Source organism: Streptomyces sp. NPDC005752, from assembly GCF_040630715.1.
Classification (GTDB): domain Bacteria; phylum Actinomycetota; class Actinomycetes; order Streptomycetales; family Streptomycetaceae; genus Streptomyces.
In genome coordinates this window covers 114,588-170,646 of the sequence record NZ_JBEXYB010000011.1, presented here as the reverse complement: position 1 = coordinate 170,646, position 56,059 = coordinate 114,588, and the positions used below count along the sequence as shown (strand labels likewise).

General features: G+C 66.9%; 53 protein-coding genes and 4 pseudogenes (2 of these 57 only partly in view). 41 read left to right on the top strand and 16 right to left on the bottom strand.

Going from position 1 to position 56,059, the window contains the following annotated elements; translation table 11 throughout:
- Positions 1-1,191: the 3' portion of an NtaA/DmoA family FMN-dependent monooxygenase gene (locus ABZ441_RS12265; protein ID WP_358971542.1), read on the top strand. 150 nt of this gene lie to the left of the window's left edge; 1,191 of the gene's 1,341 nt are visible here — the last part of the coding sequence; its start codon lies beyond the left edge, outside the window; its stop codon occupies positions 1,189-1,191.
- A gap of 470 nt (positions 1,192-1,661) precedes the next feature.
- On the opposite strand, the gene ABZ441_RS12260 is transcribed toward ABZ441_RS12265, so the two are convergent.
- The 3 genes from ABZ441_RS12260 to ABZ441_RS12250 all read right to left on the bottom strand — a co-directional run bounded on the left by ABZ441_RS12260 (position 1,662) and on the right by ABZ441_RS12250 (position 3,928).
- Entirely contained in the window at positions 1,662-2,618 is a 957-nt protein-coding gene (locus ABZ441_RS12260) for a zinc-binding dehydrogenase (RefSeq protein ID WP_358971539.1), read from the bottom strand.
- Between the two features lie 205 nt (positions 2,619-2,823).
- Positions 2,824-3,579 (bottom strand): NAD(P)-binding domain-containing protein, encoded by a 756-nt coding sequence (locus ABZ441_RS12255; RefSeq protein ID WP_358971536.1) that lies wholly within the window; start codon positions 3,577-3,579, stop codon positions 2,824-2,826.
- 142 nt (positions 3,580-3,721) lie between these two features.
- Positions 3,722-3,928, bottom strand: a complete 207-nt coding sequence (locus ABZ441_RS12250; protein WP_358971533.1) for a hypothetical protein — start codon at positions 3,926-3,928, stop codon at positions 3,722-3,724.
- Positions 3,929-4,118: 190 nt separating this feature from the next.
- On the opposite strand from ABZ441_RS12250, the gene ABZ441_RS12245 reads away from it, so the two are divergent.
- The 4 genes from ABZ441_RS12245 (at position 4,119) to ABZ441_RS12230 (ending at position 8,200) form a co-directional block, all read left to right on the top strand.
- Entirely contained in the window at positions 4,119-5,336 is a 1,218-nt protein-coding gene (locus tag ABZ441_RS12245; RefSeq protein WP_358971530.1) for a hypothetical protein, read from the top strand.
- A complete protein-coding gene (locus ABZ441_RS12240; protein WP_358971527.1) occupies positions 5,333-6,487 on the top strand; it encodes a hypothetical protein in 1,155 nt (384 codons plus the stop codon). The genes ABZ441_RS12245 and ABZ441_RS12240 overlap by 4 nt, the downstream gene beginning before the upstream one ends.
- A 341-nt stretch (positions 6,488-6,828) precedes the next feature.
- Positions 6,829-7,815 (top strand): hypothetical protein, encoded by a 987-nt coding sequence (locus ABZ441_RS12235; protein ID WP_358971524.1) that lies wholly within the window; start codon positions 6,829-6,831, stop codon positions 7,813-7,815.
- Positions 7,802-8,200, top strand: coding sequence for a hypothetical protein (locus ABZ441_RS12230; protein ID WP_358971521.1), 399 nt, complete (start codon positions 7,802-7,804; stop codon positions 8,198-8,200). The genes ABZ441_RS12235 and ABZ441_RS12230 overlap by 14 nt, the downstream gene beginning before the upstream one ends.
- A 647-nt stretch (positions 8,201-8,847) precedes the next feature.
- Here ABZ441_RS12230 and ABZ441_RS12225 read toward each other — a convergent pair.
- Positions 8,848-9,285: a PPOX class F420-dependent oxidoreductase gene (locus ABZ441_RS12225; RefSeq protein ID WP_358971519.1), complete on the bottom strand. Its 438-nt coding sequence runs from the start codon at positions 9,283-9,285 to the stop codon at positions 8,848-8,850.
- A 603-nt stretch (positions 9,286-9,888) separates the two neighbouring features.
- Between ABZ441_RS12225 and ABZ441_RS12220 the strand changes: the two genes are divergently transcribed.
- The 3 genes from ABZ441_RS12220 to ABZ441_RS12210 are packed head-to-tail and all read left to right on the top strand — an operon-like array spanning position 9,889 to position 12,872.
- Complete coding sequence (locus ABZ441_RS12220; protein WP_358971516.1) at positions 9,889-10,542, top strand: hypothetical protein; 654 nt, start codon at positions 9,889-9,891, stop codon at positions 10,540-10,542.
- Between the two features lie 3 nt (positions 10,543-10,545).
- A complete protein-coding gene (locus ABZ441_RS12215) occupies positions 10,546-11,661 on the top strand; it encodes an MAB_1171c family putative transporter (RefSeq protein ID WP_358971514.1) in 1,116 nt (371 codons plus the stop codon).
- Between the two features lie 23 nt (positions 11,662-11,684).
- A complete protein-coding gene (locus ABZ441_RS12210) occupies positions 11,685-12,872 on the top strand; it encodes an amidohydrolase family protein (RefSeq protein ID WP_358971512.1) in 1,188 nt (395 codons plus the stop codon).
- 58 nt (positions 12,873-12,930) lie between these two features.
- Here the strand turns inward: ABZ441_RS12210 and ABZ441_RS12205 are convergent, their stop codons facing one another.
- The 5 genes and pseudogenes from ABZ441_RS12205 to ABZ441_RS12185 form a co-directional block, all read right to left on the bottom strand.
- Positions 12,931-16,572 (bottom strand): DEAD/DEAH box helicase family protein, encoded by a 3,642-nt coding sequence (locus ABZ441_RS12205; RefSeq protein ID WP_358971509.1) that lies wholly within the window; start codon positions 16,570-16,572, stop codon positions 12,931-12,933.
- A 150-nt stretch (positions 16,573-16,722) separates the two neighbouring features.
- Positions 16,723-17,913 (bottom strand): restriction endonuclease subunit S, encoded by a 1,191-nt coding sequence (locus tag ABZ441_RS12200; RefSeq protein ID WP_358971506.1) that lies wholly within the window; start codon positions 17,911-17,913, stop codon positions 16,723-16,725.
- Positions 17,910-19,436 carry a class I SAM-dependent DNA methyltransferase gene (locus tag ABZ441_RS12195; RefSeq protein ID WP_358971613.1) on the bottom strand — a complete coding sequence of 509 codons (1,527 nt, stop codon included), beginning with the start codon at positions 19,434-19,436 and terminating at the stop codon, positions 17,910-17,912. The genes ABZ441_RS12200 and ABZ441_RS12195 overlap by 4 nt, the downstream gene beginning before the upstream one ends.
- A gap of 108 nt (positions 19,437-19,544) precedes the next feature.
- Positions 19,545-19,832 (bottom strand): annotated as a pseudogene (locus ABZ441_RS12190) (IS630 family transposase); the annotation flags it as partial.
- A gap of 104 nt (positions 19,833-19,936) precedes the next feature.
- Positions 19,937-20,773 carry a helix-turn-helix transcriptional regulator gene (locus tag ABZ441_RS12185; RefSeq protein WP_358971503.1) on the bottom strand — a complete coding sequence of 279 codons (837 nt, stop codon included), beginning with the start codon at positions 20,771-20,773 and terminating at the stop codon, positions 19,937-19,939.
- 375 nt (positions 20,774-21,148) lie between these two features.
- Between ABZ441_RS12185 and ABZ441_RS12180 the strand changes: the two genes are divergently transcribed.
- The 21 genes from ABZ441_RS12180 to ABZ441_RS12080 all read left to right on the top strand — a co-directional run bounded on the left by ABZ441_RS12180 (position 21,149) and on the right by ABZ441_RS12080 (position 37,939).
- The gene (locus ABZ441_RS12180; RefSeq protein WP_358971500.1) at positions 21,149-21,463 is read left to right on the top strand and encodes a transcriptional regulator; all 315 of its coding nucleotides are present in this window, start codon (positions 21,149-21,151) and stop codon (positions 21,461-21,463) included.
- Positions 21,463-21,837 (top strand): hypothetical protein, encoded by a 375-nt coding sequence (locus ABZ441_RS12175; protein WP_358971497.1) that lies wholly within the window; start codon positions 21,463-21,465, stop codon positions 21,835-21,837. The genes ABZ441_RS12180 and ABZ441_RS12175 overlap by 1 nt, the downstream gene beginning before the upstream one ends.
- Positions 21,838-21,894: 57 nt before the next feature.
- Positions 21,895-22,476, top strand: coding sequence for a WhiB family transcriptional regulator (locus tag ABZ441_RS12170; protein WP_358971493.1), 582 nt, complete (start codon positions 21,895-21,897; stop codon positions 22,474-22,476).
- A 62-nt stretch (positions 22,477-22,538) separates the two neighbouring features.
- Positions 22,539-22,898 carry a hypothetical protein gene (locus ABZ441_RS12165; RefSeq protein ID WP_358971490.1) on the top strand — a complete coding sequence of 120 codons (360 nt, stop codon included), beginning with the start codon at positions 22,539-22,541 and terminating at the stop codon, positions 22,896-22,898.
- Positions 22,898-23,764: a hypothetical protein gene (locus tag ABZ441_RS12160; RefSeq protein ID WP_358971487.1), complete on the top strand. Its 867-nt coding sequence runs from the start codon at positions 22,898-22,900 to the stop codon at positions 23,762-23,764. Before ABZ441_RS12165 ends, ABZ441_RS12160 begins: the two co-directional genes overlap by 1 nt.
- Positions 23,765-23,847: 83 nt before the next feature.
- On the top strand, positions 23,848-24,495 hold the full coding sequence (locus tag ABZ441_RS12155) for an ATP-binding protein (RefSeq protein WP_358971484.1): 648 nt from the start codon (positions 23,848-23,850) through the stop codon (positions 24,493-24,495).
- A complete protein-coding gene (locus tag ABZ441_RS12150) occupies positions 24,495-24,845 on the top strand; it encodes a DUF4326 domain-containing protein (RefSeq protein WP_358971481.1) in 351 nt (116 codons plus the stop codon). The genes ABZ441_RS12155 and ABZ441_RS12150 overlap by 1 nt, the downstream gene beginning before the upstream one ends.
- Positions 24,842-25,261, top strand: a complete 420-nt coding sequence (locus ABZ441_RS12145) for a DUF6195 family protein (RefSeq protein WP_358971478.1) — start codon at positions 24,842-24,844, stop codon at positions 25,259-25,261. The genes ABZ441_RS12150 and ABZ441_RS12145 overlap by 4 nt, the downstream gene beginning before the upstream one ends.
- Positions 25,262-25,281: 20 nt before the next feature.
- Positions 25,282-26,379 (top strand): DUF2637 domain-containing protein, encoded by a 1,098-nt coding sequence (locus ABZ441_RS12140; RefSeq protein WP_358971475.1) that lies wholly within the window; start codon positions 25,282-25,284, stop codon positions 26,377-26,379.
- Positions 26,380-26,462: 83 nt separating this feature from the next.
- Positions 26,463-27,014, top strand: coding sequence for a hypothetical protein (locus ABZ441_RS12135; RefSeq protein ID WP_358971467.1), 552 nt, complete (start codon positions 26,463-26,465; stop codon positions 27,012-27,014).
- Between the two features lie 431 nt (positions 27,015-27,445).
- Positions 27,446-28,054 carry a hypothetical protein gene (locus ABZ441_RS12130; RefSeq protein WP_358971465.1) on the top strand — a complete coding sequence of 203 codons (609 nt, stop codon included), beginning with the start codon at positions 27,446-27,448 and terminating at the stop codon, positions 28,052-28,054.
- Positions 28,055-28,064: 10 nt separating this feature from the next.
- A complete protein-coding gene (locus tag ABZ441_RS12125) occupies positions 28,065-29,042 on the top strand; it encodes a bifunctional lytic transglycosylase/C40 family peptidase (protein WP_358971463.1) in 978 nt (325 codons plus the stop codon).
- Between the two features lie 50 nt (positions 29,043-29,092).
- A complete protein-coding gene (locus ABZ441_RS12120) occupies positions 29,093-29,431 on the top strand; it encodes a hypothetical protein (protein ID WP_007447287.1) in 339 nt (112 codons plus the stop codon).
- Between the two features lie 3 nt (positions 29,432-29,434).
- Positions 29,435-30,745 (top strand): hypothetical protein, encoded by a 1,311-nt coding sequence (locus ABZ441_RS12115; protein WP_358971460.1) that lies wholly within the window; start codon positions 29,435-29,437, stop codon positions 30,743-30,745.
- Complete coding sequence (locus tag ABZ441_RS12110) at positions 30,726-32,357, top strand: hypothetical protein (protein WP_358971457.1); 1,632 nt, start codon at positions 30,726-30,728, stop codon at positions 32,355-32,357. Before ABZ441_RS12115 ends, ABZ441_RS12110 begins: the two co-directional genes overlap by 20 nt.
- A gap of 6 nt (positions 32,358-32,363) precedes the next feature.
- On the top strand, positions 32,364-33,890 hold the full coding sequence (locus ABZ441_RS12105) for an SCO6880 family protein (RefSeq protein WP_358971454.1): 1,527 nt from the start codon (positions 32,364-32,366) through the stop codon (positions 33,888-33,890).
- The gene (locus ABZ441_RS12100) at positions 33,887-35,323 is read left to right on the top strand and encodes an ATP/GTP-binding protein (protein ID WP_358971451.1); all 1,437 of its coding nucleotides are present in this window, start codon (positions 33,887-33,889) and stop codon (positions 35,321-35,323) included. Before ABZ441_RS12105 ends, ABZ441_RS12100 begins: the two co-directional genes overlap by 4 nt.
- Positions 35,320-35,706, top strand: a complete 387-nt coding sequence (locus ABZ441_RS12095) for a DUF6238 family protein (RefSeq protein WP_358971448.1) — start codon at positions 35,320-35,322, stop codon at positions 35,704-35,706. The genes ABZ441_RS12100 and ABZ441_RS12095 overlap by 4 nt, the downstream gene beginning before the upstream one ends.
- Complete coding sequence (locus ABZ441_RS12090; RefSeq protein WP_358971445.1) at positions 35,706-35,969, top strand: hypothetical protein; 264 nt, start codon at positions 35,706-35,708, stop codon at positions 35,967-35,969. Before ABZ441_RS12095 ends, ABZ441_RS12090 begins: the two co-directional genes overlap by 1 nt.
- Before the next feature lie 39 nt (positions 35,970-36,008).
- Positions 36,009-37,457: a TraM recognition domain-containing protein gene (locus ABZ441_RS12085; RefSeq protein WP_358971443.1), complete on the top strand. Its 1,449-nt coding sequence runs from the start codon at positions 36,009-36,011 to the stop codon at positions 37,455-37,457.
- The gene (locus ABZ441_RS12080; protein ID WP_358971440.1) at positions 37,454-37,939 is read left to right on the top strand and encodes a hypothetical protein; all 486 of its coding nucleotides are present in this window, start codon (positions 37,454-37,456) and stop codon (positions 37,937-37,939) included. The genes ABZ441_RS12085 and ABZ441_RS12080 overlap by 4 nt, the downstream gene beginning before the upstream one ends.
- A gap of 106 nt (positions 37,940-38,045) precedes the next feature.
- Here ABZ441_RS12080 and ABZ441_RS12075 read toward each other — a convergent pair.
- The 7 genes and pseudogenes from ABZ441_RS12075 to ABZ441_RS12045 form a co-directional block, all read right to left on the bottom strand.
- A pseudogene (locus ABZ441_RS12075) lies at positions 38,046-39,438 on the bottom strand (IS1380 family transposase).
- A gap of 270 nt (positions 39,439-39,708) precedes the next feature.
- Positions 39,709-40,710 (bottom strand): response regulator, encoded by a 1,002-nt coding sequence (locus tag ABZ441_RS12070; protein WP_358971438.1) that lies wholly within the window; start codon positions 40,708-40,710, stop codon positions 39,709-39,711.
- Positions 40,685-41,695 (bottom strand): HAMP domain-containing sensor histidine kinase, encoded by a 1,011-nt coding sequence (locus ABZ441_RS12065; RefSeq protein ID WP_358971435.1) that lies wholly within the window; start codon positions 41,693-41,695, stop codon positions 40,685-40,687. The genes ABZ441_RS12070 and ABZ441_RS12065 overlap by 26 nt, the downstream gene beginning before the upstream one ends.
- A 192-nt stretch (positions 41,696-41,887) precedes the next feature.
- Positions 41,888-43,265: pseudogene (locus ABZ441_RS12060) on the bottom strand (IS1380 family transposase).
- 325 nt (positions 43,266-43,590) lie between these two features.
- Entirely contained in the window at positions 43,591-44,064 is a 474-nt protein-coding gene (locus tag ABZ441_RS12055; RefSeq protein ID WP_358971432.1) for a TrmO family methyltransferase, read from the bottom strand.
- A gap of 40 nt (positions 44,065-44,104) precedes the next feature.
- On the bottom strand, positions 44,105-45,496 hold the full coding sequence (locus ABZ441_RS12050) for a Tat pathway signal protein (RefSeq protein ID WP_358971429.1): 1,392 nt from the start codon (positions 45,494-45,496) through the stop codon (positions 44,105-44,107).
- Between the two features lie 187 nt (positions 45,497-45,683).
- Positions 45,684-47,039: pseudogene (locus ABZ441_RS12045) on the bottom strand (hypothetical protein).
- 491 nt (positions 47,040-47,530) lie between these two features.
- On the opposite strand from ABZ441_RS12045, the gene ABZ441_RS12040 reads away from it, so the two are divergent.
- The 12 genes from ABZ441_RS12040 to ABZ441_RS11985 all read left to right on the top strand — a co-directional run.
- On the top strand, positions 47,531-48,130 hold the full coding sequence (locus ABZ441_RS12040) for a hypothetical protein (RefSeq protein WP_358971426.1): 600 nt from the start codon (positions 47,531-47,533) through the stop codon (positions 48,128-48,130).
- Positions 48,130-48,567 carry an ATP-binding protein gene (locus tag ABZ441_RS12035; protein WP_358971423.1) on the top strand — a complete coding sequence of 146 codons (438 nt, stop codon included), beginning with the start codon at positions 48,130-48,132 and terminating at the stop codon, positions 48,565-48,567. The genes ABZ441_RS12040 and ABZ441_RS12035 overlap by 1 nt, the downstream gene beginning before the upstream one ends.
- Positions 48,567-48,986, top strand: coding sequence for a hypothetical protein (locus ABZ441_RS12030; RefSeq protein WP_358971420.1), 420 nt, complete (start codon positions 48,567-48,569; stop codon positions 48,984-48,986). Before ABZ441_RS12035 ends, ABZ441_RS12030 begins: the two co-directional genes overlap by 1 nt.
- 271 nt (positions 48,987-49,257) lie before the next feature.
- Positions 49,258-49,683 (top strand): DUF6415 family natural product biosynthesis protein, encoded by a 426-nt coding sequence (locus ABZ441_RS12025; protein WP_358971417.1) that lies wholly within the window; start codon positions 49,258-49,260, stop codon positions 49,681-49,683.
- Positions 49,684-49,900: 217 nt separating this feature from the next.
- On the top strand, positions 49,901-50,920 hold the full coding sequence (locus tag ABZ441_RS12020) for a thymidylate synthase (protein WP_358971414.1): 1,020 nt from the start codon (positions 49,901-49,903) through the stop codon (positions 50,918-50,920).
- Positions 50,917-51,954 (top strand): nucleoside-diphosphate kinase, encoded by a 1,038-nt coding sequence (locus tag ABZ441_RS12015; RefSeq protein WP_358971411.1) that lies wholly within the window; start codon positions 50,917-50,919, stop codon positions 51,952-51,954. The genes ABZ441_RS12020 and ABZ441_RS12015 overlap by 4 nt, the downstream gene beginning before the upstream one ends.
- Before the next feature lie 17 nt (positions 51,955-51,971).
- The gene (locus ABZ441_RS12010; RefSeq protein WP_358971409.1) at positions 51,972-53,150 is read left to right on the top strand and encodes a radical SAM protein; all 1,179 of its coding nucleotides are present in this window, start codon (positions 51,972-51,974) and stop codon (positions 53,148-53,150) included.
- On the top strand, positions 53,147-53,749 hold the full coding sequence (locus tag ABZ441_RS12005) for a 3'-5' exonuclease (RefSeq protein ID WP_358971407.1): 603 nt from the start codon (positions 53,147-53,149) through the stop codon (positions 53,747-53,749). The genes ABZ441_RS12010 and ABZ441_RS12005 overlap by 4 nt, the downstream gene beginning before the upstream one ends.
- Positions 53,746-54,354 (top strand): AAA family ATPase, encoded by a 609-nt coding sequence (locus ABZ441_RS12000; protein WP_358971404.1) that lies wholly within the window; start codon positions 53,746-53,748, stop codon positions 54,352-54,354. Before ABZ441_RS12005 ends, ABZ441_RS12000 begins: the two co-directional genes overlap by 4 nt.
- Positions 54,351-55,127: an aldo/keto reductase gene (locus ABZ441_RS11995; RefSeq protein WP_358971402.1), complete on the top strand. Its 777-nt coding sequence runs from the start codon at positions 54,351-54,353 to the stop codon at positions 55,125-55,127. The genes ABZ441_RS12000 and ABZ441_RS11995 overlap by 4 nt, the downstream gene beginning before the upstream one ends.
- On the top strand, positions 55,127-55,699 hold the full coding sequence (locus tag ABZ441_RS11990; RefSeq protein WP_358971399.1) for a hypothetical protein: 573 nt from the start codon (positions 55,127-55,129) through the stop codon (positions 55,697-55,699). Before ABZ441_RS11995 ends, ABZ441_RS11990 begins: the two co-directional genes overlap by 1 nt.
- A 146-nt stretch (positions 55,700-55,845) precedes the next feature.
- Positions 55,846-56,059 carry the beginning of an ATP-binding cassette domain-containing protein gene (locus ABZ441_RS11985; RefSeq protein WP_358971397.1) on the top strand. 1,676 nt of this gene lie beyond the right edge of the window, so the window shows 214 of its 1,890 coding nt (coding positions 1-214); its start codon is at positions 55,846-55,848; its stop codon lies beyond the right edge, outside the window.

The window sequence follows — 56,059 nt, the reverse complement described above, 5'->3', positions numbered from 1 at the left end:
TTCACGTTCCTGTTCACCCCGGACTTCCCCGCCGTGCGCGGGGACGTCGAGCGCTCGACGCTCAGCAACATCATGGATCCGATGATGCAGTTGGCCGCCATCTCGCAGGCCACCTCCCGGATCGGCTTCGTCGCGACAGGTTCCACCACCTTCCAGGAGCCGTTCAACACCGCACGCCAGTTCAAGGCTCTCGACGTGATGAGCCACGGCCGCGCCGGATGGAACGCCGTCACGACGAGCGATCCGGCCGTGTCAGCGAACTACGGCAGACCCGCCGTGGAGCGCGCCGTGCGGTACCAGCGGGCGCATGAGTCGATCCAGGTCGTCGAGGCGCTCTGGGGCAGCTGGCAGGAGGACGCCTGGATCAAGGACCAGACCTCCGGCCGCTTCATCGACGCCTCGAAGCTCCGGCCCATCAACCTGGAAGGCGAGTACGTCGCCTCGCGCGGGCCCCTCGCGATCCCGCCATCCGAGCAGGGCCAGCCGGTGATCTTCACCTCCGGGGGGCCCAGCCCCCACCTGCTCCAGCTCGCCGGCCGTTACGCGAGCGGCTTCATCGCCGAGGTGTGGACGATCGAGGAGGCCCGCGCACAGCGGGAGATGGTGCGCAACGCCGCGCGGGAGGCCGGACGCGACCCCGACGACATCAAGTACTTCGCGGGGCTGATGACGACGGTCGCCCCGACGGTGCGCGAGGGCCTCGACCACCGCCTCGCCCTGGCCGGCGACGTCATCGAGGCGCGCCTGCCGCACCTCGGCGCGCTGCTGGGACTGCACATCGAGCCGAGCCGGTACGACGAGCCCCTCACACCCGAGCAGCTGGCCGCCGCCCACGCCTCTCCGATGGATCCACGTTCCGGGATCGCCTTGGACGTCGCGCGCCGGGGCTGGTCGCCGCGCGACATCCTCGCCCACGGCGTGATCGACTACCACCCCACGACCGTCGGCCCCGCCAAGGTGCACGCCGACCACCTGCAGGAGTGGTTCGAGGCGGGTGCCGCCGACGGGTTCTGGATCTCCCCCGACATCTACGAGGACGGCGTCGACGCATTCGTCGACGAGGTCGTGCCCCTTCTACGTGCACGCGGTGTCTACCCGGAGCACTACGTCGGCGCAACGCTGCGTGAGAACCTCGGCGTGCCCAGGCAGTACGGTCCCGACCCCCGCGTCACGAAGGGTCGGGTGGGGTGACGACTGGCCCCTTGTCGGGCCCGTGCCGGAGCGGCCGTCTCGGAACGCCGCTACGGCCCCTTCACCTCATCCGCAGGACAGCGTAGGGCGGCGGCCTTGATCGACTGGGCGAGCGATCGCCCCTGAGCCGCCGACCTCCATGATCGCGTCGGCTCCCTGCCCGCCGGTGAGTCGGCGGACTTCGTCGCTCACTCCGGGGTGTTGCTGCGGAAGGTGACGACATCGCCGGCACCGATTTAGCGCAACCGCACCGTCTCCCTCTCGCTGGAGGTGGAGGCGACGACCCGTGCGCCGGCGGTGAGGGCGAGCTGGGGCCCGCACAGGAAGACGCCGCCCCCGCCTTTGGACCGGGGGCCGTGTCCCTCGGGCCGACTCCTTTCAGCGCCGACTACGGGTCGGTGGTCGGCGCCGGATCGGCCAGTTCGCTGTGGCCGCTGCCAAGGAGCACGCGGCGGGCCCGGCCGGGGTTTTCAGTGATCGTAGACGGCGATGAGGCGGCCGACGACTCCGCCCTTGCGCAGGCGCTCCAGTCCCTCGGGGATCTCGTTCGGTGTGATCCGGTTGAGCGGGGGGTCGAGTTCCCCGCTGCGCATGAGTTCGTAGAGCTCGCTGAGGTCCTGCTGGGTGCCGGACAGAGAGCCGAGGATGCGCAGCTGCTTGAAGATGAGGGCCTGGGTGTTCACCGTGGCCTGCGAGCGGCCGAGGCCGACCTGCACCAGGGTTCCGCCCTTGGCGAGGGTCTCGACCGCCTGGGCGGTGGTGGTTCCGAATCCCGCGTAGTCCACGATCAGCGGCAGGTCCTTGTCGGCGAACTCGGTGATCGACTCGGCGACGCCCGCCAGACCGAGCTCAGCGGCCTGTTCCCGCGTGGAGGGGTCGATGTCGGCGGCGTAGACCTCTGCTCCCTTGAGGACGGCGACGCGTGCACCGATGTAGCCGAGGCCGCCGAGGCCGATCACTCCGACCCGCATGCCCTTCTTCAGGCCGCCGGCGGTGACCATGGCGTGGTAAGAGGTAATGCCCGCGTCGGTCGCCATCGCGCCCAGTTCGAAGGGGAGCTCGTCGGGCAGGCGGACGAGGTTGACGCTGGTGGCCCGGACCTTGGGGCCGTAGCCTCCGTCCCAGGCGCCGTAGCCGATGGCGTCGCCGTCGGGCATCAAGGGCGCGAGCCCGACGCGATCGCCGACCTTCCAGTGCTCCATCCCGGGGCCGACCTCGCTGATCACACCGGCGTTCTCGTGCCCGAGCGTCATGGGGATGCGCGGGAACGACGCCATCCACTGCGGGTCCTCAAGCGTGCTGACGTCGGAGTGGCACAGGCCGGCGGCCTTGATGTCGACAACTACCTCGCCCGGCCCGGCATGCGGGGCTTCCACCTCGTCCAGGGTGAGCGGCCGGCCGGTTCCGTGGAATCGCCACGACTTCATGGGTCTCACGTGTCCTTTTCTGCAGCGGACGCGCATGGCCGGCGGATCGCCCGCCACTCGTGCCGTATCGGATATGTCTTGCGGTGTTCGAATGCGGTTGCGGGGCGGCCGGGGCCGTACGCCCCGGCCGCCCGGGGGCCGGGCCGCCACCCCTGCTGCCGGGCGCGCGTGTTCCGCGCCGGCGAGCGGGGGGGTGGTGCCGGTGTCAGCGGTGGGCGGCGCGGTTCATCTCGACGACGTCCTCGCGGGTGAAGGTGTCGCCCAGGGCGGCGAAGCGCTCCATCACGGTGTCGCGGACGTGGGCGTCCTTTTCGCGGTCGGCGGCGGCCAGGGCCGCGGGCAGCTCGTCGAGGGTCAGTTCGGTGCAGTAGGCGGGGCCATTGGGCTGCTGGCGCCAGGAGTCGGCGAGCACACCCGCGTCGTAGGGGTCGAAGCCGGTGTCTTCCACGAGCTGCATGGCGATCTGCCGCGCCTTGTCGGAGTCGCCCGCGACAGGGATGGCGATGCGGCCCGGCGTCCCGGCCGGCACGCCCATGGTGCGCTGGGTCTCGGCCAGGGCGGCGTTCCACGCCTTGACCACCGGGCGGCCCAGCAGTTCTGCGTTGCGCACGCTCTCCACCCGGCCGTTCTCAACGTCCTCGATGCGGCCGTTGAGGAACGGGTAGTAGTTGGAGGTGTCGATGACGACCGTCTCCTCGGATGCGTGGGCGAGTACGCCGGCCAGTTCCGGGACGCGGTCGAAGGGGATGGACATGATGATCACGTCCCTGCCCTGCACGGCGTCGTCCAGGTCCACGGCGCGGGCGCCGGTTTCCAGTACCTCGGCCGGAACGGCCTCGGGTCCCCGGGCGTCGGCGACCTGTACGTCGTGGCCCGCCGCACTGAGCTTGCGGGCCAGGTTGCCACCAATGGCACCTGCGCCAATAACGGTGATGCTCATGAAGACCACGAGGTGGGTCACTTTTGATCCGCCGTCAGAGGGTCACGATTCACCCGTCGCCGACAGCTGGCGATCAACCCGGCCAGCAAGGTTTCGTCGTTCACCCGGGCACCCTAGGCCTGATCCGCACGCGGCACTGCACCGGCAGTCCCGGGCATCGCAGTCAGCGACGATCCCCGGCCCCTTTGACGATCAACCGTACGAATCCCGCCAGGCAGGTCAGGACAGCAGCGCCTGCGGCAAGTGGTTCGGCCAGCCTCGGATAGGCAAACGTGAGGCAGACGATGGCGCCGGCGGTGAGCAGTCCCACCGCCATGGCCAGCAGTAGCAGGCACGTGCGCAGCTCGCGGTAATCAGCGTTCCTGGCCATGAGTGAATCCCTCTCCTTCGTTTCGAGCGCTCGCCCCCGGGCGGGGGCGGGCCAGCCGGTCGGCCACGGTCTGCCGCGCGGGGCCGGTTCTTCGCCCATTGCAGCGGACTGCTAGCACAGGGAGCGGACGAAGGTGGGGGGTCTCTAAAACAGGCCTGGCGGTGTGGGTGGTCGCCAGTACGGTCACAGGGTGGACAGCGCAAAGGTGCCCAGCCGGGCAGACCAGCAACTCATCGATCACGCCCGCGAGCATGGATTCGCGGTGACGAGCAAGCAGTTGTCTGGGTGGAGGCGTCACGGGCTACTCCCGGCAAACGCGCACGGTGGAGGGCTCGGTCGCGGGCAGGGCAGTACCTCGCAGCCAGTGGCCGCCAGCTTCGCCCTGGTGCTCGGTCTCGCCCGGTTGTCCGGGCGAGGAAAACGGCCGTCGGACGTGGCGCTGCTCTTGTTCGGCGAGGGCCTGCCGGTGCCGGAACCGGCGGCCCGGGCAGCCTTCCAGGCCGCCGCCGACAGCGTCTGCCTTCCGGGCGGTGCCGAGCCCGGTGGTCATGTCGACGAGCATCTGGACGCCGTCGACTCCTACATCGACCGCGGCGGTCAGGTTGTGGTCATGGTGCCCGCGCGAGCGCGCCGGGTGGACGAGCAGATCGTCGCGTTCTTCGAATCAGCCGGTGTCCCCTGGCCGCCGACGGAACTTGCCCAATTGGACGAGAATCTGAGCGCTGAGCGCATGTCGCCGCAGGGCGCCACACTGTTCGCCGTTGATGCCCTGCTAACGGGGAGCGCCCCTCTGCCCCGTATCGGCGCGCTGCTGCGAGGGATGTCGCCCGGCCTGGAGGTGAACCCGATCGCGTCTCTCGTGGAGACCACAGTGCGCGACGTGCCGCACTCCCCCGTCCTGGGCCCCGACGGCAGCCTGACGATGCTAACCGGCGACGTTCGCCGCGCCCTCCACGAACTAGCGGCAACAGCCTCAACAGAGGACCTCCGCGCCGCCTGGCACGCTGCCCGGGATGTGCGCGCATGGGCGCTGGATTTGTGCGCGCGGGTGGAAGCAGAACTTGCCGCCCGGGTGCCCGGCGACGCCACCATGGAGTGGTGGATCAGCAGGCAGCTGCCGGCCGGGCTCTCTCTCCTGGACGAACTGCGCACCCAGAGAGAAAGAGCCGCCGCTACCGCCCTGTCAGCTCTTGGCCTGCTTCTCCAGCGCGAACAGTTCGCCGAGCTCGACCGGGTACAGCCGGGCTGCCAATGGGACCTCGCCCAGGCACCGGGCTTTCTGCCACCGCCCGCCCGCGTCTTCCTCGCTCTGCCCTCTGCCGCACCAGCCTGCCTCGGACAAGCCGCACACCAGATAGAGGGAACGGTCTGCACCTTCCCGGCCCAGACTTTCGAACGGCGAGCATGAACCTGAACAATCCCGCCCCTGTCCGCACCACGGCAGAAAAATTCCCTGATGCCGCCCACGTACCCTCCTCCTCCGATCTGTGGATCACACCCCACGTGCTGGCACACGCCCTCTTCGTCTCGGGCAGAGCGCCGGGGCACCGACACCGGCACGGGAGGTCCTCGACCTATGAGTTCATCCATCGAATCGCGGCCATGCCCGCCTACCTCCGTTGGACCCGCAAGGGCATCAAGCGCACCGACCTCGCACTCGAACTGGACCCCACTGAAAAGGGCATGCTGTCCTACACCCTGGGACAGGCCATGTGCCAGGTCTTCGCGGAACATCTCCTGTCCCTCCGATTCTTCATGCACGTCTCCCGCTATGCCGACACTTACGGACTAACTTTCCCCCCAGGGCAGAGCCGGGCAGACTTCTTCGGCCCGCGGTACTCCGGAACCTGGGTCGTCGCCGAAGCCAAGGGCCGCTCAGGCCGCCTCGACAAGGAGACCCGTCAGGCGATGGAGGCGCAGAAAAGAACAGTCAAGACCGTGTCCGGCCAGGTGCCGGAAATCTCCTACGCGTCCGCGGTCGACTTTCCCTCCAAGGGCGGCGCCATGCGCCTCACGGCAATCGACCCGGAAGAAGCCGAGCCCGGCGCCGTCGACCTGCCTGTCAACCTCGATCAGTTCGCGCTGGCCTACTACACCCCGTTCCTGGACGCCTTCGCCCACCAGCAGCCCCAACTCCTTGGCGACTATGTCGTGGTGGGCTTCGAATCCGTCAGGGTCACACTGGGATTGTTGGCCCCAGTCCTGCAACGGATCGAGCGGGCCGTGCACCTCGAAGACACAAGCGGACTGTACGGCGACGTCACCCGCCTACTCGACCGCTACACCACCCGCTTCACACGCGAAACCACCACGCTCTATGCCGACGGCACCCTTTTCGCTGCCGACTGGAACCACCGCCCCGACCTGCTGCGCCGCGAAAGCCCCCAGCCAGATGCCGAGCAAATGCAGAGACTGCATGAGTTCTACCGGATGGTGGATGTGCAGGACGACCCAAGCCGTGATGAATGGATGCGCGAGGAGGACTGGAACTGGCGGAGCCTGTCGCTGGCTACGGGTGCTCTGCCGGGAATCTTCCCGCCCGTGGACGTTACCGAGTAACGAGGCAATCCCGGCCGCGTGCTGCGTGGTCGCACCGGAGCGCGCCACCTTCTGACTTACTCGGAAGCACGGCCGCCCCTACTTTCCTCTCGATCTGCTCCAATCTCCAGCTAGCGCTGGGAACATGACAGGCACTGCCTCCAAAATCATAGGATTCTCGACGCCCCGCAATCGCCTGCCGACGCCTCATGCCGACCGCGCCCGCTCTTGGCCAACTCCGCCGGAAGCCCTCGGCCGGAGGAGATCCCAGGCGTCCTGGGACAGCTCCGCTCGCATGTGCGAGGATTCTGCAGTTGGCGTCACCCGATCGAAGAATCAGAGGCTGCAGGATGCAGTTACCCGTGATCCCGGTAGTGGTTGGCATCGGCACGACGGTCGTCAATTTGGTCGGCAACAAGATCATCGAGCGCCACGCCAAGAACCGGATTGCTGACCAGCAGGCGCACCACGACAACGAGTACGAGAAGCATTTCCAGGTCGCGAACTTCACAATTGCAGAGTTGCAGAGTCTCGGATACAAGCAGCAGGCAGCGCTCGACGACGTGTTGCCTCGAATGAAGGCCTTCGCAGAACGCAACAAGCGACAGTTGCGGATAGTTGCGCGCGAGGTCGTCGAAGCCGGCGAAGCGCCCACGAATCGTGAGATCGACGCATCCCCAGACGTCTCAGGCCCCAGCGCCGCCCCGAGCGCATCGGCTGGTTTCGGCGCGGCCGTTGCTGGCACTGCACTGAGCGGCGCGACCTACGCGGTCGTGTCCAAGTTCGCCACCGCCTCCACAGGTACCGCGAACAGCACCCTGAGCGGAGCGGCTTTAAGAAGTGCCACCCTCGCGGCAATCGGAGGCGGGGCCAAGGCAGCTGGCGGCGGTGGCATTGCCGCCGGGGTGCTCAGGCTCAACGTCATCACTGCAATCCCAGCGGCTGCGCTGACCGTCGGGTTGATGATCAAGTCAAAGTCCGATGCCGACAAGCTCTTTGCGAAGTACGAGGCGGACGTCAAGAAAGCTATCGCCACCTACAATCACCGCAACACGCTTCTTCGCGGCGTGGACAGACGAGTGGGTGAGCTGCGAGACGTGCTCGCCGGACTTTCTTCTCAGGCGAGCGAGGCCCTTCGCCACCTGGAGGCGACAGAGCGCGAGCCTGGCGGGTTTGACCTCGACAACGACGACCATGCCCACCGGCTCCAAACGGCACTCCTGGTTACGAAGGGCGTGGGCGATATTGCCACCGCGACTGTGGTGAGTCCGGATCTGACGTTTAACTCGAACGGTGAGTATCTGGTGGTCAAATACCGCAACTACAACCTGGAGCATGCAAATGGTTGACGTTCGTAAGGCCACAGGCTCCCTCGACACCGCCACACAAGCGAACGCTGTTCAATTCCTGTTCGCAATTGTCGACGTCGCTAAAGGTGTCGACGCCAACATCACCGAGCGCGCTCGAATCGCCGCAGATCGCGACAGAGAGGTCGCCAGAATTCGCGCCGCGAGCAAGGGGTTGCGGGACTATCTAGACCGCGTTTTCGAGGAGCGTCGAGAACTCCACCGAAAGTTCTTCACCAGGCTGGACAAGGCCATCGAGGATAGCGACCCCGTAACCATTCAGGCTTGCGTCACCGGGATCGTAGAAGTCGCCAAGCACTCGCCGCTCAATGACATCATGGAACTTCGCTCTGTCTGGGCAGACCCAAACGCGGCGATCGAGATTTAAAGGGCGAAACTCGTGCACGATGCATCACCAGGGCCTCGGCGAAGTGGTGGGTTGCCTGGTTCGCCGAGGCCCTGCACCGACCCCGTACGGCCTGACCAAGGGCCTTACGGATCGGCTGTCAGCAACTTGGCTCCCGCTTCATCGCCCACCTCGAATCCTGGATCGCCACGACGGACTTGACTTCTGCTGGAGCCGAAGTTCCTGAGTCACGCGCTTCATCGGAGTCTCTGCCAGGCTCGGCAGCATCGACCACACTCGACAGCTGAGGTACTGGGTCTCCTCATAGACGGAAAGGCTCGTTGTGCTGCGGCATCGCCCCGCGCAACGAGTCGGACAGCCAGTTCGATCCGACCCTTTCGAAGATGCCGAGGGCCAGCGTTGACGGCGAAACTGGCCCTCCGCCCTGCTCCTTCAGGTGGGCGGCCAGGCGCGCGACGATGCTATGGATAGTGCCGTCGGGCAGAGCCGCGCTCAACGCGGGGTGCGGCTTCGCGGGCGGTAAGGGTGCCGCACCGGGGTCCGCCTGTTCGTGACTTGTTGTCATGACCGGCAAACGTAGAGCCACTTCGGGCACCCACCCCTGAGGAAAACTCAGGGCTGAGTAACGCTCAGGGTCTGCATATGCCTATGTCTCGGGTCGCTTGACGCTACGCAGCGGCCTTGCCCGCCTGAGGGCGGGCGCCCAAGGTCTGACCCAGTGCCCGTTCGACAGAAATCAGGATGACCACCCGCTCGGGGTCCGGGGCCGGCGTGCGACCGTATCGCTTTCCGTAACGGGCCACCGCGTCTTCGACCACAGCCTCGTCGGTGCACACCTCCGCGACCCCTTCGAGCGTGGCCCACCGGCCGCCGTCGACCTGGCACACGGCTACGCGGGCTTCGCCCCCACTCGCGAGAATGTTGACGACTTTACGACTCGATTTGCGCGTGATAACTCGGGCCACGCCAGCGGCGGCGTCCACCGTCACACCGACCGGCACAACATGCGGTCGCCCGTTAGGCCGCAGCGTGGTCAGCATGCACAGGTGGTACTCGCTCCAGAACTCCAGGTAGTTGTCCGGCTGGGTGGATATCGCGTTCGACATGGCTGAAAGCGTAAACGCCACAGTTGCCCGAACTGCCCTAGAGTGACCGTCGCCACACCCCTTCCGATTTGCCATTTTGTCCACTTCGCGGGTGTTTGCGTGAGCGCCAGGCTCACCGAAAGTCTCAGGTTGATAACGGAGTCATCAATCAACTCGCGTAAGTTGATCCGTTCACGCCAGACCTTAAAACAGCAGTTCAAAGCCCCGTACGGGATTCAACAAGGTTATTTTAGGTCGCTTTGACTGGTCGAAGTTACCTGCCACCTACACGAATCGATCATGACTTTTAGGCCATGTCTTGTCGGATGCTTCACGTACTGTCCAACGAGGTTCCCGAGAGCTCCGCGGGGCAGCCCCGCTCGGGGCGTCAGGGCGCGTTCGCGTACGTGACGTCCGAGCAGACGGCGAGCCCTGGATGTCTGACATCCCTCCCCCTGCGAGGGGGGTCAGTGGGGGCGCAGGTGCAGCCGACTGCGGTCGTTTCCGGCGCCGGGAACCGGACGTCATCGACCTGGGCGCGGTGTCGCCTGGCTCGGTGGAGCCATCACAGCCGGTTGAAGGGATTACTCAGTGTGGTCGGGTAAGAGCGGTCGGGACGCGGCGGTGCCCAAGGTCCCCGCTCCAGACGGAGTCGGCCGCCGACGCCTCGGGCGCTGGCGTACAGCCGCGGCCCGGACGGTGGAGAAGGATCTGCACCGGCTGATTCGACGTGAGCTGCAAGATCTCGGGGTCACTGCCCCGCTCGACGTTCACGACCTCTGCGAGAAGCTGAGTCGACGGCGTGGGCGCCCTCTGTTTCTGCGCGCAGCTCCACTGCCCAAGCCCGGCCCCTCGGGCATGTGGGCGGAGTACGACACCTACGACGTGATCCTGTACCAGCAGGAGACGACCGACCTGCACCAGGACGGGATCATCCTGCACGAGGTCGGGCACATCCTCGTAGCAGAGAACGAGAAGGCAGCCGAGAACGCCGCCCGCGAGGTGGCCACGGAGACGCCGGATGCCGCTACCGACGATGACGCGGCGGCCGTAGACGTGGAGGGGTGGGCCGCCATGCTGCCAGTCTTCGGGACTGAGGCGGTCAAGCGTGTCGCTCAGCGTTGCTCGTACGACGACGGCGAGGAGTGCTCCGTCGAACTCGTGGCCACGATCATCCTGGAGTGGTCGGCGTTGCTCGCAAGCTCTACTCCTCCGGCCGATGACCCCGCTCTGCGACGGGTCGAGGCGGCTCTTGGCGACCGGCGAGGATGGCTGTAACTCGTGGAACTCCTGCTCCTGGGGCTCCTGGCCGCGCTGGTCTGGAAGCTCTACCAGTGGAAGCGAAGCCCGCATGACGCACCTCTTCGCTCAGTCACCCTCTGCCTGCTCTGCGCTGCGCTCTCGTACCCCGTAGCGATGCCCGGCGGCGCGTCCGGCGTCGACACTGTCGCCGGCCATGGGACGGCGAAGCTGATCCAGAACGTGCTGTTGCTCCTGACGGTCTACTTCCTCATGTGCTTCTACCTCTACTCGGCCGCTGACGAAGAAGCGGGGCGTCGCCGGGCACGCAGGGAAGCCGTGCTCGTCGGGATTGTCGCAGTCGCGATCACCGTGGCTGCGGTGTCGGTGCCACACGAGGTCTTCGCCGGCAGCTTCAGCACAGCCGACATGACGATTCCCCAGATCGCCTTCTTCTACGGCGGCGCTGGCCTCTACCTCATGTATGCCCTCGGCATGGCGTTCCGGTGGACTCGCCGATACGCCCGCATGTCCCGACGCCCGCACTCCACGGGGCTCTGGATGACCGCCGTCGGTCTGGGAGCGATGGCCGTAGCGTGCGCGATTCGAGCCGTCATCGTCGCCGTTCGCTCAGCAGACGTGGACGTGCCACATCCCCTGATGGCGGCCGTGGCCTTCCTCTTGGTCGCATCAATCCTGCTGTTCGCCGCGGGTGTCACCTACTCCGGAGCCCGAGCGCGAATTTCCTCCCTACGACTCTGGCTTCAGCACCGGCGTGATCACCGTCGCTTGGCACCCCTGTGGGAATTGCTGGCGGAGGCGTATCCGGACAACGTGCTGAGTCCGGCATCCTCTGCTCCACTGGACCGATGGCGGGCCCGTGGCGTGCACCGGCGCTACCACCGCCGCATCGTGGAGTGCCGCGATGGCTTGGTGGACATCAGCCCGTACCTGCTGGACGAGGGTGACGACAGCACAGTCCTCAACATCGACTCCGCCGAGCTCGCCGCCCGGCTCCGCCGGGCCTCCGCTCGAATCGAGAAGGGGGTACCCGCGCCTCGCCGCGCGGTCCCGCTCGCGATGGCGCTGGGGAGCGACCGCGAGTCGGATGTGAAACAACTGATTGCGGTATCCGACGAACTGCGCGCAGCCGCATGACCTCGCGAGATCAAGGAGTCACGATGCTGATTACCGGTGGACGAGTGCTCGTCGACTCGGGGACCTACCTGGAAGACGGCGCCGTTCTCATCGACGGCGAGTCGATCTCTGCCGTGGGACCGCGCAAGGAGATCGAGGAGCGGGCCGGGACCGGCGTGCCTCGATTCGAGTTCGGCGGAACCGTGCTGCCGGGGCTCATCGACGCGCACGTTCACCTGGCCTTCGATGGCGGGCCTGATCCGGTATCCACCCTCCAGGGCTCGACGGATGAAGCCCTGTTCGAGGACATGCGGCGCCGTAGCGAACAGCTCCTGCGCAGTGGCGTCACCACCGCCCGCGATCTCGGCGACCGCAGCGGACTGGCGCTTCGTCTGGCTGCGGAAATCAGCGATCGGCGTACACCAGGACCGAGGATCATCTCCGCGGGCACCCCGGCGACCACCGTGGGCGGACACTGCCACTTCCTCGGCGGCGAAGTCTCCTGCGAGACCGAGATCCGCGAGCTCGTACGGCGCAACCTCGCGGCCGGGGCCGGCGTCATCAAGGCGATGGTCACCGGTGGCGGCCTCACGAAGGACGGCCCCCGGAGCCACCAATCGCAGTTCACGCCGGAGGAACTGGCCGCCCTTGTGGAGGAAGCTCACAACGCGGGCGTGCCTGTCGCGGCCCATGCGCACGGTGCCGACGGCATCGCCTCAGCCGTAGAGGCTGGCGTCGACACCATCGAGCACTGCACTTGGATGTCGAGCGATGGCCTGGACTTCCGGCCCGACGTGGTTCAGCAGATCATCGCGAAGGACATCACCGTCTGCCCGGCCGTAAGCCCGCACTGGCAGATGCTCCCGCGCTTCTTCGGCGAGGAGCGCGCCAACGCGATGTTCGACCTGGTGCGGCAGATGGCCGACGCCGGAGTCCGCCTGATCGCGGGGACAGATGCAGGCGTGCAGCGTGCCGGCTTCGATGGGCTTGCTCAGGCCCTGTCGTTCTACTCGCACCTGGGGCTGTCGAACGCCTCGATCATCGACATGGCGACGTCGCAAGCGGCTGCTGCCCTGGGCCTGGGCGAGATCACAGGGAAGGTCGCTCCCGGCTACCGAGCGGATCTCCTCCTGGTGGACGATGACCCGCTCGCGGATCTCTCCGCACTGAGCGGAGTCCGGGCCGTGTTCACCTCCGGTCTGCACCACGAGCCGAACGGCACGGGGCAGTAGGCACTGAATCGCCTTGGGTTTGGCTTGTCAGCGGAGGCATCTGGCAATCCGTACTCACCTACGCGGCGAGCGCGGTCGGCTGCGTGGTGCGCTGGAGCTCCATGAAGACGATGTTCAGGTCGTCGATCTGCTCCGGGGAGAAGAGGTCGTCCGGGCCGCCTGGTGCACGGTCCAGGAAGGCGCTGCCCGGCTCATACAGATCGCCCAACGCCAGCACGCCCTGGCTGGAAACCACGTCGATGATCAGTGACACGAAGTCCAGCTGGGTCGCACCGAAGTTCTTGCCGATGACGAAGCTTTCGAACGCCCGCTGGGCGGCCTGGCTGTCCAGCCCGTGCAGCTTGCGGACGAACAAGCCCAGGCCGCCCTGGGAGCGCACCTCTTCGAGGTCCTCGGGCGAGGCGACCGCCTCGGCGAGGAAGACCTCCTCCAGGGCCGCCAGGTCGTCCGTGGTGATCTGCTCGTTGTGGCGGAGCTTGCGGACGGCCGGCTGGTCCTCGTGGCGCAGCAGGTACGCGCGGGCCTTCTGACGGAACCGTTCCTCGTCGGTACCGGTCGGGAAGCCCTTGAGCTCGGCTTCGGCGACCACGGCTTCGTCATCGGTGAAGTCGGTGAAGACGATGTTGCGTTTGACCTTGTCGTCGACGAGCCGGGCGAGGCCCCGCAGCCTGCGGCGCATCTCCTCCAGCATCGGCAGGGTGGCGTCGTTCCACCAGTCGTCACCGGCGAGGGCTTCGAGGAGTTCCACCTGTTCCGCGACGGCCGGGATATTGGTCTTGGTGAGCAGGTCCTCGACGATGCCCTGGACCTTTCCCCGCAGCGCCGCGTACTCCTTGGTGCCTTCGATCGCCGCGAGCTGGAGGCTGTAGGCGGTCAGGTCGAAACGCTTGGCCTCCTCGCCATTCTCGGTCTCCTCCGGCCGGTGCTCGGTGGGGAGCGAGAGCAGGCGTTCGCGGAGTACGGCCTCGGCGTCGTCGTCGATCCGGTGCCAGTTCTTGAAATCGCTGTAGGTCTCGATGTCGCGGCGGTGGGGGCGGACCAGGAAGTTGTCCAGGTTCATGCCGGTGACGGTCTCGTGGAGGCGGTGGGCGAAGGCCCAGCGGATTTCGGCCTCGGTGGCGATGGCGTCCGGGCCCCCGTCCCGACTCGTGTCCGGCTGCTGGCGGCGGTCGAGGGAACGGACCAGGTCGAGCTGGCGTTGCAGCAGCTTCTCGGCGAGCGAGGTGCCCTTACGGCCCTCGGTGCCGGCGAGCTCACTGTTGAAGAAGTCGATGTTCCCGCAGAAGTCGAAGACGTAGAAATTCTGCTTGTTGTGGTCCCGGTTGGTCTCATCGGGGCCGTAGAGCTTCTCCCGCAGACGGGTGCCGCGGCCGATCATCTGCCAGAACTTGGTCCGGGAGTAGACCGGCTTGGCGAACACGAGGTTCACCACCTCGGGCACGTCGATGCCGGTGTCGAGCATGTCGACGGAGATGGCGATGTCGGGCTGCCGGTCAGAGTTGGAGAAGTCGTCGATGAGGGACTGGGCGTACGTCTCCTTGTACGTGATCACGCGCGCCGTGTGTCCGGCCCCCTGTGGGTAGTTGAGGTCGAAGCGGTCCGCGATGAAGCGGGCGTGGTCGTTGTTCTTCGCGAAGACGATCGTCTTGCCGAGCCGGTCGCCGCCCGCCACCCGGTGGCCCCGGGTCATCAGGACTTCGAGCATCTTGTCGACGGTGTTCTCGTTGAAGACGAATTTGTTCATTTCGTCACGGCTCACCGCGTCCGGGACCTGGCCGTCCTCGGTCCACTCCTTGGAGTCCCACTCGGCCTTCTCCTCCTCGGAGAGGTCCGCATAGCGGATGCCGCGCTCCATGAACTTCAGCGTCACCTTGACCGCCTTCGGCGGCACCAGGTGGCCCTCCCCCACGGCTTCGTCCAGGCCGTAGGAGTCGGTGGGGACGCCATCCTCCAGTTGGAAGAGCTTGTACGTGTTGCGGTCGATGTCGTCCTTGGGGGTGGCCGTCAGGCCGAGCAGCAGCGAGTCGAAGTAGCGGAAGATCTCGCCGTACTTGTCGTAGACCGAGCGGTGGGCCTCGTCGATGACGATCAGGTCGAAGTAGCCGGGGCCGAAGCGGCGGCGGCCCGCCGCGTCGGTGGTGTCGATCTGCTTCATCATCGTCTGGTAGGTGGAGACGAAGACGTGCGCCGAGGCGGCCTTGTCGTCGAGGAGGCTGGCGACCGGGGTGTTCGGCAGATGCTCGGTGAACGCCTTCTTGGCCTGGGTGACCAGGGCCTGGCGGTCGGCGAGGAACAGTACGCGCTGAGCCCAGCCAGCCTTCTTCAGCTGGTCGACGAGGGCCACGGTGGTGCGGGTCTTGCCGGTGCCGGTCGCCATGACGAGGAGCGCCTGGCGCTGGCGGTCCCGTTCGTACGCTTCGCCGACGCGCTTGATGGCGCGGAGCTGATAGGGGCGTCCGGCTATGTTCGTGTTGACCGGGGTGGTGTTCAGGGAAAGGCGGCCGGCGCGCTGGCGGAGGTGCCAGTGGAGCTGGTCGTGGGTGAGGAAGCCCTGGATCTTGCGGGGCGGGTAGCCGAGGCCGTCGTCCCAGAGGTAGGTCTCGTAGCCGTTGGTGTAGAAGATCACCGGGCGGCGGTTGAACTCGGCCTGGAGGGCGTCGGCGTACAGCTTGGCCTGCTGCTGGCCGTCGCGGGGGTCGCGGCGGGTGCGCTTGGCCTCGACGACGGCGAGGGGCTTGCCGTCCTCGCCCCACAGGACGTAGTCGACGAAGCCCTTGCCGGAGTCGGTCTGCATGCCGGTGACCGGGCGTTCGACGGTGAGCTTGCCCGCCGGGTCGGCCGCTCCGGCCGGTGCCGGGTCCCAGCCGGCCTCCTTCAGGAGGAGGTCGATGAAGGTGTCGCGGGTCGCCTTCTCGTCGTAGTCGTGGGTGTCCTGGACCTTCTGGTTGGCTGCCTTCGCGGCGGCGACCTCGGCCTGGAGAGCGGCGAGCTTCGCGGCGAGGGCGTTGTTCTCCTCGTGAGCCTTGGCTATCGCCTCGGCCTGCTGCTGGTAGCGCCGCTGGTCCTCTTCCGCCTGCTTGCGGAGCTCCGCTTGCTTCTGGAGGCGGGCCTCGGCGGAGAGTGGGCGGGGGATCGCGGTGGAGTCGAACTCCATGCCTGCGGTGGGGAGTTCGTGAGCCTTGCCGGTGTAGGTGCGGGCGAACCAGTACAGCGAGTGGAACAGCTCACGCAGGCTGGCGACGGCGGCCTGCGACGGTACGGGGGTCTGCTTGTGGACCGCCTGGTTTCCCTGGCGGCGGATGATGTCCATCTTCGCGTTCACGGTGGGGCCGACGAGCGTCCGGAACGACGGCTCGTGGAGCATCGCGTTCAGGTCCATCTTGTACGGGGCCTTGAGCGAGCTGTCCTTCTCGTACATCCAGTGCACGGCCAGCTCGATCGCCCGGCGGGCGTAGAAGCAGGCGGCTCGGGGGTCGGAGTAGGTGAAGCGCTCGGCGCGGGTGGCTTCCTCGTAGAGGGCGGGCCACTCGGCCCGGAGGAAGCCGAAGTTTCCGGCGGGGCGGGCGAGGTTCCGGGCGGCGGCCTCCTCAGGAGACCGGTTCGTCTTCGGCGGGTCGGGGGTGGGGCGCGGCCCCGGCCTGGGCGGGCTCGCCTCGCCGCCGTGCTCGCCGGTGCCGTCGGTCTCTCGGTTGCTGGCCATGGTGAAGGCGCCCCTCTCCCCTGTTGCGGTGTCGCTTGTCGCTGTACGCGTGTGGCTTACGTGGTGCGGCAGGACCGACCGCGCCCGGAGCCTCCCCAGACCGGGCGCGGTCGACGTAGTGGTGCGGTGGAGCGTGTGTGGCGTTACGGGTTACGCGGCTTCATGATCCCAGAGCTGGCCGGAGTAGGCACGCTGTTGGAGGGATTCGAAGAGTTCGTCCAGGGCCGCGAGGTGGGCACGATGAGCCCGCTTGACTGATTCCAGCGCCTTGACGGACTCGGCAAACTTCATCTGCAGATCGAGCGGCGGCATCGCAATTCGCATGGCTTGCACTTCTTTGGCGTTGATATTCGCCATCCCGACAATGCTTTTGCACTTCGCACGGAACCACGCCTTGGCATAGGCGCTATTCAAGTAAGCCGCCAAGTACTCTGGATTATTGCTCTCATCCACGCGCAGCCGCACCAAGTATCCCGCATACGCGACACTTTCATCACGCCTATAGATCGCGCTCTTCCCCACAAGCTCTGCGCTATTGGTCCTATTGAACAGCACATCGCCACGACGAACCATGTATTTCTCGGACGCCTGCTCTATCGTCAGATACTTCAGATTCGTCATGTCGATCTCGCCAGTCGACGTCACGTTACCCATACGAAGGACGGGAACATCTCCGCTAAGTGACGCTTTCTCAGAAGTACCATACGTAGCCGACTCCAAGATTTCCTTAACCGTTCCCAGCGGCCACCCCATAGAGTTAGTTGCAGGGTTCCCGAACATGTCGAGGAAGATGGATTGGGTGAGGTCGTCGAGGAGGGTGATGGCGTCGCGGCGTTTGGCGCGGAGGGTGTCTAGCTGGTCGAGGACTGCGGCGATGCGCTTCTGCTCTGCGAGCGGCGGGAAGGGAATCTTGAGAGCTCGCAGGTAGACCTCAGGAACACGACGCTGCCCACCGCTACCAGTCATACGCGACTCGCCTTCCCGGCGAATCCATTCCTGCCGAAGGAATCGGAGCACATACCGCCCGTCCACCCCGTCACGTGGGCGAACGACATGAAATTCCGTGGATCCCGCCCCAACGTCATGATTGATGCGAGCTTGCGCAATCTTCCCATTTTGGAAGCACGGGGTAATCTTCGCGACTAGGATATCTCCATTCCGGAACGGCGTGTACCCCTTACTCACGGCACTGTATTCTCGATCCTCACCGGATGCCGTGGTTCCACGTTCCGATACATCCGCCATGCCAAGGAATGAAACCACTTCAGGGCCAACGAAGTTCCGACCGGGTGTCGGGTTGAACTCCACCAACTCGCTGAGTGGCACCGAGTGAGTCGTCACGCCAGCATTCCCTTCAGCTCCTCTGTTTCCTTGGAGATCTCTGCGTCGAGGATTTCGAGGTCGGCCAGAATCTCCAGAGGGGAGCGCGTCACGATTTCTTCGTGGACGATTTCCTTGTAGCGGTTCAGGGAGAGGTCGTAGTCCTGGGCGGCGATGTCCGACTTCGGGACGCAGAAGCTTTGGGCGGTGCGGGGGCGGTCGCGTTCTGTGGTGTGGCGGTTGAACCAACGAGTAAGAACGTCAGGGAGGTTGTTCTTCTCGTGCTCTTCCTCGGTCAGGAGCTGGTCTGCCGGGAGGGGGCGGACGCCGAGGCGGTCCTCGGGGAGGAGTTCGTTGCGCTTGTCGTCCAGGGAGAGGCCGTCGGCCTTGACGTCGTAGAACCAGACGTCCTCCGTGCCGCCACTGTCCGTGCGGGTGAAGAAGAGGATGGCGGTGGAGACACCGGCGTACGGCTTGAAGACGCCGCTGGGGAGCTTGACCACGGCCTGGAGCTGCTGCTCCTCCACCAGCATCCGGCGGAGGTCCTTGTGGGCCTTGGAAGAGCCGAAGAGGACTCCGTCCGGGACGATGACCGCCGCGCGGCCACCGGGCTTGAGGAGGCGGAGGAACAGGGCGAGGAAGAGGAGCTCCGTCTTCTTCGTCTTGACGATCGACTGGAGGTCCTTCGCCGTCGACTCGTAGTCCAGGCTGCCCGCGAAGGGCGGGTTGGCGAGGATGAGGGAGAACTTCTCGGACTCGCCGGCCGCCGACTCCGCGAGGGAGTCGCGGTAGCGGATGTCCGGGTTCTCCACGCCGTGGAGCAGCATGTTCATCGAGCCGATGCGGAGCATCGTGGAGTCGAAGTCGAAGCCGTGGAACATCGACTCGTTGAAGTGCTTGCGCTGCTCCGCCCCGTACAGAGCTTCCTTGTGTGTGCGCTTGACGTACGAGGCCGTCTGGACCAGGAAGCCCGCCGTGCCGCAGGCCGGGTCGCAGACCTCGTCGCCGGGGCCAGGCTGGGTCATCTCGACCATCAGGTCGATGATGTGCCGGGGCGTGCGGAACTGCCCGTTCTGACCGGCGGAGGCGATCTTCGCGAGCAAGTACTCGTAGATGTCGCCCTTGGTGTCGCTGCTTCCCATGTCGATGTCGTCGAGGAGGTCGACGACCCTCGCAAGCAGGTTCGCACTCGGGATGGTGAAGCGGGCGTCCTTCATGTGGTGCGAGTACGTCGAGTCGTCACCGCCCATGCGGCGCAGGTACGGGAAGACGCCATCGGCAACGAGCCCGTACATGATCTCGGGGTCGCGGACCTTGAAGTTCTGCCAGCGCAGGTCCTGCTGTTCGATGTCGAAGAAAGGGTCCGGGTCAGGGACCTTCGTCGCGTTCGCCCTGCGGTCCTTCACGGTCTGGAGCTCGTCCAAGCGCTTGATGAAGAGCAGGTACGTGATCTGCTCCATCACCTCCAGCGGGTTGGAGATACCACCGGACCAGAACGCGTCCCAGACGCGTCCGACCTTGCTCTTCACTTCACCGGTAATCACGTTCGCGATCCTAACCGTAGCCACCGAAGCAGCCGTCCGTTCTTTCAAACCGGCTGCTCCACACCCACTGGCCGCCTCTACTGGCAACTGACTGACGCTCTGCGTCCGGGCCTTGGTCGGGGTGTAGGCGATCTCGGCGTTGCTGGCCTCTGCCCAGTCCGCCACCCGGCGGCGGCGCTCGGCTGCCAGGTGCGGGAAGTAGTTGTCACACCCAACCGCCAGGCGGACTGTAGGCGGGTAGAAGGTGCGCAGGTAGGTAGCTCACCGCCTGCGGCGTGGTTCACGGTCGGGCACTTTGTGCCTGCCGCCGCGTTCGGCCCACTGTCGGCCCGGGTGCGGTTACCGGCGCAGCGGGCCGGACTCGTCCAGGCAGAACACCGTCTCCGGCTCGCTGTCCACGTCGCCCGACCAACCGCGAGCATGCTGGCGGGCTCAGCCGCCGAGACATATGCCATCCGTGATCCTGAGGCACTACAGGGCGAACGTTGGCTGATACGGCACTAATCGTTAGTTCCTGGATCGGCTTTCTTGTCCAGCTCGCTGGCGAGGTCGTTCAGGATCGAGAGGACATCGGCCGGCAGGCCCTCTGCACTCATTCCGCGGGCCCGGACTCGGCCCACCTTGCCCTGCTTGACCGCCGACATAAGGCGGAGTCCTTCGTAGACCTGCCGGGCGACGGCGTCATTCGGCTCGAAGTACAGCTTGGAGACGTCGAAGAACCGGGCGAGACCTTCGAGGACCACGGGCACCGGTGCGTCGTCGTCACCCGTCCGCAGGGCCTCAATGTCCTCGGCTGAGGCGACATGGGAGCCCGCGTAGGCGTTTACGGAGTCCGCGATCTCCTGATCCCCCGGAGCGGTTCTGCTCGGATAGGAGCGCTCCAGCAGGAGAGCGATCTTCTCAGCCAGTGTCTCCGGCACCCTCTCGGCCTCGGCGGCGTCCTCGTCAGCCTCTCCGAAAGACCGGCCCTGGGCGCGCTTCAGCTCGTCCTCGGTCACCCCGTATGCAGCCGCCAGGAGAGGGAGGTACCGGTCCTTGAGTCGTCGGACGCCCTGCTCAGCTCCCGCCACCGGTCCATCACTCTTGGTCCCGATGACTGCCCGCGTCTCGTATCGGTACAGGCCGGCGTCGCATCGCAGGTCAATCAGGTCGGGCAAGCCGTCGCGCGGGAACAGGTCGTCCAGATCCCGGTTCAGCACCCTGGCCAGAGCAGGCAGCTTCTCTTGATCGGGCGTCGTCGCTCCCGACTCCCACCCCGCCACGGTCGAGTCCGCAGCACCGAGGGCGGACGCAACGTCGGCCTGCGAGACATCGGCGGCTCGACGTACCGCGCGCACACGTTCTCTGTCGAAACGGCGAGCTGGCATCGGACCTCGTTTTTTGGATGAACCGAGGAAACCTCGGACTGTTGACTTTTGATGCGAACCAAGATAGCTTCATCTTAGCGAAAAACGAGGAGGTTCGCACCCCTCTCGGCCTTCGCCCACCTGCGGTCCCCATCGTGGACCGATTCGGTGAAGAGGGGATTCCGCGCAGCACTCGGGCGCGGTCCCTCCCCTCAAAACGCCATCGGCGCCCGAGAGTTCGCACCTCTCGGACGCCAGACAGCTCGTGATCCGTGGCCCCCGACAAGGGCGCTGATCACTCGCACGGCCACTCCGTGTCCTTTCGCACGGCACGACGGAGCGGCGTACCACATAAAGGAGTGTCGCATGTCCCCCACAACGGACTGCAAACCGAAGGTGGAGATCCCTTCGGGCCCGGCCGAACGTCTGGCGGCGCAACTGTCGTCCATGCTGCCGGAAGTCGCCGTCGTACAGGTGCGCCTTCAGGGGCCTCGGACCCTGTGGCCCCACCTCGGGCTGACCGCCGTGAACGCCAGCGGACGGACCCTTCGTATCCCTCGGGCGAAGGCGGTCACCATCGCCCGGTGGATCATCCGCTCATTCCCCCAAGCCGGATGGGCGGCCTCCGGCGGGCACGCCTTCGACCTCCGGACCGCTGAACTGCGCGGGCTGGAAGCGTGATGGCGGCCGTGGCACCGGCGAACGCGGGCCCGGCCGTGGACTTGCAGGGACTCGCGGCCGTGGTCGGCCTCCTGGCTCAGGCCGGCGGCCTAGACGCCCTGTTGGGCAGCCAGGCTACTGACTCCCGCGATAAGCGTCTGCACATCGGGTACAGCGAAGCCGCTGAACGGCTGAACATTCCGGAAAAGTGGCTCCGCGAGCGTATATCCACGCTCCCTCACCGGAAGTTCGGCAAATTCGTGCAGTTCACGGAGGATGACCTCCACGCGATTTCCGATATGCACTTCGTCAGCCCTGGTGAAAAGACCCAGAGGGATGACGAGTCGGTACTGATGGCGCTTCAGCCTTCCAAGCGCTCTCGTAAGCGTTCCTGATCTCCTCTCGCGCCCGATTGCAATATTTCGCGGCGCTGCGAACATCGCGAGAAACAAATGAGCACTGACATATCCGGCCTCATCGAGGCTGCGCACCGGGGAAATTGGCTGCCCCTAATAGAAGAGTCGAAGAAGGCTCCGGGTAAGCACTGGGCCGAATACGCCCAATGCGCTAACCAGGACATCAATATCTTCGTCCCTCTCGCAGACGGCCCCAGGGAAGAACCCGACACCGTGAAAGCCAAGCTGGGAGTCTCCCTCAACCGTCCTCGCAATCTGTGCGCGTCATGCCCGTTGGCCGTCGCTGCCCGGTGCCTGGTGGAGTCCTTGAAGGATGACGACGAGTACGGAATCCGGGGCGGTCTTCTGGCTTCCGAGCGTGCAGAGCTGCGGCGTGCATGGCAAGACCGGGACATCGAGAAAGCAGTAGAAGGCGCACTTCGAGGTTGCACCGCAGTCTTGACCAAGCCCGCCCGGGACGCCGTGATTGCGCGCTTCGCGACTGATCCATCACTGGACGCTGCTGCCGTCGCCCGCGGGCTTGGCGTGACGCATGAGTATCTGCTGAAACTCGCCCGTCGCTACCGAAAGTCGCAGGCCGGGCAGGGCACGCCCTCGCTCCACGTCGTCGCCGCCTGACGCAGCCCCCGAGGAAACGATTCTTCCGCACGGCGGACCCTGCGTTCACTGGAGTTCCCCCCATGCTTCAGAACAACCCTTCCGGATTTCGGCGCAGGACTATCAGTGCCGAAATTCGAGAAATTGCACCTACGGCAGTGCTCGTGCGGGTCTATCCCGTGCGCCGGTCTGTTACCCACCTCTTCGAATCGGACTTTTACCGCATGCTTATCGACCGCAGGACCGAAGAGGAAGTTGCGCGCATGGTAAGGCGCGGTTTCGGAAGGGCTGCCGACTGGCGTCGCGCCCACCATTTCTATCTCCCCACCGAAACGCTCTATCTCACCCCGGAGCCATATCAGAACGGCTACGTCCCGGAGGACGACCAGTCTTTCGGTCTTTCCCTCAGCAGTCGCATAGCCGTAGACGACGGTGACCACTGATGAGCGCCATAGCGACCGAACTGGTCTGGTCACAGTCGAAGTCGTGCAGGGGCTCGCGCCTCGTCATGCTGGCGCTGGCCCGCGAGGCGGACGACGACGGCAAGGCGACGCTAACCCTTGATGAGATATCCGCTGTTACCCGCCTTACGCCTCGTTCGATAACGAAATGTCTCGGAGAGCTGGCGAAGCTCGGAGAACTGAGCCACGAACGCGGAGGGGGCGCCTCCAACCCGAATTCCTACTCCATATTGCTGTTTAGCGGGACCGCCGAGGAAACTACCAGCACGGTGAAGGAACTTCCTACTCCCCGCCCTGGCGGGCCAGAAGTGGGAGAGAAGGACCAGGAATTTCCTTCCCAGAACCTCACTGGCGAAATCGGAAGTGGGAAGTTTCGGCACGCAGATTCGGAAGTTTCTTCCTCGCGCGTACGTGGTGGTAATACTCCCTACGGGAGTATTACCACCACCAACGAGCAAGCTAGCTTGCCGAGGTCGCGCCGAGAGAACAACGCTGGCGAGCAAGGCTCGGTGACGGTTCCTGACGGAGCCAAAGACCTGGTAACAGCCATAACAGGCGCCGGAATGCTCGTTGGTTGGCGACTGACCGAAACGGAATGGGATCGGGTAACAGCTCTCGCAGCACGTTGGGGAAATGAACGGCTGGTCGAGATGGTGGCGCGGCGATGGAACGCCGACCGCCCGCCACAGTCCGCCCGCTATCTGCTGCGCATCTGGGCGGATCTGCCCTCGCACGCTCCCCCCGCAGCAGCCTCTCAGGGGAATGTCGTGCCGTTGCGTCGGCAGTCCGGAGGCTGGGTTCCCTTTCAGAACACCGCTGCTCCCAGCGCTTACCAGAACGGATTTTGATCATGGCTGAGCCGGAACGCGCGGGCAGCGCCAGGTCGATGCGCGCAATGGAACGAATACTCGCTGCGAAAGGACTTCAGGCCGTGCCGAACGTCAACCCCGCCGACGAGGTACCGGAAGAGAACCCGGGAGACCGCGAGTGGCACCGCCGGGCTCGGGCCGACTACGCCGTGAGCCGCTGGCAGCGGGCGACCCCTCCTCGCTTCCGTGATGCTGAGGCCACGCTGCTGGAGGTCATCGGCTGGGCCGACCGGGCACTCACGAACAACGCCGGGGCTGGCGCTCTGCTCCTCACCGGCCTCACGGGGACGGGCAAGACGCACCAGGCATACGGGGCCTTGCGGAGGATCGCGGCCGGCGGGCCGGACCGGTTCGAGCTGATCGCCGTGAACTCGGCGGACATGTACGGCAACCTGCGCCCTTCACAGGTCATGGGCGCCGCAGAACACGAGCTGCAACGGCTCAGCCGGGTTCAGTACCTGCTCCTCGATGATCTCGGTACGGCGAAGACCTCGGAATGGACCGAAGAGGTCACGTACCGACTGATCAACTACAGGTACAACCACTGCTTGCCGACGATCATCACGTCCAACCTGCCCGCCCGCGATGAGAACGGGCCGGACCTGACCGACTTCGTCGGGGCCCGCGTGGCGAGCCGTCTGGCCGAGATGGTCACGGCCCTTGTGCCGATGATCGGCGCTGACCGGCGCCGCGGCGGGAGGGCGGCGTGATGCCCGTCCGCCTTCGCGGAGCGTTCCGCGACGCCGCAACGCTTTCCACAACCTGTGCATACGTTGGACCGCGCAGCCGGTACGCGAACCCGTTCACAGCCGGGGCTCGGTCCCCGCTCGGTCCCCCGATGGACGCTGCGGAGTCGGTAGACCTCTTCACAGCCACGCTCCGGGGCCCGGTCGGACGCCACTACGCAGCTCGCTTCGCCCGAGCACTGCGCGGGCTCGACCTGATGTGCACATGTCCCCTTGACGCTCCGTGCCACGCGGACGTTCTCCTTCGCCTCGCCAATGAGCCCGGCGACGGCACCGCACCTCGCACCACCGATCTTCTGGAAGGCCCCCGATGAGTCACCCGATCATGTTCGCTGCGGCCAAACACCTCACGACCGCAGAGGACCGGCGCAAGACCGCTCGGGAGGCCGCGTTCCGCACCTGGGGCCCAAGGTCGATCACCGCAGCGTCCAAGTACGCACGCACCCTCCTGGGGGCCGCCGCAGTCACGCTCGACTGGGAGGTGCTGGGACTTCTCAGCTTCGAAGAACACCTGCAAGCTTTCGCGTCGCTCGACACGACCGGGGGCCAGCACCTGGAGCTGTACTACACCGACCAGGGCGGCACAGAACGAATCTCGCTGCGGGTGTCGTGCGTGAGCTGCCCAAGTCAGCACGTGCACGAGGTCACCTCGTTGGAACAGCTCGGACAGCTCCTCTCGCAGACCCCGGCCTGGCAGGACATCAGCCCGCGCGACGGGGGCAACCACTGATGTCACACACGCACATAGACATGGCGGCAGGAACCGAACGGCAGGAGAGCTACAGCCTTCGCGGAATGACGGCCTGGGACCGCAGTGCGATCATCCTGCTCGGCGCGGCCGGCTTCGCCTTCTCGTACGACGCACTGCGTCAGATCGCCCTCGCGATCCACGCCAGGGAGACCTTGTCCTACCTGTTCCCGGTGTTCATCGACGGGTTCATTGCCTACGGCGTGCGGGCGATCGTGCTTCTTAGGCACCAGCGGTTCGCCGCGCGGCTCTACGCCTGGTTCTTGTTCCTCGCGGCGACCGGGGCGAGCCTCGGCGCGAACGCTCTGCACGCCATCACGCTGAACGATTCTCCGCAGGCCGGACGGTCCGCGCTGCACCTCACGGACAGCGTCGTGGGTGTGCTGTCGATGCTCGCGCCCCTCGCGCTGGCGGGATCGGTCCACCTTTACATTTTGATGGCGCGGACGGCTGAGCGGGCGGTCCCGGACGGGGCTGACTCCGGTCCCGGACCGGTCCGCGAGACGTCTCCGACGCTCGAACGCGTCGCTGTCCAGCAGCGTCCTCGTCCGGTGGAAGCACCGGCGCCGATGCCTCCACTGCCGTTGACAAACGGTCCGTCCGCGCCGCAGGACGCCGCCGCAGCAACCGTTGACCTGCGGAAAGCCGAGCCCCCGCCCGCAGAAGAAGAACGTACGAAGGACACCGCAGCCCATCCGTCCGCCGAAGCGGACGAAGAAGAGGCGGAGGGCAAGAGCGCGGACGGACCGGACGGTGGACCTACGGACCACGCGCCGACCACAGCACTTCCGGAGGACACGGAACCCTCCGCGCCCACGGCGGTCCGCACCTCGGCGGACGGAGAGACGCCGTCCGTCCCGGACGACGCGGAATGCCCACAAGACCGGGAGGCGGATGACGACTGGTTGGCAGAGCTGCTGCCGATTGCGCGATCGGCTACCGAGCGAGCCGGACGGACCAGTCGCGAGGTTGTAGGGGACGCCGTCCGCAAGCATCAGGCGATCAGCAACGACCGGCTTGGTGTGCTGCTGGCCCGGCTGAAGGAAGAGGACGACGAGGGGGCAAGGACACCCGCCGCTGCCTCCAGCGCCCTCTGGTGATGTCATCTCATGACGGGCTCGGGGCCTGTGTGGCTCGCGCCGTACAGGCCCCGGCCGGTCAGCTTGATCAGGAAGGAACGACGATGTGGTCTCGCCGACGCGACCGGGCTGAGGACGCCGCCCGTGCCGATGCCGTACAGGCAGCGTCCGCCCTCGCGGTTCACCTCCAGGGCGGGGGCAGTCTTGTGCCGGTCCAGGCGGACGGTCTTGCCCTTGCGGTCGGTGAGGTCGCCTTCGCGGACGTGGCGTGCTCCGCCGCCCGCTTCTACGGGACAGGGGTCGACTACCCGACCGCTGCGAGTGGCTATTTCGAGGACCACCCGACCTTCGGCCGGCGGTGGGTGAGCAACGGTCGTCTCGACTCCCGTCGGCGGCAGGAAGCGGAGGACGCCGCCCGTCCGCAGTGGCGCGATCACACCGCTGCCCGAGTGGTGCTCACGTCGGCTGGCGTACGACTCCTCCCGGTGGGGGCTCGTGAGTGGATGCCGTTCGACCACGTCCTCCTGACCGGAGTCGCCAATGAACCGCCCGCCGTCGTGCTCTCGTACAGCACGTGCGCGCCCCTGCTCCTGAGCGGCCCAGCCGCCCCGTGGCTCGGCGTGGCGGTCGAGCACCTGCACCACAGCTCCGCATAGGACCGTAAGCCGCTCCGCCGAAAGCCGGAACTTAATTCCTGGAATTAAGTTCCGGCTTTTTTGTTGATTCGAGTTGTCCGCGAACCCCTGCAAGGATTCAGGCACGGCCAACGCCACAAGGCTTTCCGGCCTTAGAGATCCGTTTGGGATCTCCTTCGAATCACGCAGGGACTGATGGCCTTGATATGAGTTACGCACCCGGCAGCTCAACCGTCTCACAGACGCGAAACACGATCGAACTCTTCGACAGATGAGACAGGCAGATAGAGCTACACGCTCCGGCCTGCTTCTCAATTTCTCCGGCATTCGCCGGTAAAGCCCGCAGGAGGAATCCCGCCTCTTCCTGCGAAGGAGCGGCGCGGCTTCCAGCCCCCGCGGGGCCGCGCCGCTCGCACTTCCGAAATCTCCTGCACCAAGGTTGTGGTTCCCGCATGCCTCGATTCACCCGTTTCATACCTATATCAGCCGCAATAGGCGTAGCTGGTTCCCTGGTTCTCCTGTCGGCCGGCTGCTCCAGCTCGGACAGCGGCACGTCCGCCGCCTCGACCGCGTCCACGCAGCCGCACTCGGTCTCGGCGGGCATCCCCGATACCGCCCCGTCGCACAGCGGCAGCACCGCCTCCCCGGCAACAACCCGCCTCCCGAAAGACGTTGAGCGGGCGGCTCGGGCCTTCGCCACGGCCTACGCGGAACACGACGCCCGCGACGGCGCCGACCACTCGTACGCAGACGCCGGCGCTCGGGCCGCCCGGCTCGCCTCGGGCGAACTGGCGGGCGTCCTCGCCCAGAAGCGGCCGAGCCAGGACGCCGCATGGGCCGCCCTGCGGGCCGAGAAGGCACACCAGACGGCCAAGATCACGTCCACCGTCATCCCCGACGGTGCGCCTGCGGCAACGGCCTCCTCCGCCCTCGTCCGCGTGAGCTACACCCTCACGACCACCCCGAAGCCCGGCCACGCGCGCAGCAGTAACGAACAGCTCGCACTCCGCCTGGAGCACACCGCCGAGGGCTGGCGCGTCACCGCCTTGCCCTGGGCGTGACGGGGCCGCGATGAACAAGGGCACACAAGCTGGTCTGGGACTCGTCACGGCCGGGCTCGTCACCGGCGTCGCCATGCTGACCACGTTTGGAGGGGCCGACAGCGCCTCCGCGCAGGAAGCCGGACCTGGGGGCGGCATCACTACGGACGCGCCTGTACCGGGCTGGGTCCGTGAGCTGATCAACAAGCACGCGGGCGAGTGCCCGCAGGTCACAGCTTCCCTCCTGGCGGCTCAGCTGTACACGGAGAGCAACTTCAACTCCGGTGCGACGTCGCCCGTCGGCGCCCTCGGCATCGCTCAGTTCATGCCGGGGAGCTGGGCACAGCACGGCAAGGACGGCGACGGCGACGGGGTCAAGGACATCCGAAATCCTGCTGATGCCATCGCCGCGCAGGCCGCGCACGACTGCACCTTGGCCAAAGAAGTCAAGAAGGTGCCGGGCGACTCGACGGACAACATGTTGGCCGCGTACAACGCGGGTGGCGGCGCGGTGATCAAGTACGGCGGCATCCCGCCGTACCCCGAGACCCGCGAATACGTGCGCAAGATCCGCGCGCTGGCCTCGAAGTGGGCCGACGCCGTCAGCCCTGACGCCCCGGCCGGCAAGGGTGCCGCTCGCGCGATCTCGGCCGCGAAGACGGCCCTGGGCAGTTGGTACCGGTGGGGCGGCAGTTGTGTCATGCCGTACGAAGGCGTGGGCGGCTGCGACTGCTCTTCGCTCACCAAGATGGCCTGGTCAGCGGCGGGGGTGAACCTGCCGCGAACCACTTACGACCAGGTCCACGCAGGGACCGCCGTCAAGGCCGTCTCCCAACTCGTCCCGGGCGACCTGCTGTTCAGCGTCCCTGGCGGCGCCGGGCCTGAGCACGTCGGCATGTACATCGGCGACGGCCAGGTCATCGACGCCCCGCACACCGGAGCTCAGGTGCGGATCAAACCGCTCAGCTACTGGAAACCGCAGATCATCGCGATGCGGCACGTCGGCTAATCACCTCAAACCATCCCAAACTATCCCTCACAGCACCAAGGGGCTGAACCATGCACAACCTTCTTTCTGCCGCTGCCGATCCCTCCCTGCACACGACCCTCGCCGCCGGAGCCGATGTCGTGTCCGGTGTGAAGCCGGACTGGGGCCCCTTCGGGAAGCTCGGCGGCACGGCGAAGGTCATCCTGGGCGTCATCGCCGCCGTCGTCCTCGTCGTCGGCGCCGGCGCCTTCCTCGCCGGTGTCGGCAAGTCGAAGGGGTGGTTCGGCGAGGGCCACTCCACGATGGACAGCTCGCGCGGCAAGGGCATGATGGTCGGCGGCCTGACCTGCGTCTTCCTCGTGGCCAGCTTCGGCACCATCTTCGCCATCACGTACGGCATGGGTGTGTGACCCATGGCTTCACGATCCCGGAGGAACGTTTCCTCCTCAAAGGCCAGCGGGGCGCGCCGCTCGTCGGCCAAGCTCTGGGGCATCGCGGCCGGTGGTGCGGCAGTGGTCACCGCGGCCGGGGTGGTCGTCAGCATGTCGACGGGCACCCCTCCCGCCACGGCTCCCTCCGCGTCAGCACCGGCCCACTCGGCTCCGCAGGCGAACGGCTCAGGCGTGCGCGAGCTGCACGGCGTACCCGTCGGCTACCCGCACTCTCGCACCGGCGCCAAAGCAGCGGCGGCCAACTACACCACGGTCAGCGGGAGTTCTCGGTTCCTCACAGACAAGGACGCGCGGCACCGCGCCGTGGCCGTGATGGCGGCTAAGGACACGGCCGGAACGGTGGTGAAGAAGGCCGACCACGCGGCCGAGGACGCGATTGGCTCCCTACGGGGCGACACCTCCAAGATCTCCGCCAAAAAAACCATCGCCCGCACTGGTGTCCTCTCGGCTCATGTCCTGGGCTTCGATGCTCACGGGGCGATGGTGCGGCTCTGGACGACGACGGTTCGCGGCAGCGCGGCCGAACACACGACGCCGAAGACGGATTTCCAGTCGGTGACGGTCACACTCACGTGGGAGTCCAACGATTGGAAGCTGAAGGACAGCTCGACCTCAAAGGGGCTGGTCGCACCGATCGACGTGCGGCAGGCGTCCAACGTGCCGGGCGACTTCGCCGACTACGCTCCGGCCGCTGCAGAAGACCCCGTTCTGAGCGGTGCCAACGGCCCGAGCGGTTTCCCGGCCCCGTACGGACACGACGAGCGCGGCGCGCGTGCCGCCGCCGTCAGCGCCACCATGCTCTACGGCGACCCCCGGTTCTTCACCCATGAGGACTGGCGGCACCGGATGCTGGCGGCTACCGCCGCGTCGAGCGTGCTGCGCTCGGTCACCGAGGAGACCGACTCGACAGCTCGCCTGGTCATGGAGAACCGCGGGGTCGGCGCGGACGGGACGACCGGCGACGGCAGCGAACTGATCACGCGGACCGCGGCGCTCGCCACCCGCTCGATCTCCTACTCCGACCAGGCCGCGAGCATCGAGCTGTGGACGGCGTCCGTGGGCGGCGTCGCCGGGAAGGACGAGACGCAGCGCCCGCAGGTCGCGTTCCTGCGAATGACCGTGGACCTCGTCTGGGAGGACGGCACCTGGAAGACGACGGCCGTTACGCCGTCCGAACCGCTCGTTCCGTCGCCGCCGGCCATGCAGGAAGCCGACCCGGCCGACAGCTTCGCGGACGTGGGAGGTGCCAGCAATGCGCCTGCGACTGCGTGATGACGCCCCCGGCCTGCTGACCATCGAGCGGGGAACCCCAGGCCGCTGGCGCCGCCGTCTCCAGGCGGTGGCCATGATCAACGTGGTCATCGGGTTCGTTTTCGTGCCCTCGGCGGTGGCCAACCCCTTTTGCTACATCCCGATGGTCTGCGAGGCGAAGGCGGCCATCGACTTCGTCAAGGACCCGTTGGGATTCCTGCTCCAGAAGCTGACCGAGGCCAACATCTGGTTCTTGCGCAAGATGCTGGAGCTGATCCAGAACACCACGAAGATCGACCTGACGAGCACCGGCTTCCTGAAGCAGTACGCGATCATCTTCGCGGCCTCCAGCCTGCTCACCGTGGCTCTCTGGTTGATCGCCGTGGCCAAACGGGCGGTCCGCGGAGTCGCCCTGACCACCGCCGTGTCCGAGGCGATCGGCTTCCTTCTCCTCCAGTTCGTGGTCAACGCCATGACGCCGGGCGCAATCGCACTGCTGATGAAGGCCATTGACGAAGTCACGGCCATCTTCGAGCCGTACGCGACATCGAATTTCAAGCCCTTCCTGGAGAACATCCTCAAGGTCATGGCAGCCAACCCCACCGAGGGCGTGGGACAGCTGCTGGTCGTCAACCTCATCATGATGTGCGGCGCCCTGCTGATGTGGATCGAGCTCCTGATCCGCAGCGCGGCCATCTACGTGGCCGTCGCGCTCGGGCCGATCGTCAACGCCGGGCTGGTCGACCGCGACCTGTGGGGCAAGTCGAAGAAGTGGTTCGGGGCCATCTTCGCCATCGGCCTGAGTAAGCCGATCTTGTTCGCTCTGCTGGGCCTCGGCGGCGCGATCCTCAGCGACACCTCGGGGAGCATGTCCGACTCGGTCTCCAAGACCCTGGTCGGCGCGTTGATCCTCCTGCTTGCCGTCTTCGCGTCCGCCACGCTCTACAAGTGGGTGCCCGCCTTCGGCGACGAGATGGCCAGTCTCCACCACGCCCGGAAGAGTGCACAGTCCTCCGGCCCGGCCGCCGCGGTCGACGGCCCCGCCCAGCACGCCAACAGGGCGATGGGCGCTCGTGTCCAGGACTCCTTGGTCGGCGGCTCCAAGTCCGCTGGCGCCAAGACCGCTGGCGCGAAGATGGGCGGCGGAACTGCTGTGGCCGGACCGGTCGCGGTCGGTGCCGCCATTGCCAAGGCCGGCGTCGACGTGGCGAAGAACAAGGCCACCACTTCCCCAGGCGCGCAGGGCACCGACGCCGCAGGCGGCGGCAAGGCCGAACAGCCCGAGAGCCAGCAGGGCGGCGAGGACACCGCCGGTACGTCCGGTGCACCGGACGCCGCTAGTCCCCAGGGAGCGACCTCCGACCCGGTCGTCGGCTCTTCTCCGGACTGGTCCTCGGCCGGTGGGCACGCCTCGGCGGGCCGCCCACCGGGAGCCAATGGGGCGCCGAGCACAGCACAGCCGCCCTCCCCGCCGTCAACCGGCACGGGAACCTCGGGCCCGACACCGCCCGCCTCCCCCTCCTCCGCATCAGGAACCACCTCGGGCTCCGGGCCCTCCGTCACGCCCCCGCCGCCGTCGCGGCCCTCGGGCGGCCAGGCACCCGGACGACCGAACCCCAGCAAGGATCAGTGACCCTTCATGTCGACTCGTACGTATCAGTTCGGAAAGCACCGCCCCACAGGGCTGGTCGGCCGCCGAGACCTCGGCGAACAGGTCGTCCTCGGCGGCGGTGCCGTCACCGGCATCCTCTTCGGCTACCTCTTCAACGGCGTGACGGCCATCGCCGCAACGTGCCTGGTCCTGCCGATCCTGCTCGCCCTGGTCATCGTGTACGCCCCGTACCGGCCCAAGGGCACGTCCCAGCGGCGCACCCTCTACCGCTGGTGGCGGATCAACCGCTACCACCGCAAGGCGCTTCGCCGTACCGGCGGCGTATGGGTGTCCCCGGCCGTCGAGGCCGGCGTGCGCCGCACCGGCACACCGCCGGACGCCGCTCTTGTGGAGCCGGAAGGCGTCACGGGCATGACGTGGGTGCCGGTCACGGTCCGCGGTCAGCAGGCCGTCGTGGTCCTCCAGCCGGAGGCCGGGTGCGTCACAGCCACCCTGGAGATCGCTTCGCCCGGCCTCGGCGGCAAGGAAGTCGGTGAGCAGATCGTCGCTCTGGAGCGTTGGGGCGAACTCCTCGACGCCTTCGGGAACGTCGAAGAACACCCAGTGAAGCGCATCCAGGTCCTGGCCCGGCAGATGAAGTCGGACCCCTACGCCCACCAGCGTTACATCGCGCAGCGCGACGAGTCGGCCGCGACGACGGACGCCCCGCAGTGGCTGAAGGACTCGTACGACGTACTGGCCAACGCCGTGTCGACTTCTGCTGAGGAGCACCGCTACTACATCACCATCCACGCCCGGTTCACCCGTGACCTGGCGGCCGAGGGTGCCGCCCGCGGTACCGGTGACGAAGGAGTCGCCGCCGCCATGGCCGCGTACCTGGATGAGCTGTGGTCCCGCGCGGAGGACGCCGACCTCTCTGTGATCGCGCCCCTGGACGAAGGGCGGATGACCGCGTTCATCCGCAACTCGTACGACCCGGATCACGCCATCTGGGACACCGATCTCCGACAGGCGCACGCCTTCCCCCGCAACGTCGACGTCCGCGACGGCGCCCACGTCGCCACTCGCGCGGCAGGTTCCACGGACAGCTGGTACCACGCCACGGCCGCCGTCGTCGGATGGCCCACGACCCCTGTCGGCCCCGACTTCCTCTCGCCGCTGCTGATCGGGATGCCCGACGTCATCCGCACCATCTCGATCACGCAGCAGCTCGAACCCAACGACAAGGCCGTGGAGCGAATGCTCGCGGAGGACACGAACAACCAGGCCGAGATCGACCGCGACCGTAAGCGCGGCAAGAACATCGACCCGCGCGACCAGATCGCCGCCAGCGCTACCGGATCGCGCGGCATGACCCTGGCCTCCTCCGGCGCGGCCGGCTCCGCCGTCGTCGGCTACATCACCATCTCCTCGCGCAGCGCCGAAGAGCTGGAGCGCACCAAGCGCACCACCGCCTCCCGTGCCCGCAACGCGCACCTGCGGATCGAATGGCTCGACCTCGAACACGCCCGCGCCTTCGCCACGACCCTGCCCCTCGCCGGAGGCATCAAGTGACAGACCTGCTCGACCTCGCCCCGCTGTCGCCGATGCACGAGACGGTGCGCCGTCCCCTCTACACCGAGACGACCACCAGCCAAGCCCTGTACCTGCCCATCGCACCGCCGACCCTCGGCACGGCAGGCGCGATCATCGGCCGAGAGCTGTACTCGGGCAAGGCGTTCATCTACTGCCCGTTCTCGGCGTTCGGTGACGGCCTGCCCGGCGGCAACATGATCGTCATGGGGGACACGGGCCGGGGAAAGTCGGCCCTGACCAAGACGTACGCGGCCCGGCAGATCCGCCTCGGGCGTCAGGTCGTCGTCCTCGACACCAAGGAGCAGAAGGAGCGCGAAGAAGGCGAGTGGGCCGCGCTCGGCCGCTCGCTGACCGGCAAGGCCCCGGTGAAGTTCGCCCCCGGCGGTGGCCGTACGGCGTCGTGCATCAACCCGATGGACCCCGCCATCGCGGGCAAGCGGCAAGTCGAGCTGGTGCGCACGATCGTTGAACTCGGTCTCGGTAAGGCCCTGGACGAGTTCGCCGGCTCTGCCCTGCGGATCGCGATCCGCAGGGCCCACCAGCGGGCGGGTGAACTCGGCCGCACCTCGGTCCTGGCCGACGTCGCCGCGGCGCTGCGGTCACCGGAGGAGTCCGACGCGGCGGCCAAGAAGCGTACGCGGGACGAACTTCTCGGTGACGGCCTGGAGGCGTCCTACGTCCTGGATCGGCTCTGCGGCAGCGAGCAGGACGCCACCGGCGACCTGACGGGCATGCTCGACGGCCCGACCAGCCTGGGCGTGGACCTCGACGCAGACATGATCGTTTTCGACCTGACCAAGGTCCCGTCCGGTGGCGTCGCCATGACCATCCTCGTCGCCGTGATCTCGGTCTTCCTCGAAGAGGTGTGGCTGCGTCCGCTGTGCGAATGCGGGTCGGAGCCGGGGCAACACGACCGAGTCGTGGTCGACGCGAACTCCGGAGCCTGGGAGCTGGGGCCGAACCCCGGCTCCGGCTGCCGCCGCTACACGCAGCGCAAGCGCATCCTCGTCTGTGAGGAAGCGTGGCACATCCTCGGGACGCCCCAACTCGCCTCGCTACTGGAGAAGTTCCTCAAGTTCGCGCGTGGGTACGGCCTGTCCTGCATCTTTATCGTTCATCACTTGTCTGACATCGACGACAGCTCGGAGACCCAAGCGGCGCTGAAGATGGCCGACACCATCGTGATCTACAGCCAGAAGAAGGCGGAGGCGGAAGCGACGGTGGCCCGGCTGGGTCTGCCGTCCTGGACGGCCGAGCACATCATGCGTCTGCGCCGCGGGATCGCCCTGTGGAAGGTCGGCGAGGTGATCTACCCGGGCGTCCAGCATTTGTTGGTGGAGGCCGAGCAGCACTTGTGCTTCTCCTCCGGCTCGATGACCGACCTGACCAGCACCTCCCCGGACACCGAATGAGCGGATACCACCACCTCTCCGCCGCCGACCCCGTCCACGCAGATTCGGAACGAGCCCTCGCCATGACCGTCACCACCGACCACACCACGCCTCCCGCTGACGAACGCGCGGTGCGACTGGACATCGACCAGCTGCACGCCGAAGCACTTGACCTCGCCCGGCGCATGAAAGAACTGGCCCTCGTGCTGGACCACGGCGACTACTCCGCCGCCGGGGGCCGCGTACGTACGGCCGTCGCCCACATCTGGCGAGCTGCCGAGGACCTGCACAGCGCTTTCCACACCGCGCCCCCGCGCTGTGCCGGGCCCGACGCGTCGATGTCGCGGCTGTGCGGCCGGCGGATGCGCTACCTGGCGGCCCGCGTCGCCCGGAGGGCCGAGTAGTGGACATCCTGCCCGGCGGAATCGCCCTGGCCCTGTACGCCGTGACGGCCGTGTGCGCGGTGGCCGTGGTGACGCTCTGGTTCCTGCTGAACCGCGGACGGCGCAACGCCGGATTCGCGAGCAAGGGACAGCTCAAGCGCCAGATGTCGGCCAAAGCAGTCTTGAAGGCCACCGAGATCCGGCCCTCCCTCACCAGCGACGACAGCCACCCCCGCCGCGCAGCTGGGGTGAGCTTCGCGAAGGACCGCGCCGCCGCTCGCTGACCCTCCCTCCTTGTCGCCCACCTCGCTCCGGAGTACGTCATGCCCCACCCCCTCGATCCTCACGATTTCGGCTACTCATTGGGTACCTCGCAGCGCCCGAAGGGCGTCGACCTCTGGTCCCGCGCCGACAAGGCATGCCGGGTCATCGGTCCGATGGGCAGCGGAAAGACGATGAGGTTCTTCGCCCCGCTCGTCCGCAACTGGGCCGGGCCGGTCCTGGCCACTTCGACCAAGCCCGATCTGGTCGAACTCACCCTCGACGCGCGGCAGCGGGACGGCCGGCCCGTCGCGGTCTTCGACCCGCAGAACATCGCACCGAGCCTCCCGCGCTTCCGGTGGACCCCGATCAACGGCGCAGCCGACACGGAGGTGGCGATGATGCGCGGGAAGGCGTTCGTCGCGGGCTCGCGCACCCCCAACAGCGCGGCACAATCCAGTGAGGGCAGCGCCTTCTACAAGGGGCAGGCGGCCAAGATCCTCGCCGCCTTCTTCCACGCCGCCGCCCTCGACGGCGCGTCCCTCGACTGGGTACTGCGGTGGGCCCGCAAGCTGACCGACCCGGCGCCCCTCGGCATCCTCAACGCCCACCCCGGCGCCGGCCCCGGCTGGGCGGACATGCTCCGCACGGCCACCTCCGGCGACAGCCGCACCGTCGGCAACACCGCCTCGACCCTGGACGCGGCCCTCGAACCCTTCATGCACCAGTCGGTGATCAACGCCCTCCAGGGAGACGGAGAGGACCCCACGGACTTCGGCGCGTTCCTCGACGCCGGGGGCACCCTCTACCTCCTCGGCAAGGACAGCGAGGTGAACAGCGTCGCTCCGCTGACCACCGCGATAGCCGAAGACCTTCTGGATCTCGCGGAGGCGCACGCTCTCGCGTCCCCGGCCGGGCGGCTCGACCCCGCTCTCCTCGCGGCCTTGGACGAGGCGCCGAACATCGCGCCTATCCCCTCCCTCCGCCAACGCGTCGCAGACGGCCGGGGTCGTGGCATCACGGTCATCTACGGCCTCCAGGCGTGGGCGTCGGCTCGTGCCCGCTTCGGCGAGGACACCGCCAAGGAGCTGGCGGCCTTCACCAACAACGTCATCGTCCTGCCCGGGGACAAGGACCCCGACTTCCTGAAGGACATGTCCGACCTGTGCGGTCAGGTCGAGCGAGAGCGCACGACGAAGACCACGTCCGGTGGGGACCGCGGTGGCCACTCGACGGCCACGCACATGGCGCTCGAACCCGTCCTTCGAGGAGACGAGATCAGAGGTCTGCCCGCCGGGCACGCTCTGGTCCTCGCGGACAACCTCCCGGCGATCGTCACCCGACTCGACGGCATGTGGACCTGGGATTCCTGGTCCGAGATCGAGGGTCACGTCCGTGACCTTCGAGCCGCCAACGAAACCGAGCGGACCCGGCGGGCCACCGAGAGGAAGAACCAGGCCACGGCCCACGCGGCGGCGTGGGCCGGGCGTGAAGGAGCGGCTGCCGCATGACCGAGACCCTGACCCGCTTCGAGCCCTTCCCCGAGCCGCCCGCACTGATCCTGGAGTACATCGCGGAGCGGAGCACAGAGGAGTCCGTGGCCGCCGACGGTCCCGCCCCGTGGGACCTCGGCTCCCTGTCCGCCGAGTTGATCGAGCCGATGCCGGCGTGGCTCGATTCTGTGTGCCGCTGGCTGAACCGGACGTACGCCTGGCAGCCGCAGGACGTCATCCCGCCCTGCTGGGTGCAGCACAAGGGACTGGCGTACGAGATCGCGGCCCTGACCTTCGCCAGGGGAGACGCGTATGCGGAGGCGGGTTCATCCGTGATCTGGCAAGAGCAGTACGACCGGTTCCTCACCCGCATGAACAAGACGTTGGGCAAGGCGGGCGACGAGTGCCGCGTCGGCAAGCACGACGAGCGTCCGGCGCGCTTCCAACTCGCCGCCTGGCCCACCGCTAACCTCGCCCTTTCAGTTGGGTCTGCTGGGTGACTGGGCGAGGTTGTTCGAGGCTGCATCGGCCGGTGGGCATGGTGAGGGCCCGACGCGGGGTCGGGTTCTCCAAGGTCCTTGAGTCGAGGTGGGCAGGGACGGCGGGTCAGCCGGCGGGGCGGGGAAGTGCGGACAGACGGTGGAATGCGGCCGTCAGTTCATGTCTCCAGGACCAGGTCGCCGATATCCGCAAACGCAAGCGGCGGCCGCCGCGGGTGATCCGGGCGGCGACGTGCAGGACTCGGTAGCGCAGTCTCTTGGGTTCGGCGGTGGCCAGATCGCCGTCCAGCAGGAGGACGCGGGTCCAGGCGAGAAGGTCGATGGCCGCGAGGCTGAGTTCGAGCCAGGCGGCGTTGACCAGGAAATGGCGGGAGGGGAAGCGGCCGAATCCGGTGGTCTTGCCACATCGGATGTGGTCCTCAACGGTGGCGTGCTGGCGGTGGCGGACGTCCAGGAACTGGGCCGGGCCGGAGGTGATGGGGTGTCGGTGAGGAAGACCTGGTGCCGCATGCCCTCGTCCTGGTCGAAGAGTGAGAGCCGGGCTCCGGGTGGGGGCGTTCGCGGCGGACGATGATGCGGGTGCCGGCCGGGTAGCCGGCAAGGCCGGTCAGTTCGGCGACCTCGGCGGACTCGCGGAGGGTGCCGTCCTGGTCCAGGGCGGGGTGCCAGACCTGCTCGGGCAATGCCCGGATTGCGCGGCGGACCGGCTCGGTGACCGCGTATCCGACCGAGAAGAAGGTGCGGATTCCGCGTGTTCGCAGGTTCCGGACGTGAGTGAGGAATGCTTTTGCGGATCCGGCGCTGTCGGTGCGGACGAGGATGTCGGTGCCGTGCCGGTGGGCGTCGGGGATCTGCGCGAGAGCGTCGTCCAGTACCGCGATGTGGTCCGCGGCCGTGTTGGCTCCGGCGTTCCCGGGCCGCAGCCGCCCGGACATGGCCTCGCCTGTGTTGGCCAGGAAACACACCAGGGGGTGGAAGCCGAAGCCGCCTTTGTAGGTGGGTGCGGCCGACTCCTTTTCGGAGTGGCAGGTGATCAGCGTGGCGTCGATGTCCAGGACCAGGCCGGGCACTTCATGTCCGCCGGCTTTCGCCGCCGGTATGCCGCAGCGAGTCTCGGATGCCTGGAGCCAGGCCACTTCCCGTGCCTGGGCGCGGGCCGAGCGCAGACGGTCCAGTACGCGTTCGTCGATGGCGGCCAGCAGCCGCCAGGTAGTCGGTGTCGAGGCGACAGGGCCGAACACCTCGCCCTGGTCGCGCAGCACGGTCAGATCCGTGATGGTCTCGCCGCCGTCAGCGAGCATCACCGCGAGGTCGGTAGCGATCCGGCCCGGGTCATGCCCGGTGCCGCGTGGCCGAAGCGGTCTCAACGCGGTTGAGTACGCGCTGGTCAGCCCGGTGACATCGGCAAGATCAGCCAGCAGCCGCGCTCCGGCGTGACCAACCACCCCCGCACCGTCAGCAGAGACGTGAAGCTTGGGACGCGAACCGATACCCTGCACGTAGAAAGTGCCTTCCGCCTGGAACGACAGAACCCCTAGACAAGGTTCATCGTCCCAGCTCAGAAGGCACTTTCGCGTTCCCGCCTATGATCCGGACGGACCTCAAGCGAAAGCCCGAGGTTAACAGCCACGCGCCGGCGTCAGGTGTTTTGGCAGGTCATCCTGATGAACTGACCACATTTCGTTGAGCCACCGGGCCTGGGCCCGGCTCTTCGGGCGACTTCGAGCGGCTGGTCATGGGGCGGACCTGCCAGGCCCACAAACTGGCGGCTACGCGGTGTCCGGGGCGGGGCGGCGGATGTGGCCCGTTTCGATGATCTCCGACGTTCCGTCGCGGTAGTAGTCCGTGTGCCTGGTCGCGTAGGTGTCGTCGAACACCAGCACCACCAACGGGACCGAGGTGTCCTCGCGGCAGCAGCTGCACGCCTTCACGAAGGAGAGACGTAGCTTCTTGTAGACGGGGGCGCTCTCGATGTGGCGGGACTTCACGTAGTTGTCCGCCGGGTCTGACGACTCCTCGGGAAGCCGATACGTCTCCTCCGTCGACGCCGTGGCCGTCGTCTCGGTCGTCCGGGCCTTCCTCACGATCCGGGTGACCGCCGCTTCGATGCGTGCGCCGACCTTCGTCTTCCTCGCGACGTCCGCCGCCAGACTTCCCTTGGCGTTGTACTGCTGGGACGTCTCCACGATGAACGTCTCTTTGACGGACGTGCTGTACGTGTACTTCTTCTCCTGGCCCGCGTTGATCTGCTGGACCGTTACCCAGCTGCCCGGAAGCACATACGCTTCGTCAAGGACCTGGACGCCGGCCAGGTAGTACCTGACCCTGTCGCCGAAGAGCAGGTATTTTCTCCGTTCGGAATGGAGGATTTCAGGGGCGCCGACACGCCATTGAGCCGCCCGGTCCACCTCGTACTGGGTATGCCATTTGAGGACGACGTCGGAAATACTCGCAATCTCGCCCTTGGCGAGGTAATCCGAGAACCCGAGAGTCATCGCCTGACCGACCTCGTGCGAGCTCGCCTCTCCGGTGACCATGACGGCCTTGAGCGCGGGGTTCACCTGCTGGAGCTCGCGGTAGAGCTCGGTGCCGCTCTTGAGCGGCATCCGCTGGTCGAGCAGAGCGACCCGGATCGGGTGCTCCTGAACGGCAGCGAGGGCGTCTTCCGGCCGGCTGCAGGACAGCACACGGAAGCCGGTCTGCACGGTGATCAGTTCGGCGAGCTGATCAGCCATGCTGCGCGAGTCATCGACCACCAGTACCGAGTACATCGCCGTCCTCCTCTCTCCGGAAGGGCAACGCAACGGTGAACGTGACCTCGTCACCGTCCACATCCATCGTTATCTCGCCGCCCGCGTAGCCCTCGATCAGGCCCTTGCTCACAGACAGGCCCACTCCCTGATGCCCGCTCTTGCTGGTGTACCCCCGGTCGAACACCTCGCCGCCCGGCGGTCCGCCCGCGCACGTGTTGGAGATAGCGAAGGAGATGGCGTCCGGCCTTCTCGCGAAGTTCACCGCGATCCGTCCACGCTCCGGAGATGCGTCGACGGAGTTTTCGAGGAGCGGCAGAAGCGCGGCGATGACGAAGTCGTTCGAGTATCCGGCGAAGGACTCCGGAATTTCACCGACCTCTGCATCGATCGATTTGCCGGCCGCGTCCGAGTAGAAATCGAGCGCCATGATCAGCGCGTCCGCACCCGCGCCCGTGAAGGATTCCCCCACGCCCTTCTGAATGGTTCCGTAGTTCCTGTACGCATTGATGAAGCACTTGCATATCTCGACGCCCTCCCGGATGCGCCGGACAGCGCGCTCCGCAGTCTCGTCCCCACCCGCCGAGAGCGACTCCATGGACAGCGCCGCGGCCTCGATCTGGGCCAGCGGGGTGCCGAGCGAGTGGGCGATCTCCTGTGTCAGCCTGGCCCGTTCGCCGCTCACGTCGGCCGAGCTCAGGTGGACGACGTCGGCTGTCACATTGGTGACGCGCTGCGTCCGGCGTTTCGTGTCCTGCCACACCCGGAAGGCGATCTCATCGGGTAGGCGCTCAAGCAGCTCCGGGACCAAACGCTGAGACCTGGCCGCCTCCGACACCTCGTACTCCTGCAGACGCAGGATCTTCTGCATCTCCTCGATCGACCTCGCGAGTTCGTACGTCCTTTCGTCCGCCCGCCTGGACTGCCTGACGGCGAACCACATGGCCGACATCGCGACGACCCCCGCAGTCGTCCCTGACAAGAGTCCGGTGATGGTCTCGTTCATGGCCCCCCTCGGCAATGCGCCCAGATTAGTGCCTCGAAGTTTCATGGCGGTCCGTCGACGGAGTCGGTGGGCCGTTTTCGTGCCGTGAGTTGAGGATGGGCAGGCTGATCGCCCGAGTGTCGTCTCGGGGCGACGCCGGTTTCCACGGGGCCGGGTGTTGAGGTGCTGTCGAAGGGGCGGGGAATGTACTGGTCAGCCGGGGTCGGGCAGTTGGGCGAGCCGGTCGAGGGCAGTAGTGATGCAGCTGGTCCAGGGCCAGTGCCGGGCGAGGCGGAGGATTCGCCGACGGCCGGTGGTCACGAGCTGTCCGGCCGCGGTGGACAGGCGCAGGCGTAGGCGGCGGGGTTCCCAGAGCCGGGCCTTGCCGGTCAGCGCGAGCGTCGTCATCCAGGCCAGCAGGTCGAGAGCGAGCTGCACGATCTCCAGCCAGATCCGGTTCTGGGCCGTGCGGTGCAGGGGCAGGTTGCGCAGGCCGGTGGCCCGGGCGGCCCGGATGCGGTCCTCGGCCCGGGCCCGTAGCCGGTGACGGAGCTCGAGTTCGGCGATCGGCCGGCCCACAGTGTTGGTGGCGAAGCAGGTCAGCCGCATGCCGTCCGCGTCCGTGAGCCGCAACTGGGCTCCGGGGTGCGGTCGTTCCTTTCGGACGATCAGCCGCATGCCCTTGGGCCAGCCGGTCAGGACGTCGCCGGTGAGTTCGGCGACCCAGGCACCGTCGCGGATCTCGCCGTCCGTCTCGACGGCCGGTGTCCAGGCCGATGCCGGAACCTTCAGCACGTGCTGGTGGACCTGCTCGCTGACCGTCATACCGACCGAGTAGGACAGCCACCGCCCGCGCTGAGCGAGCCAGGCGACGAAGTCGTGGGTGCCGCCCGCGGAGTCGGTGCGTATCAGGGTCCGGCGCCCGCGCCGGTACTTCTTCGGCAGCTGGGCCAAGGCCAGTCCGGTGGCGGTGATGTGGTCGGCCGCGGTGTTCGATCCCGCGTTGCCCGGCCTGAGGAGGGCCGCGACCGGTTCCCCCGTGCCGCCCGGTCCGTGGTCGACGAAACCCATCAGCGGGTGGTGGCCGTAGGGTCCGCTTCCACGTCGGTGCGGCGCCCTCCTTGTCCGAGTGCGCGATCACCAGCACCCCGTCGAGGTCCACGGTCACCGCCCCGCCCGCGTCAGGCGCTTCCCGGCCGGCCAACCGCCAGACACGTCGGCGGGCTTCGGCCCGCGCGGCCCTGATCGCGGTCAGGGCCTTCGGCCCGGTCGCGGCAAGGGTGTCGATCAGGCGGGAGACCGTCGGGTCGGAGGCCACCGGCCCGAACACGGACGGCTCGGCCCGCAGCATGGCGACATCCGCGAGGCAGCCCCCGCCCAGCGCGACCGCCAGGGCCACGTCCAGAAGGATCTTGCCCGGATCGTGCACCGCCCGAGCCTTCCGCCACGGCGTCAGCGCCGCTGATATCGCAGTGTCCAGACCCGCCTTGCGGACGGTCTCGACGAGCAGCACGCCCCCGGCCTGCGAGACCACCGCCCGGCCGCCGCCCTCGATGCGGACACGCGGGTACGACCCGATGCTCTTCTTCACCTGAGAAGTGCCTCCGGCTGGAGCAGGAGCAGGGACCTAGACAATCCTCATTCTTGCTGGTTAGAGGCGCTTTTCGCTTACCTGACCACCCGTCGGACAGAACACTTCATGAAAGCGCGAGGCTAAGGAGATTGGTGGCGGCCCCCTCGACGGGCCGGCGCCTGAAATGGTGACGACGGGCTCGCGCGATGGGTCCCGCCCGGCGTCGACCGATGCCGTGGCCCTCCCGTCGCAAGAATTCGACGTTGCAGACGAGTTCGAAGAGCCCAGTCTGTAGTGCCCACGTGGAAGCCCGCTAGCGGGCCGGAAGCCTCCCGCGTGGCATTCAGCTCCGTTTTGCCCAGTAGTCCACCAGCATCTCGCTTGGCCAGACGGGTTCGCGCACTGGGCCGCGCGGCCCCATCTCGCTGAAGAACGGCGACACGTCGTAGATCTTTGTCCCGACCACCGCGTCCAGGTCAGTCACCCGGAGACGCAGGCCGTCGACTTCCAACAGGCGAGGGAAGCTCTGCGCAAGCTGGTTGGGGCGCCGATGGTTGCGGTGCGCGAACGTTCCCGTGGCAGGCCACTGCGCATTACCGCGCGGGCTCCGGGCGTGGTACTCAACGTCTTCCGGTGACGCCTGATCGAAATGCCACACCACCACCAAGTGGGAGAATTCTTCCAGGCCCTGAACGGAGTCGATGGGGAACTCGCCCTGGTCGAGCTGGATCACGGACTCGACGTCGCCCCAGTAGTCATCAGCGACCTCGCTGCGACCAGCGATGACTTCCCCGATCGGCTGGATCTCCAAGGCCATGGGCCCGTCCCCCTCAACTCGAATGCACAGACGCTGCCGATCAATCTACTTGGGCGAGGTACGAGGCAGCTCGGGCATCGAGCACCCCGACCACGGGGATACCGCGCTTTCGGTAGGGCGACAGCAGGTGTCGCATGTCGACGACTCTCTGCCGCGCGCGGCCGGAGTAGATCCCGTCCTCCATCGCGTCCAGGACGTTGGTCCACGTTGCACACGCTTCTTCCACCCCGCCCTGGGCGATCTGCGTCGCGCCCATGTACCCGAGGGTGACCGCGTGCGTACGCCGGAACGCAGCACCACGTGTACGCACGGAGCGGCGAAATTCCTTCACTGCCCCCTGGTGATCGCCCAGGTCTCGCAATGTGCAGGCGGTCTCGTGGGCGAGGGACGCCTCTCCGAAGAAGAACGTCCGGTCAGGCTCCTTGATCCCGTCATGTGCCCTGGAGAGGTCATCTTCGGCTCGCAGCAGGGCCTTAGCCGCGCCTTCGTTGTACCGGTTCGCTGCGAGGGCCCGCGCGTGCACCACGCCCAGGAGCGCCCGCTCTCGGGGGGTGGCGGCTTCGTACCTCTGCCCATGAACCGAAGCCTGTGCGAGCTGGAGAGCTTCGTGGTGAAACCCCATGTCGAGCGCTTGGTGGGCCATGGCGCGCAAGATGTGGCCGCTCAGGGGTGCGTCGCCGGACCGGGCTGCCAGTTTCACCGCGATGTTGAATCGCTGGAGCGCAATGGCGTGCTCGCTGTTGTCGAAGGCCATCCAGCCCGAAACGTAGGCCAGTTCGGCAGTGGCAGAGAACATGGCGCGCCGGGTCTCTTCGTCGGCGAAGCGTCCCCGGAGGAAGCTGTGAGCGTCGTCCTTGAGGTACTCGTCGACGGCCCGCCGGCCGTGCCCACCTCCGCGCCGTTGATCCATGCGCGAGAACGCGAGGGTCAGCTCCCGTACGGTCTCGACGTCCCCATGACCGACCCGTTTCCGAGCCGCGGTCTCCTCGGCCGGTGGCTCGGCCATGGCCTGCCACCATGCCGCGTCCGGCAGGATTAGGGACGCCGCAGAGTACACACCGCCTGCCAGCAGTCGACGCCGGTCCGAGTTCACGCCATTCCCCAAGTCGCTCAGCGCGATCAGAGGATCGACGCGCCAGTCCAGCGCCTCCTGCGCTGGGGAGGTGGCGGCTGCGAACCCGACTTCTTGTGGCGTGATCTCACGCTTCAACCGGCGGGACAGCGCCTGGCACAAGATAACGGGGGCGACCCCGGATGGCTGGACGCCACCCACCCACATGCTCACGTGGGAGCGTCCGATCTTGGAATTCTCCACCACCGCACCGTTCAGTGCTTCGACCGCTACCCGGTTGTAAGCGGCTGCGGCGAGCGCCCGTGACCAGCCAGCTTCCAGGAGGAGAGCGACCAGCCGCTCATTCCGCTCGCGCGCCATCCTGGGCCCCCGCACCTGGGAAGGATCTTTGACCACGTTGACCGACCCGCCACGCGGTAACCATGGGGCGGGTGCAGACTCAACGTAGTACTCAACTGATACTCGGCGCAGGCCTGGTGTCGCAAACACGCCCCCTATCGAGTGGTCCACAAATCCGAAACCTCAGAACGTTCTGTGGGGAGCGGATCTACGCCTTCAGAGCGGCTATTTCCCGAGCGCGGCCAGCCAGCTCTTGCACTGCGCTGGCCTTTTGGTATCGGCGCATCTCCTTGCGCATCGTCTCAAAGTGATCGTCACCCCGCGCGGAGGACACTTGCTCGTACTCGTCGAGGAACCGACCCCACGAAGATGCAGAAGCGTCAACATGCCCGAGCGCCAACTGGCGTTGGGCGAGCAGCGCGTAGGAGTGGACCCGGCCTTGTCGTTCCTGCTACGGCTGCACAGCGATCGAGTCTTTGAGCGCTTTGATGGATCCCGGGAGGTCGTTTTCCTCCACCAGGACGTGCGAGAGATGGAACAGCCATGCTGTCCGGTCGTAGCCGCCAACCGCATCCCTTCGGTTGTCGGCCTTCGACAAGGCACTTTCGGCCTCTCCGAGTCGGATGTGGGCCCGGCGCCTGTCCTTGACCATGGACGCCGCATGAGCCTGCTGTCCACGCAGGAACGCCACGAGGCGTGGCCCTGCGGAGGGGGCCGCTTCAGCGGCGGAGTCGGCGAACTCCAGGCCTTGCGCACCGCGACGCAGGCTCGTCATCTGCAAGGACATCCCGCGCAGGGTGCGGCAGTAGGTCACGTGGTCGCCCGCCTCGGCGGCAAGGTCGAGTGCCTTGAGGTACCAGCGCTGGGCGGCGGCGTGGTCCTTTTCCTACATCGCCATCCAGCCTGTCAGGTACGTCAGGTCAGATGCCGCGCCCCTCATGTCGGCAGCGACTTTCCCCGTCGCCTGCGCACGCAACCAAGGAGCGACGGTGTTGACGAGGTAAGCCGCAGCCATCGGGCGGGCATGACCGGCTCCGTCCTCGTCGAGGATGTCCGCGATCCGGCTCGTTGTGCGGCGCACACTGGCGACCTGTGAGGCGCCGATGCGGGTCGTGGCCTTGCCTGGCGATACGGGCTCGTGAGCGTGGGCTTCGGACGCAGCACCGAAGACCGGCACCGTGAGTGCTGCGGAGAACACGCCTGCGGCGAGAACGCCGCGACGAGATGGGTCCATGTCCGCCCTTCCGAGAGTGAGCAAGTGCTCGACATTGTCGAGGTGTTGTTCCCCTTCGTCGGACGCGGGAAGCGATAGTCCGGCTTCCTCGTGGGTGATCGGACGCCCGCACTTCTCCGAAAGCGCAGCCAGCAAAAGCGGTTTGACCTGTGCCTTTGGATTATTCGCTCCGCTGACCCAGTTCGAAACGGCCTGCCCAGTCAGGTTCAGCGACACGCCGGCTAAGGCGCCTATCCGGTTGATCGCCCTGGCAAGTTCCTGCCGCTGGCATCCCGCCTGGTCAAGTAGCGCGGCAAGCCCGAGATTTGGCGTACGCGGGTTGGACGGCATTGCGAGCCTCCCGACTGCTCCGACAGCTCTTTCACGGCTTTCACGATGCCCGCCTCTCCACGGTACCCGCGGACCGTCACCGCGCGATTACCTAAGTGGCAGAACCAGCTGGAAGTGATCTGTCAGGCCAAGGTCGTCAGACACGGGGTCTGTTGATGATCTTTGACCACCTTGACCACCTCCAGAGCCTTGACCCCATGCCAATCGCCACGGTTAGGCGGTTCGCTCTTCAGGCCAGCTACTCGACGAGCGGGAGCACCTCACATGAACGCCTCCACTGGCACATGCGACGCCGTGAGCGCCGCGGGCCATGCCAGCGTCGATCTGCCACGGAACCGCGTTTCGATGGGGAGTCTCTAGTGCCACTCGCCCTAGCCGACAGACTGACCGAGTACCTGGACAGAGCCGCATACGTCTACCAGTGGCCCCTGTACCCGCCGCCTGAACCCTGGAGCCAGGAGTTCGCTCGGCCACGCAAGGCGCCGGCATGGATGGAAGCCGAGCGACGGTCCTCTGAGCGGTGGCGCACGCACCAGGTCCGCATAACGCCCGATCCGATCGTCAGGCTCGGGATCTCGCGCCGAGAAGTCCTTGACCACCGCCTCATGCACCTCGAAGCGCATGGTCGAACCCCCCGCGTCTGCCTGTACTCCTTGAAGTCGTTGCGGGAGCGGCAGGCATCTACGTTCACCACGTCCCGTTACTACGCCTCCGGCGAAGGGTGGCGGGTCAGCGCGGAGCACTGCATCGAGGACCGACTTCAGAAGACGGATCCGATGCACCGCCCTGGCTGGCGCTGGGTGCTGCATCTGGTGCACGCCGGCCACATCGACGGCGTCGTGGTTGCGGCGCACACGGACATCAGCCCGCACCTGGACGAGTACGAACTCCAACTCGACCTGATGGCGCACTACGGCGGGTTTGTGGCGCTCGTGACCCCAGAGAGCGCGGGAGCGAAACGCCGAGTGACCCAGCCGGCGGACACACCGGAGCCCACGTACGGAGTGACTGCCAGCGAAGTGAGAAGTGCCCGACTCAATGACGCTGCACGACACAACCACTCCCACCGCGCTCTACCGGGAGGAGCCTGATGAGCCCCGCGACGTCTGCCATAGTCGTTACCGCGTGCGAAATGCAGCAGGGCGTCGGCCCCGGATTTGCAGTCGCCTTCACCCCGGAGAAGCGCCGCGTCGCTCAAATGCGCAAGATCACTGCCCACCACCTGCGTCGATGGCGGGTGGCTGAATCGACCGCCGAGAATGTAGTTCTCGCGGTGTCCGAACTCGTGACCAACGGCATCCAGCACGGGCATGGCGCCGTAGGGCTGAAAGCAATCTGCGCCGGGGGCGTGCTGCGGATCGAGGTCACGGACGAAAACCCTGCCCCCGCCCAGCTCGCCAAGGCGGAGGACGACGACCTGTCCGGCCGTGGCCTCTTCCTCATCGCAGTCCTCGCCCACAACTGGGGAGTCAGCGGAGGCGGACATACCACGTGGTGTGAATTTCTCCTCGCTTCGGGGAGGTCCTGATGACCGCCTTGGCGTACGAGAGCGCTCCACTGGCGTCTGCGGCAGCGTTCGCCAACGACGCGGAGACAGCCAGCCGGGTCGGTCTCGGCCTGCGCCGCCTCCTCGCCTACGACGCGGTCACCGTCGACCTGTACGACGACCTGGAGACCGTCCTCGGTGAGAACGCAGCACGACTCTCCGCAGAGGGCAGCGCCGTCATCTCGGACCGCTTGAGGGCCGCGACCCCGACGCTCAACGACGTAGTCGTGCGCCTGCTGAGGCCCTACCCGTCGGAGATGGACGTGGTCATGGCCCGGAGCAGCGAATTCCCCGGCTCGGAGGATGTCCACGGGCACCTGGTGCGCTTCGCCAGCTCGATCCTCACTGTCCTCGACCTGATGGGCGAACTCGCCGAGCTCAGGGAGGACGAGCGCTCATGACGCATCCTTCCACCCCAGACGTCGGGCCGCTGGGCCTGTCGGCCCGACGCTGGGAAGCCACGGCTCCGCACCTCCCCCGATGGGAGCCGCTGTGCCCTAGCGCTGGGCGGAACTCCCGCCGCGTCCTCACTGTGATCGTCTGCGCTGGGGTGCTTCGCTCCCCGCGTCGTCGGCCAGGCCCCGCCATCGACAACTTGGTAGCCGCTGACGAAGCTCGGTGCGCTGAGCTGTGCCTCCGGAGCGGTCGTTCCCGCCAGAGGGGAATCGAGCAGTGACAACGGTTGTGAAGGCCACGACCCCACGTGCCTCCGCGTTTCCCGACAAGGTCGAGATACTGGCTCTCGTCGAAGCAGCCCTGGCCTGGAACCTAGACAGCACTGCTCTCCCCGCGGTCACGGACGCTCTCGCCATGGCACAGCGGTTCACGGACTTCGGCCGGCTCGTCGCTGACGACTTAGAAGCTCAGGTGCTCAGCCTCCCGGCGGGCTCAGAACTCGGCAACGGTGCACGAGCGATCCTCGGCGAGGCCAGCAGGCGCCTCTACTTGAGACCTCTCTCCCAGACCGCTGCCCCTCGGCCGGCCGCCCACCGCGCCCAGAACCTTGCCCGCCTCGTCCAGTCCCTGAGCCGCAAGTTCAGTGAGGTCTCACAAGAGCAAGTCCACTCTCGCTCGATCGAGGCACCGCAACGGGAGTGACCCCGCGCCCCGGCCGCGTTCCATGGCGGAGCTGGCGGCCGGCCCGTGACCGGCCTGTCCACCGAAGGATCTGTTAGCCCGAATGGTGGGCGGGTGTACCGCCCGGCAGCGGACCTGAAGCAAGGCTCGGTACCGGATGAATCGCGAGGGGAGATGCCTCCCACAGGACCTCCCCTCGCCCGTCCTATCAGGAACCTCCACGTCTCTTGGAGCGCGAATGCTCACAGCCCCTACCTTCCGTAGCGTCGAAGGTGCCTACCTGGCACTACTCAAACTGGCCACGGACAAGCACGAGCACCACATCGCGGCCCGCGGGAACGAGGCCCGCGAGGTGATCGGAGTCGGATTCCGACTGCCCGACCCTCGCCAGAGGCTCCCGTACCTGGTCTCTCGCAAGGCCAACCCGGTCTTCCAGTTCGCCGAAGCCCTCTGGTACCTGGCCGGCCGCCGCGACCTGGAAATGATCGGCTACTACGCGCCCTCCATGCGCTCCAGCTCCGCCGACGGGATCAACCTCGGCGGGTCCGCCTACGGATACACCCTGTTCAACCCGGCCAGTGGCGACACCGCCTCGCCGTTCGACCGCGTCTTGGAACTGCTCCGAACCGAGACCGACAGCAAGCGCGGATACCTCCCCGTCTTCTCCGCCGCCGAGCTGGCCGTCGATGACAACTGCGACGTGGCCTGTCTGGCAGGGCTGCACCTCCTCGTCCGCGACGGGCGGCTGCACATGGTGTGCCAGATGCGGGCCAACGATCTCGACTGCGGCCTGCTCAGCGACGTGTTCTCCTTCACGATGATCCAGGAGTTCGCCGCAGTGCAGCTCGGGCTGGAGCTGGGCTCGTACACCCACTTCATCGGCTCGGCGCATGTCAACGACCGCAACGCCGCGCGCGTCAAGAAGGTGCTCACGGAAGCTGACGTACGGCTCAATCCGCAGCACTTCCCTTTCCCAGCGATGTCCGCGGAGACCACCCCAGTAACGATCACGCGCGTCCTTGAACACGAGGAACTTCTGCGTACCAACAAGGCGAAGTACAGCGCGGACGACATCGCCCGTCTGGACGTGGACGCGTTCTGGCAGCAGGCCATCCTGTTGTTCGAGGTCTACCGCCAGATTGAGCACGACCAGACCCACACGGTGAGTCGCGACGTGATCGACGCGCTGCATCCGGGCCTGCGTTGGCTTCTGGGCCACAAATGGGCCGCCTGCGCCTCCCCGGAAGGTCAGCGATGAGCCGGAAGCCGCCGAGCGGCACCGTTGTCGAGGGTATCGACTTCGACCGCTGGACCGTCATCCTGTGCAAGCCGGACGCGGCCGAGCGCGGCCTGGTCGACACCGTGCTGGAACGCATCGAGGTTCCCGGAGTCACGGTACGGGCCCGCACGGAGCTGATAGCCGAATCGTGGCAGGCCCACGTCGCGTACCGGGACCTGCTGGCCGATCCTGGCCGCTTCCCGTCGGATCTGCCCTCGTACATCGGCACCGCATACACGGGGCGGCCTGTCACTGTCGCGCTGGCGCATGGCGGACCTGGCATCCATGCCCGCCTGCGCCGGCTGATCGGGCACACCGACCCCACCCTGGCCGTGCCCGGCACGATCCGCAGCGATCTCGGTGATGACAGCCTCAAGGACGCGCTCATCGAGAAGCGGCTCGTCCGCAACCTCGTCCACACCTCGGACGATCCGGAAGCCGCCCGCCGCGACTTCGGCACCTGGTACGGCGCCGGACGCGCGCTGAAAGTCACTGACTTCACCCGCTGTTCCGTCATCCTGTGCAAGCCGGATGCGGCTGAGCGTGGCGTTGTCGATGAGATATTGGCGCGGGTCGCTGCCACAGGCGCCGTGGTCACGAACCGGCGTGAGGTAACCGTGCAGCCCTGGCAGGCCCACGTGCACTACTGGGACCTGCTGGTGGATGCCGACTGGTTTCCCGACCGCGATATCCCCGCGTGCCTGGACGACGCCTACGCAGGCCGACAGGTCACCGTCGCGCTCGCCCACGGCGAACCGGGCGTGCACGCCCGGTTGCGGGACCTGCTCGGCCATTTCGACCCGACGCATGCCGCTCCCGGCACGATCCGCGGTGACCTCGGTGACGACAGCCTCAAGGACGCGCTGGCCGAGAAGCGGCTCGTCCGCAACCTCGTCCACACCTCGGACGATCCGGAAGCCGCCCGCCGCGACTTCGGCACCTGGTTCGGCGCCGGACGCCGCGACCTCCTCGTCCCTGCCTTTCCGGCCCAGAGCGCACCCGCCGAAGCCTGACCTGACAGGAGACCATGATGAGTACTTTCGCCATCGGCACCCGCCGGGCTCTTCCGATCCTGACCGCCGACAAGATCAGCGGCTTGAAGCCGGAACTGGCCGACGTGATCGAGTACCGCAAGTCCGGCCTGTCGCTGAACTGGATCATCGGCTGCCCGCTGGAGTGCGGGTACTGCATCCGGCACACCTTCGCCAACTTCGAGATGAAGGTCCCCAAGCGCCTGATGACCGACGAGGAGGCTGTGCGTCGGCTCGTGGGACACACGTACTTCCGGCCGCACAAGACGCCGATCCAGCTCCTGAATCGGGCTACCGACCCGATGCTCCCCGTGGTCAAGCCTCACGTCTTCAACGTCCTGCGCCAGCTCGACGACCTCGGCATGACCAACCACGTCCTGGTCATTACCCGTTGGCGCGTCACCCCGGAGGACTGCGCCGTCCTCAACAGCTTCACCCATCTGCGCCTGACCGTCCTGGTGACGCACTCGAACATCCAGGACCCCAAGGTCGAACCGGTGGACAGCAAGATCGCCGCCGAGAGTCTGCGCACCCTCTACGAGCACGCAGAGCGCTATCGCACTGTCCTGTACTGGCGCCCCATCGTGCCCGGTCTGAACGACTCCGACGCTGACCTCGCACGCGCCCGCGAACTCTCCAAGCACGCTCACGCCACGGTGTTCACCGGCCTCTTCTTCCGCGACGAGATCGCCTCCTACTACGAGGCGCACGGCCTGACGATTCCGTACGAAGAGACAGCCCGCCGCAAGATCATGCCTGAGGTCGCCGAGCGGCGGATACTCGACGCCTTCGAGCGAGAGGGCTCCTGGGGAGCCCTGTTCCGCAAGACCTCCTGCGGCGTCGCCTATGCCCATGGGGAGCCCGACTACAACGGGCACTATGGCGTCAGGGAGCTGTGCGAAATCTGCCCGTCCGAGCAGGTAGCGATGTGCCACGCCGCGTGGGTCAAGCCCGATCTCGTGAACGTCACTCGGGAAGCACGAGGTCTCGGCGCGACCGGCTCGGTCGAGGTCAACGACCGTGCCATCGTCGTGGAGGGACTGGACGAACCGCCGCGCTACTACCTCCAGCACGGCTTCGGCTACCAGTGCCACGACCGAGCCAAGCCCCACCACTACCGCCAGCACGGCCGAGCCCCCATCGGCTGGGAGGCGGAGGACGGATCCAAGACCCCATGAACTTCTCCTCCTGGCCCGCGCTGCTCGTTGTCGATGTCGAGGGCAACGGGACCAACCCGCCCGACCTGGTCGAGGTCGCCGCACTCCCCGTACGTGGCGGACAGCCGGACAAGAGCACGGCGGGCGCGTGGCTGACCAAACCGAAGCGCCCCGTCACGCCTTTCGCGGCCAGGGTGCACGGCCTGACCAACCAGGTGCTCGAAGACAAGCCGGGCTGGGAGGAGATCAGGGATGCCGTCCACACGTGTCTCGGCACAGTGTGGATCGCGGCCCACAACGCGCACGTGGACTACCGCGTGCTGTCCGCGCACCTTCCGCAGTGGCAGCCGGCCGGAGTGCTCGACACCCTCCGGCTGGCGAAAGCCACCTTTCCCGACCTTCCCAAGTACAGCCTTGACGCCCTGATCGACCACCTTGCCCCGGACCTGAGCGGAGCCCCGGCGCAACGCCACCGCGCCACCTTCGACGCCTACGCGACTGCACAGATCCTCGTCGCCATGGCCGAGCACTACGAGACCTGGGACGAGCTCGTCGCTGCCGCTGTCCCGCCCGGTCTGCCCGGCGCCCCCGAAGCAGAACAGGAGCCCACCCTGTGGTGACCTCATCGACTCCCCTCCGTATCGGCGTGATGGGAGCCCATTCCACCGGCAAGAGCCTGCTCATGCGCCGCATAGAGATGGAGCTGCATGGCCAAGGCATCCCGGTGGCCCGCACCGGGAACCTCGGCCGGCGGGCTGCTCTCGTACCGCTGCCGAAGATGCAGCACCACACCCTCGCCTCCACCACGTGGGTCATCGCCACGGGTATCGCGGACGAGATCGCGGCCTGGGCCCGACTGGAGAAAGGGCCCGTACAGGTGGTTCTCGCCGACCGAGCCTGCTGGGACGCGCTCGCCTACTTTCGCGCGGCTCTGGAGTGGCGGCAGCAGACCGCCCCGCGGGCGGAACGCGAGGCGCTTCACCAGCTCGCCCATGCTCACGGCCGCACGTACGACCTTCTGCTGGCGACTGTCCTCGACCCGGACGTCCCCGTCGAGAGCAAGCACGACTACGACCCGCGGTACCGCACGCTGGTCGACCGCCACACCCACGACTTCCTGCGGGAGGAGAACATCCGGCACGTCCGGGTCACCAGCGACCCGGCGAGCCAGGAGTTGGCCATCGAGCACGCGCTCCAGCTCTGCATGACGGAGGCGCCAGCATGACCACCACCCCGCCCGCAGGGACGATCACCATCGCGGACAAGACGGTCTCCCGCCTGGGATTCGGCACGATGCGCCTGACCGGACCCGGCACGTGGGGCGACCCCCTCGACCGCGAGCAGGCCCTGAGCGTGCTGCGTCAGGCCGTCCACACCCACGGCATCACCCACATCGACACAGCCGACGCCTATGGCCCTCACACCGCTGAACACCTCATTCACGAAGCGCTCTACCCCTACCCCCAAGACCTGTTGATCGCGACGAAGGTCGGCATGGCGCGTCCTGGCCCCGACCTGTGGGCCCCTCATGGCCACCCCGTCTATCTGCGGTCCTGTGTCGAAGCCTGTCTCCGCCGGCTCAGAGTGGAACGGCTGGACCTCTGCTACCTCCACCGCATCGATCCAGAAGTGTCGCTCGATGACCAGATCACTGTCCTTCAAACCCTTCAAGACGAGGGCAAGATCGGACACATCGGCCTGTCGAAGGTCACGCCTGAGGACATTCGCCTGGTGAGCAAGGGGGCTACCGTCGCAGCGGTACAGAACGTCCTCAACCTGAGCGACCGCCACGACCCTGCCCTTGAACTCTGCCGGGACTTGCGCATCCCGTACGTTCCGTACCGGCCCCTTGATGCCGGCGCTCTCGCCCATTCGCACGGCGTCTTCGCCGCGCTGCACTGGCTGCTCAGCCTCGGCGAACACATCGCGCCGATCCCGAGCACAAGCCGCCCAGAGCACCTCGGCCACATCGTGGACGCCGTGAGGGGCGGGAAGTGATGGCCACAGCCACCGCACCCGCCTTAGCTGAGGGCCGCGGCGCCAACCTCGCTCACGCACGAACCGCCGCTCCGTACGAGAACTGGCGGCCACCGGTCATCGGTGTGTCCCTGATCGTCCCCGTGGGGGCGGAAGCGCTGGTGATCGCCGATCTCCTCGGCACTGCCATGGTGCCCAGTGGGAGCGTGCTCAGCGGAGAGACGCCGGAGGAAGCCGCACTCAACGTCCTTAGCGACGCAACCGGTGGCCTTCCCCCCTTGCGTCGTGTCGCCGTGGCCTGCGTTCAGATGCGACGCCGGAAGGTCATCACCTACGTACTGGCCACTGCATCGATCACCCATGAAAGCGTCGGCCGCTTGATCTACCGAGATCCGCGGGCGGACATCCGTGTGATGCCCACGATCCGTGCCATCGACAGCCTTCCCGTCCCGGGCAGGCTTCGGGTCGTGGTGGGGCTGCAAGCCCTCGCCACCGGTGAGATCGCCTACATCGGAAGCGACCACATCAGCCCCATGCACCTCGTCCTCGGCGATTCGGCCATCACGGAAAAGCGGGGCCAGCCCGCGCCGTAAGGGTCCGTTCATCCTGCATCGCTCGCAGGCCGTGCGCTCGCACGGAACCCGGACCGGCTCAAACACGTGTGTTCGAAAGCTCTGCCCGCGTCGTTGACTCCTACATCACCCCGAATGGCGTCAACTACCTTGCTGGAGGTATACAGTTGACCACTGCTGACATCACAAGCGCGCCCCCCTCAACACCCCCGCCACCGCCTCCGGCGGACCTCACGTACAGCGGTCAGTACAGCGTCAATCCGCTGGGCGATGCCTCGTTCCGGGACCTCTGCTCACGCCTCCCCTCGGTGCTGCGGCGCGTCGGCCGTACGGCGTGGACGATCGACCGCCGAGCGGTCCTACTGCTCCTGGGATGCCAGG

What these genes read in the sequence shown, in the direction of transcription:
- ABZ441_RS12260 (WP_358971539.1), bottom strand. Translation starts at nt 2,618, where the DNA reads ATGAAGTCGTGGCGATTCCACGGAACCGGCCGGCCGCTCACCCTGGAC.
- ABZ441_RS12250 (WP_358971533.1), bottom strand. Translation starts at nt 3,928, where the DNA reads ATGGCCAGGAACGCTGATTACCGCGAGCTGCGCACGTGCCTGCTACTG.
- ABZ441_RS12240 (WP_358971527.1), top strand. Translation starts at nt 5,333, where the DNA reads ATGAACCTGAACAATCCCGCCCCTGTCCGCACCACGGCAGAAAAATTC.
- ABZ441_RS12230 (WP_358971521.1), top strand. Translation starts at nt 7,802, where the DNA reads ATGCAAATGGTTGACGTTCGTAAGGCCACAGGCTCCCTCGACACCGCC.
- ABZ441_RS12225 (WP_358971519.1), bottom strand. Translation starts at nt 9,285, where the DNA reads ATGTCGAACGCGATATCCACCCAGCCGGACAACTACCTGGAGTTCTGG.
- ABZ441_RS12210 (WP_358971512.1), top strand. Translation starts at nt 11,685, where the DNA reads ATGCTGATTACCGGTGGACGAGTGCTCGTCGACTCGGGGACCTACCTG.
- ABZ441_RS12205 (WP_358971509.1), bottom strand. Translation starts at nt 16,572, where the DNA reads ATGGCCAGCAACCGAGAGACCGACGGCACCGGCGAGCACGGCGGCGAG.
- ABZ441_RS12180 (WP_358971500.1), top strand. Translation starts at nt 21,149, where the DNA reads ATGTCCCCCACAACGGACTGCAAACCGAAGGTGGAGATCCCTTCGGGC.
- ABZ441_RS12175 (WP_358971497.1), top strand. Translation starts at nt 21,463, where the DNA reads ATGGCGGCCGTGGCACCGGCGAACGCGGGCCCGGCCGTGGACTTGCAG.
- ABZ441_RS12170 (WP_358971493.1), top strand. Translation starts at nt 21,895, where the DNA reads ATGAGCACTGACATATCCGGCCTCATCGAGGCTGCGCACCGGGGAAAT.
- ABZ441_RS12165 (WP_358971490.1), top strand. Translation starts at nt 22,539, where the DNA reads ATGCTTCAGAACAACCCTTCCGGATTTCGGCGCAGGACTATCAGTGCC.
- ABZ441_RS12160 (WP_358971487.1), top strand. Translation starts at nt 22,898, where the DNA reads ATGAGCGCCATAGCGACCGAACTGGTCTGGTCACAGTCGAAGTCGTGC.
- ABZ441_RS12150 (WP_358971481.1), top strand. Translation starts at nt 24,495, where the DNA reads ATGCCCGTCCGCCTTCGCGGAGCGTTCCGCGACGCCGCAACGCTTTCC.
- ABZ441_RS12145 (WP_358971478.1), top strand. Translation starts at nt 24,842, where the DNA reads ATGAGTCACCCGATCATGTTCGCTGCGGCCAAACACCTCACGACCGCA.
- ABZ441_RS12140 (WP_358971475.1), top strand. Translation starts at nt 25,282, where the DNA reads ATGGCGGCAGGAACCGAACGGCAGGAGAGCTACAGCCTTCGCGGAATG.
- ABZ441_RS12135 (WP_358971467.1), top strand. Translation starts at nt 26,463, where the DNA reads ATGTGGTCTCGCCGACGCGACCGGGCTGAGGACGCCGCCCGTGCCGAT.
- ABZ441_RS12130 (WP_358971465.1), top strand. Translation starts at nt 27,446, where the DNA reads ATGCCTCGATTCACCCGTTTCATACCTATATCAGCCGCAATAGGCGTA.
- ABZ441_RS12125 (WP_358971463.1), top strand. Translation starts at nt 28,065, where the DNA reads ATGAACAAGGGCACACAAGCTGGTCTGGGACTCGTCACGGCCGGGCTC.
- ABZ441_RS12120 (WP_007447287.1), top strand. Translation starts at nt 29,093, where the DNA reads ATGCACAACCTTCTTTCTGCCGCTGCCGATCCCTCCCTGCACACGACC.
- ABZ441_RS12115 (WP_358971460.1), top strand. Translation starts at nt 29,435, where the DNA reads ATGGCTTCACGATCCCGGAGGAACGTTTCCTCCTCAAAGGCCAGCGGG.
- ABZ441_RS12110 (WP_358971457.1), top strand. Translation starts at nt 30,726, where the DNA reads ATGCGCCTGCGACTGCGTGATGACGCCCCCGGCCTGCTGACCATCGAG.
- ABZ441_RS12105 (WP_358971454.1), top strand. Translation starts at nt 32,364, where the DNA reads ATGTCGACTCGTACGTATCAGTTCGGAAAGCACCGCCCCACAGGGCTG.
- ABZ441_RS12095 (WP_358971448.1), top strand. Translation starts at nt 35,320, where the DNA reads ATGAGCGGATACCACCACCTCTCCGCCGCCGACCCCGTCCACGCAGAT.
- ABZ441_RS12085 (WP_358971443.1), top strand. Translation starts at nt 36,009, where the DNA reads ATGCCCCACCCCCTCGATCCTCACGATTTCGGCTACTCATTGGGTACC.
- ABZ441_RS12080 (WP_358971440.1), top strand. Translation starts at nt 37,454, where the DNA reads ATGACCGAGACCCTGACCCGCTTCGAGCCCTTCCCCGAGCCGCCCGCA.
- ABZ441_RS12070 (WP_358971438.1), bottom strand. Translation starts at nt 40,710, where the DNA reads ATGTACTCGGTACTGGTGGTCGATGACTCGCGCAGCATGGCTGATCAG.
- ABZ441_RS12065 (WP_358971435.1), bottom strand. Translation starts at nt 41,695, where the DNA reads ATGAACGAGACCATCACCGGACTCTTGTCAGGGACGACTGCGGGGGTC.
- ABZ441_RS12055 (WP_358971432.1), bottom strand. Translation starts at nt 44,064, where the DNA reads ATGGCCTTGGAGATCCAGCCGATCGGGGAAGTCATCGCTGGTCGCAGC.
- ABZ441_RS12050 (WP_358971429.1), bottom strand. Translation starts at nt 45,496, where the DNA reads ATGGCGCGCGAGCGGAATGAGCGGCTGGTCGCTCTCCTCCTGGAAGCT.
- ABZ441_RS12040 (WP_358971426.1), top strand. Translation starts at nt 47,531, where the DNA reads ATGGAAGCCGAGCGACGGTCCTCTGAGCGGTGGCGCACGCACCAGGTC.
- ABZ441_RS12035 (WP_358971423.1), top strand. Translation starts at nt 48,130, where the DNA reads ATGAGCCCCGCGACGTCTGCCATAGTCGTTACCGCGTGCGAAATGCAG.
- ABZ441_RS12030 (WP_358971420.1), top strand. Translation starts at nt 48,567, where the DNA reads ATGACCGCCTTGGCGTACGAGAGCGCTCCACTGGCGTCTGCGGCAGCG.
- ABZ441_RS12020 (WP_358971414.1), top strand. Translation starts at nt 49,901, where the DNA reads ATGCTCACAGCCCCTACCTTCCGTAGCGTCGAAGGTGCCTACCTGGCA.
- ABZ441_RS12015 (WP_358971411.1), top strand. Translation starts at nt 50,917, where the DNA reads ATGAGCCGGAAGCCGCCGAGCGGCACCGTTGTCGAGGGTATCGACTTC.
- ABZ441_RS12010 (WP_358971409.1), top strand. Translation starts at nt 51,972, where the DNA reads ATGAGTACTTTCGCCATCGGCACCCGCCGGGCTCTTCCGATCCTGACC.
- ABZ441_RS12005 (WP_358971407.1), top strand. Translation starts at nt 53,147, where the DNA reads ATGAACTTCTCCTCCTGGCCCGCGCTGCTCGTTGTCGATGTCGAGGGC.
- ABZ441_RS11995 (WP_358971402.1), top strand. Translation starts at nt 54,351, where the DNA reads ATGACCACCACCCCGCCCGCAGGGACGATCACCATCGCGGACAAGACG.
- ABZ441_RS11990 (WP_358971399.1), top strand. Translation starts at nt 55,127, where the DNA reads ATGGCCACAGCCACCGCACCCGCCTTAGCTGAGGGCCGCGGCGCCAAC.